Raw genomic sequence first — 57,671 nt, forward strand, 5'->3', positions numbered from 1 at the left:
CACTGGAAGATCACGTCATGACCATGCGTGGCCGCAAGGCTCTCGCACTGGCCGCCGACTGATCCCGGTTCTTCAACCAGGACTATAAAAATAGCCTGCTTTCCTGTCCGGATCGCAGGCTATTTTTTTGTTTGTCGGTTCAGTAACATTGTGCAACGTTTATTGCATGACAATCCGGCCCGCCCCCCCGACCTTACCCGTCCGTGTGACGGACCTCACAAAACGCTTCGGCAGCTTCACTGCGCTCGACCACGTTTCTTTTACCGTCGAACCCGGTGAAACCGTAGCTCTACTCGGGCGCAATGGTGCCGGAAAATCCACCTTGATCGGCTGTCTCATGGGATTTCTGATCCCCGATCAGGGGTCTGTGGACATCTTTGGCCAAAGTGTTCTCGCGCTGCCGCGAGACCTCCGGGCCCGCACCGGGTTTGTCCCCCAGACCATGAGTGGATTTACAGCGTTCAGTGTCGGTCGACTGATTGATTATATCGGAGCGTTTTACGGCGATCTGCCACCTATTGATCCCATCTTGCTGCAATGGGCCGATCTGGATTTCAAAAAGATTGTTCGCAACCTCTCGGGCGGCCAGAAACAGCGTCTGGCTATTCTTCTGGCCATGCGACACGAGCCCGATTTCCTCGTACTGGATGAGCCTGTCGCCAGCCTCGATCCTCATGCCCGGCGGGATTTCATGAATCTGCTGGGCAGTTATGCAACGCGCGTTGGCGCCAGTATTCTGATTTCATCACATATTCTGTCCGATCTCGAACGTCTGTGCTCACGCCTGCTGTTTGTTCGGCAAGGCCATCTTGTTCTGGATGTGTCTGCAGAAGTTTTCCGAACACAGACCCGGTGGCTCGATCACAGCACTCCGGAAGTACTGCACACTCTGCCATGCCAGATACTCGGGCAGCGGGAGAGCGGCATTCTTGCTCACGGATGGACCGAGGACCTCGCCCTTCCTGACGGAACATCCGTTTCCATCCCCGACTTTGAAGACGCCTTTCTTGAAATCACGGCTCCGCGGGAGCATTGACCATGGGCAGCCTCTCCCTCACCCGGCAGGAATGGTCTGACCTCTGGCGAGCCCTGCAACTCTACGCCAGCCCCGTATTCCTTCGTGCAAACTACCTGCTGATTTCAGTTGGGTTCTTTCTGTTTACGTCCTTAATGGATCTTCGGAGGCTGCACAGGCTTCTGACGCATGAGACATTTGAGCAGGCTCTGTCGCACGCCAATGTTGTCAGTCTCATCCTCACATCCATGTTCATCCAGAACTGCCTGCAACTGCATGCTACAAGACAGATCGGTGCAGCTCAGGCTCCTGCTATTCCCGGATTGGCTTTAGCGGAAGCAAGAGCAGTCTGCATCGTGGATGTCGTGTCCGTCTTACTGCTCAGCACGGCCCTGAGTTTCGCGCCGATTCCGTTCCACGACGCCCTCTTCTTTGTGCTGTTCAATTCAATCCCTACCGTGCTGCAGTGGTACGTCCCGCCCCAAGGCCAGTCCCAGAAACTACGCGTTCTGATCGGTCTGGCAGGGGGCATGCTGATACTGGGGCAATTCGGCCTCCTCCTCCTCTCAAATGCCAGCCTGTGGCTTCTGACGCGTCCACCCATCCTCACCATTCCAGCAGATGTTTGTCTTTTGCTGGTCATGATCGTCAGTATTCTCTCCCTGCCCAACCGCCTTCACGGTGCTCCGGCTACTCCGCATGCTCTCGACGCTTCTGCGTCTCTGAAAGATGCCCTGCCAGATTTTCCTTATGGCAAAGCAAAGGCACGGGCCCGCAAACCCATCACATTCTATCAGCTTCGCCAGATGCTGCTGGCACCGACCTCACCTCTGACACTCAAAACTGACATCCTGCTAAGCTGCCTGTTCATTCCTGTTCTGATGTCCATATCGGCAATGGGAATGTCGCTCTTCACTCACAAGAGTTTCGCAGCATGCTGGAAGCCACTTGTCTTCAGCGCAGGCGCGATGATCGCCGTTAGCGACAACTGGCTTACTCAACGGCAGCATTGGCCTCTCCTGCTGATTACCGGGCGTTTTGGCGATCGTCTTTCCTTTGTCCGGTCTGTCTTTTCGGCAAAGCTTTCCCGCCTTTCCGTCACGATACCGCTGCGTGTTCTCAGCCTGATCATTCCATACGCCCTGATTACATCATTCGCTCTGCGCGACACTCTGGTGTTCAGTCTGGAATTTATGGGGTTGGCGCTTGGCTTTGCCCTCTGCGGGGCTCTTCCTTTTCTGGTGAGCGGAAATCCTTGGAAGGGCGTTGTTTATGCCTTCAATTTCATTCCGATCTTCCTTCTGCAAACCTGCAACCCATTCATTATGGGAACACGGATTGCGGGCGTGATCGCAGGACTTTCCGTAGCTCTGGGCTGCGTGGCCTATGTCCTTGCGCCTCGCAGTCTCAGCAAGGCAGACTGGCCCTACGAAACCGAATAGGACCTTCACCAGGCAGGCCTTGTGCGGAGGGACACGCAAGCGTGATCCTGCCTTTGGATTATGACCGCTCAAATGGATTTTGGCAGTCTTTCCAAGAAAAACATTAATGAAAACAAATAGAACCCTTTCTTCAAAATTACAAAAAGAGCGTCTGTAAAACTTCTCTCTTCTTTGTCATTCCCGGGCCTCGTCCGTCTCGTGAGATAGATTCATGTTCATGTAACGGAACGGTCCGTTACTTAAGCAGAGTTGGGACACGGCCCGCCCGGCCGTTGAGAATATGCAGCCGTTCGAGAGACAATGGGTCAAATCGCTGGGACTGGTCTGCGCCATTACGTCAGGATTTGCCTTCACCACAGGCACTGCACGGGCGCAATCTTCCACCGCAACCGTATCCGAGGATGAGCGAACAACCTCGGAACATGCAGCCCTTCGCTACAGGAGCAATGCAAAAACCCGTATCAAGACCATCCGTCCTGCTCCCAAGCCCGTAACCGTCACACCATCCCAACCTAGCGTGAACGATCTTGCCCAGCCGATAACAACGGATCAGTCCTTTCTTCCCGCCAGCCTGCATGACTGGATGAAGCAAAGCACCATGACCGGGGACTGGGGCGGCTGGCGCCCATGGCTGACGGACAAGGGCGTGAACATCACGGGCCATTACTTTCAGGATTCTGCTGGCAACCCGATGGGCGGCAAGTCCCAGAATGTGAGGTACGCACACGAAATCGGCCTGAATTTTGATTTCGATCTCAAGAAGCTCACAGGCTACAGCATCGGCCTGTTCCACTTCATCGTGACCTCCCGCGCGGGACAGGGCCTCGGTGCAAAACTTCCTGCACTAAACAGTCCGCAGGAAATCTATGGCTCTCCCACAGTGCGTTTGTCTCTGCTGTCCTGGGAGATGAACTGGAACCGCTACGTTTCAACGACGATCGGCGAAATCAACTCTGAAACCGACTTCGAAACATGGTCCATCTACTGGGGCATGAACAACTACTGTCAGTTCCAGACCAACGCCATCTGCGGCATGCCACAGTCCATCGCTTACAACTCAGGCTATGGATACTATCCGACGGCCCATCCCGGAGCATGGGTGAAATTCTACCCTGCCGGAAACAACCATTATTCCATTCAGTTTGGCGTCTATTCTGCTGATCCGACGATTGGAAACACCCATAACGGGTGGAAGATGAACCTGCACGGCGCCACCGGCACCTTTCTGCCCTTCCAGCTTGTCTGGCATCAGGGCGGAAAAGACGATTACAGTGGCCCCCTTCAGACCAACGTCAAGATCGGCGGATACTGGGATACGTCACAGGTCAACAATGTGTACTCCCAATATGGAATGTTTGAAATTCCAAGTAACTATCTAGTTAGTGCACCAACAGCAAAAGTCAGGGGACGCTTCGGCGGATGGTTCCAGTTCGATCGCATGATCCAGCGCGACGCAGGGGATGCACATCGCGGCACATCGTTTTTTGCGTCCTTCACCTGGGGTGATCCGAGAACGGCCATCGCGCCATACTTCGTGGACTGGGGCCTGACACGCAAAGGCACGTTCAAAAATCGCCCCGATGACACAGTTAGCCTCGGCATGAAGTTCCTCTGGGTGAACGCCAAGATGGCCAACTGGGTCGCCGAACTTCAGAAAAATGGCGCCACCGGTCTTTACCGCCCAAGTGGCGAACACGCCATCGAACTGAACTACGGATGGCGCCCCACCCCATGGCTGCTGATCCGCCCTGGTGCCCAGTACATCTGGAGCACAGGCGGAACCAACCGGTACAAAAATCCACTGATACTGGATTTCGAAACCGGAATTACTTTCTAAGACCACACATGGAAACCGGAATCATGAATCATTCCAAAATCAATTCTTGCGGCAGAAATAGGACATCCCTTACCGGAGAACACGTCCATGGCTGTCCGTAACGGCACGAAGACCCTGACGGAGTGGCTGACGCTGCTTCTGGGGGTCGTTATTCTTCTTGTGGGCCTGATCTTTGTCATCATGGGGGCTGACCTCGCGATGCTGGGCGGCTCTGTTTACTACGTCATTTGCGGGATCGTGCTGGTTGCCAGCGGGGTGTTCATGGTGATGGGCCGCACGCTCGGCGCGTTCCTGTACCTCGGCGCCCTGGCCTACACATGGGTCTGGTCTCTGTGGGAAGTCGGGGTTAGCCCGATTGACCTTCTGCCGCGCGCTTTCGGCCCGACCATTCTCGGCATTCTTGTGGTCCTGACCATTCCGGTCCTTCGCCGCCTGGAATCCCGCCGTACACTCAGAGGAGCCGTCTGATGCGTCGGTCTCACCTTCTCGCAACAGCCACAGGCCTCGCGCTTGCCTGTTCACCTCTCGCCGCCCACGCTCAGTTTGCTCCCGCAGGCTCTGGGGGGCCACCTTCGGCGACTATTCCCGGCCCGGGCAACGCCGACGAACCCAAGGAAAACACACCGGCGGATTCAAGCTATTTTGCCGGACCCTCTCCGTATGCCCCGCAGGCTCCGGGCGTCAATGCTGCAAACCTGCCGGATATCGAATCAATCGACATTTCCGAAATTCCATCCATGGCGCCCCAGCAGAGTGCAAGCCCGGCGCATGAAGACTGGCCGGCCTATGGCCGTGACGATAACCAGACGCGCTATTCCCCTCTGACAGAACTAACCCCCGAGACGGTCAACAACCTGAAGGTCGCGTTCACTTACCATACGGGCAGCTATCCACGCCCGGGTCAGACCAACAAATGGGCGGCTGAAACCACACCCATCAAGGTGGGTGACGGCCTCTACATGTGCTCAGCTCAGAACGACATCATGAAGCTGGACCCGGTGACTGGAAAAGAGATCTGGCGCCAGAATTTGAACGTCAAATACGAATCTATTCCCTACACGGCAGCCTGCAAGGGTGTGACGTATTTCACGTCTGCTGCCGTGCCAGAGGGTCAGCCCTGCCACAACCGCATCATTGAAGGCACACTGGATATGCGCCTCGTGGCCGTTGATGCGGCAACAGGTGAATTCTGCCCCGCGTTTGGCCATAACGGACAGGTCAACCTGATGCAGGGCATGGGTGAATCCGTCCCCGGCTTCGTGGCCATAACGGCTCCGCCACCTGTGGTGAACGGTATTGTCGTCGTCAATCACGAAGTGCTGGATGGTCAGCGTCGCTGGGCACCGTCTGGCGTGATCCGGGGTTACGATGCTGAAAGCGGAAAATTTGTCTGGGCCTGGGATGTTGGCAATCCTGACGATCACAGCCAGCCAACGGGCAATCACCACTATAGCCGTGGTACGCCGAACTCATGGGCGGCCATGACCGGAGATAATGCACAGGGCCTTGTGTACGTCCCGACTGGCAATGCTGGCGGCGACTACTACAGCGGGCTGCGTAGCCCAGCAGAAAATGCCATTTCCACGTCGATCGTTGCCCTCGATGTCAAGACAGGCTCCCCACGCTGGGTCTATCAGACGACCCGCAAGGATGTCTGGGATTATGACATGGGTTCTCAGGTCACAATGATGGACCTTCGGGGGCCAGACGGCGTGCTGGCACCGGCTCTGATTGTTCCAACCAAACGTGGCCAGACTTTTGTGCTGGACCGCAGAACGGGCAAGCCAATCCTGCCCGTGGAGGAGCGCCCTGCTCCAGCAGGACATGTCCCTGGTGACAGCCGCGCGCCGACGCAGCCCTGGTCTGTCGGAATGCCCGCCCTTCGGATGCCGGAACTCCGCGAAAAAGACATGTGGGGCATGTCTCCGATCGATCAGCTCTACTGCCGGATCAAATTCCGCAGCGCGCATTATGACGGTGAGTTCACGGCCCCAAGTCTGGACAAGCCTTGGATCATGTATCCCGGCAACAATGGTGGCAGTGACTGGGGTTCCATGTCCTATGACCCAAACACCGGCATCCTGATTGCCAACTGGAATGCATCACCGATGTATGCCCAGCTCATCACCCGCCGGAAGGCCGATGCCCTGAAGCTGATGCCGATCGACGACCCGCATTACAAACCGGGTGCCGGGGCGGCTGAAGGGAATGGCCCGATGGAAGGCACACCTTATGCCATCGCCATTGCCCCTTTCTGGGACCCGTTCACCAAGATGCTGTGCCATCGCCCGCCTTACGGCATGATCACGGCCATCGACATGAAGCATGGTCAGAAAGTGCTGTGGCAGCATCCGCTGGGAACAGCTCGTGCCAATGGCCCCTGGGGGCTCCCCACCGGCCTGTCATGGGAGATTGGAACACCGAACAATGGCGGTTCTGTCGTGACGGCTGGTGGTCTGGTGTTCATCGCCGCGGCTACGGATAACCAGATCCGTGCCATTGACGAACACACCGGTAAGGTTGTGTGGAGCGCGGTGCTCCCGGGTGGCGGTCAGGCCAACCCGATGACCTACGAAGCCAACGGCCACCAGTACGTTGCCATCATGGCTGGGGGACATCACTTCATGATGACACCGGTTACTGACCAGCTTGTGGTCTACGCTCTGCCAGACGCCATCAAGCACTGAAAAACTTATGCAAACCCCTGCCTGTACAACTGAGTATGGGCAGGTCAGTCCAGACTGAATACCCGGACTGAAACCAGAGAGGCGTCACACGCGGACGCCTCTCTTTTATGCTTTTCAGAAATCCACACCTGCCTGCGCAAACACGTAGCGGCCCGGAATAAAGCCCGAATACTGCGCCACAGCCGTATTGGATGCCCCATCCACCACGAAAGGCGGTTGCCTGTTGAACAGGTTGTTGATGCCCGTATTGACCGTCCAGCGTCCTGCCCGATATCCCACCGTCACATCCTGAAGGAAAACGCCCGGTGAGCGCGTACGCCCGACCGTCTGCGGTGCCAGATCGTTCGTGCCGTCATTCCAGTGCATCCCGCCAATATACTGCACCATGTAGGTCAGGCTGAATGCGCCATGCTGCCAGCTGACCGTAGTGTAGCTCCGCTCACGCGGCATCCCGCTGCCAGACAGATAGAGCAGTCGCCCCGTGTAATTCCGCCATGCACCACCGGGTGTGTACTGCTGGAAATACCCAATCAACTGCTGATAGTTCTCGGACAGGGACAGACTATCCTGCCGCCCCAGACGCATCCGATATGTCAGGTCGATATCCAGACCGTTCGTGCGCAGGCCACCAAGATTCTGCTGAACGGCAGAAATCGCCGTAAGCTGCCCGCTTGTGGACCGTGGCGAAACCAGCGAGCAAAGCTGAGGCTCCGTTCCCGTATAGCATCCGTCCAGAATATACTGCGTCCCCGGTGCTGAAATCATGTTCTGCAACGTGTAGTGCCAGTATTCTACGGATAGCGAGAGATGCGGCACCCAGTGCGGCGTAACGACTGTTCCGATTGTATAGGTACGGCCCGTTTCTGGCTTTAGAGCCGCATTTCCGCCCGACAGCGTGGGCAACTGCCCCACGAACGCCGAATTGAACGTCTCGGGGTTGATCCCTTCAGACAGGCACCTTGCCCGAACCGTCCCAGCCCGCGCACCGTAAGCTCCCGCCTGACTGCATGGGTCGGACGCGGATGGATAGCTCAGCGTGCGACCGCCATAGAGACTGTAAATGCTTGGCTGCCGGTAGGACGTTCCCAGCGTCGCGCGGAAAGCTATGTCCTGAACAGGCGTCCAGTGCAGCCCCACCTTCCAGTTCTTCGTCGTGCCGAATGTATTATAGGCCGAGACACGGCCCTGAAGATCGACGGTTAGATCCCGCGCCAGAAACGCATGCTCGAGAAGCGGGATTTTCCCTTCGACATACCCTTCCGTCACATGAAAGCCGCCACCCGTGTAAGCCGTTGTTGCGCCCGTGGAATCCCCACGCTCCACAACGGGATCAGGCTTGTAGCTTAGCTGCTCGCTCCGGTGTTCCATCCCGAATGCGAGACCGAGCTGACCGCCGTGACGGTATGGCAGGCTCAGAACATGATTGTTATGAAAGCGCAGATTGACGTCCCGCATCTGGTAATCCGCGTGGTCGCGCTGCGTAAACCGGACGTAATTTACAGCCTGCTCTGAATACGATGCGAACGGGTTTTGCAGAATGCAGCCTGAAGCAGCCACACAGATATCCGGATTATATCGCACCGCACTCGACGAACGGGATGGATCAAGCTGTTCCGTGCCTGTCGTTTCCAGCAGATGGCGATAGTTGACCATATTCTGCGTCTGCGCCGTCAACTGACTGACGCCGTAAGTCATAGAGGCATCATACTGCCAGTCCCCGACAATGCGTCCTTTGGCACCACCAATGACCGTCCAGGTATCCACAGCAAAATCATTTTGCCGGTATCCGACATCTTCCATCCGCTTCGTCACAGCGTAATCCTTACCCCATGGATTATCAGGGCTATCCGCTGGAATGATCCAGGAAGACGGAAGACTGGAAGGCGGGATGCTTCCTTGCACAGGAGATGGGGAAAGCTGCCGGGACGCCGTAGTGTGACTGTAACGAACGTTGGAATACAGCGTGATGTGTGAGTTCAGATCGTAATGGGTATCACCAGACAAGGCCGCATTCTGATGATAGTTCTGGAGCATTGAGCCTTCAGCGAAATTATACAGATCCGAAGACTGAAAGGCCCGAAAACTGCCATTGCCGTCAGGGACCATGCGCTTCCCCGTAACCGGATTAAACGCCACGCCTGATGGGATGATGGAGGAGCCAAAACCTGGCGCTCCAGAAGCCGGATTGTCGTTCTGCGGCAGCGCAGCCCATCGTCGATCCCGTGAAGAAATCGGTCCGGTCGTATCGTACTGACCAAACAGGGTGACGTTGCCCCGGCCATGATCGAAATTGAAGCCCTTGTAGCCAGAAATCAGCCCGGATCGACTATCTCCATATTGTGTGATGCCGCCCTTGATCGTCAGGTTTCCACCCGTCAGATCATGTTTCAGCCGGATATTGATGACGCCTGAGACAGCATCCGCTCCATAAAGCTCGGACCCCCCATCCTTCAGGATCTCGATCCGGTCGATCTGCTGTACGGGGATGGCATTGAGATCCACACATTCCGAGCCAGCATTCATCGCCGTGCGCTTGCCATCCATGAGGATCAGAACACGCCCCTGCCCCAGATTGCGCAGGTCTGTGCAGGACACGCCCCCACCGCCGTTCGTGCGGGTATTGGGTGTTCCTGATGAGCCGACAGAGGGCAGACGCGTCAGATAATCTCCAAGGGAGATGGCCGAAGTTTTCTGAATATCCTTCGCCGAAATGATCTGAACCGGATTGGCGGTCTTGTTCCCCGCCCCTCCAAGATAAGATCCCGTTACAACAATATCCTCGGACTTCGAGGACTTGAGGGTCTCTGTCCGGTCATCTGCAAAAACGACAGGGCTCCACATCATGCCGCCAATCAGAGCCGGATAAAGAGGACGAACAGCTTTCCGAAAAGGACGGACAGACATGAGGGATACACACTCAGACATTATGTTACGATATAACATATCTCTAGTGACCGACGGTGCCGTCATTCAAGCGACAAACAATGACCATCCCGTTGCGTCCAGTGTCATGGGGCACATGGTCGTGCTTTGCGCGATGTTATGATAAACAGACCTTCCCCTTTTCCGACAGCGCAGCAGCAAGACCGATCCATGCCAAAGAGTCCGTTCCTTCTCGAAGCCCAGGCACGCGGCCTGATTTTCCAGTGCACCGACCTCGACGCCCTCGATGAAGCCATGTTGGCTGGACCGATTACTGCCTATGTAGGCTTCGACCCGACGGCGGACTCCCTGCATGTGGGAAATGCCATGTCCATCATGGCGCTGCGCCTGCTGCAGAAGCATGGTCATCGCCCGATTGCCCTGATGGGTGGCGGCACGGCAAAGATCGGTGATCCGTCTTTCCGTGACGAAGCCCGCTCGCTCATGACGAACGACACCATCGCGCACAACATCGCTGGCATTGAGCAGTCCTTGCGTCAGTTCATCACCTTCAGCGATGAAGACCCATCCAGCGGCGCGATCCTCGCCAATAATGCGGAATGGCTGGACAAGCTGTCCTACATCAACCTGTTACAGGACGTCGGCGTTCATTTCTCCATCAGCCGTATGCTGTCTTTCGAGAGTGTGAAGCAGCGTCTGGACCGTGAGCAGGGTCTGACGTTTTTGGAGTTCAACTACTCTATCCTTCAGTCCTACGACTTCCGTGAACTGAACCGTCGCCATGGTGCGGTGCTTCAGATGGGCGGTTCGGACCAGTGGGGCAACATTGTTGCCGGTATCGACCTGACGCGCCGCACTGATGGCAAGCAGGTGTTTGGTCTCACCACGCCTCTCGTCACCACGTCGTCCGGCGTAAAGATGGGCAAGTCTGCACAAGGTGCCACATGGCTCCGCGCCGAGAAGCGCTCGGTCTTTGACTACTGGCAGTTCTGGCGCAACACGGAAGACGCCGATGTCGGCCGCTTCCTCAAGCTCTTCACGGATCTGCCTGTGGAAGAATGCGAACGTCTGGGCGCACTTGAAGGGGCAGACATCAACGAAGCCAAGAAGATCCTTGCCACGGAAGCTACTGCGATCTGTCACGGACGCACGGCGGCAGAAGAGGCTGCCGAGACGGCCCGCAAGGTCTTTGAACAGGGCTCCACAACGGCAGCTCTTCCGGAAGTCGATCTTCCCGCCGATATGCTGGCCGAAGGTCTACCGGCGTTCCGAGTATTTCAGGAGGCCGGACTGGCCGCCAGTGGCGGTGAGGCCCGTAGGCTGATCCGTGGCGGTGGTGGCCGCGTCAATGACGCCGTCATTTCCGATGAAAACCAGACCTTCACCCTTGAGGATTTACGCGAAGGCACGCTGAAGGTCTCGTCCGGCAAAAAGAAGCACATTCTTATCCGTCCGGTCTGAACCTGACAGATGTCATGACCTTGTCATGACGTCCTTCACTGTTTCGGATCATGGCTTGTGTCATAATCTTTCCGAAACAGTGGAGTCTGCGGTCGTGACAAATCAGAAAAACTGGAAAGCCCTTTCCACCGATGCCGCCGGACTGCTGTTCGCCGTCGTCTGGGCAGCACGCGGTGCCATGGCAGCGCATGTTTCCACAATGGCCATGGCCATCCCGATTGCTGTCATCACGCTAGTCCTGCTTGCCGGGTTTGCCAGACGCGACCTGATCCAGTGTCGCCCCGAGCGCATTTGGGACGCGGCCCTGCTGCGCCGTGTAAAGATCATGCGCATCATTGCCATTACTGTAATGATTACGTCCGTCCGCAGCACGCATCATCCGGAACTGCTTTACCCGCTGCTCGGATGCATTATTGGCCTTTCGTACATCCCTATGGGCCGCGCGATGCACGAACCCATTCACGTCATCATGGGTTTTGTGATTGTCAGCGTGTCAGCTCTTTCTTTCCTGCTTCCAGAACCGCTACATCTTGAAGTCGCAGGCTTTGGAACCGCTCTGGCCATCTGGGTCGGTGCCGTTATCCGTCTGCGCAATTCCGGAACCCTGTCCTTTCTGCCGAAGAACGCGTTGCCCTCATGACAGAAATAGAGACCTTCATTCCGCTTCCTGGAAACAAGGAAGACAACTGGCCGAGCTTCAACCGGTATCGGGTCTCTTATCTCGTTTATCTTCTGATCTACCCTATTCCCTGGTTGATCCATGGAGCACCCACCTTTCCGGCAGCCCTGTTTTCTGCTGGGGCAACAGGCGTTTTCCTGCTGCTATATTTCGCGCCTTACCGCAATGACCGGTATTATGGGCTGCCAGAAATTATCTTCACGGCCCTTATCGGCTTTGCGACCGCATGGACGCAGGGCGACTGGCTGGTCTTCAATATTTATGCCACCGCCATGTGCGCCTGTTTCAGGCAGATGCGGCAAGCTGTCCTGACAATTGTATGTTTGCAGATCGCCCTGTTCGCGTTTGTCTGGCTTCAGGACAAATCCATGCTCCACGCGAGCATCGGGGCCTTCTTTAGCATCATCACCTATATCGGGACGTGGATGCAGTGGAAGCTGGGCCTGCAAAACCTGCAACTCCGCAAGGCACAACACGAAATCCGGACTCTGGCCGCCACAGCAGAGCGCGAGCGTATCGCGCGGGATGTACATGATCTTCTGGGCCATTCCCTGACGGTCATTTCAGTCAAAGCCGAGTTGGCCAACCGCCTGTTCGAGACTCACCCCGACCGCGCACAGCGAGAACTTCAGGACATCACACAGATTGCCCGAACGTCTTTGAAAGAAGTCCGTGAGGCCGTCACCGGCATGAATGGTGCCTCCCTGCAGCATGAGCTGGAGCGTGCCCGCAAGGCGCTTGAAGCAGCGTCCATCAGTCTGACCATTCATCACGCTGAGCGCCTCGAAGATCACCCACAAAGCAGCGTTCTCGCGATGGCATTGCGAGAGGCCGTCACGAATGTGATCCGTCATTCCGGTGCGCGACATTGCACCATCAGTTTTGACTGTGATGCTGGGGGGCAACCCTGTGCCATTCGCATTGAAGATGATGGCGCCCAGCAGTCAGGCCGGTCTCCGGCCCCTCCGCAGGAAGGAAACGGCCTTCGTGGCATGAGAACACGTCTTGCCGCTGCGGGAGGCTCTTTAATGCTAAGCCATACCTCCAGCGGCCTCCGACTCACAGCGAGTATTACCCCATGATCCGCCTTATTCTGGCCGAAGACCAAGCCATGCTTCTGGATGCTTTTGAAGCGCTTCTTGGCCTTGAAGAAGACATTCAGATCGTGGGGCGCGCACCAGATGGGCAACGAGCGCTCCAGCTCGCGGCCGACCTGCGCCCGGATGTCATCATCACAGACATCGAAATGCCGAACATGACAGGCATTGAACTGGCAGAAAAAATTCGGGAGCAGGGCCTTCCAAGCCGTGTCATGATCGTGACGACCTTTGGCCGTGCCGGATATCTGCGCCGTGCCCTTCAGGCAGGCGTGCGGGGATACATGCTCAAGGATGCCCCGATTACGCAACTTGCAGACGCTATTCGGAAAGTCGCTTCCGGGGGACGGGCCATTGCATCAGATCTGGCAGAATCTGTCTGGGATGCCCTGCCCGACCCGTTGTCAGACCGTGAACGGTCCATGCTCCGTCTGGCTGAAGCCGGGCGCACGAACAAGGAGATTGCCGAAGAGCTCTCGCTGTCAGCCGGGACAGTCCGTAACTACTTCTCGGAAATTGTTCAGAAACTCGATGCCCGTAACCGGATTGAAGCCGGGCGCGTCGCCCGGCAGAACGGCTGGCTCTGACCCCAGCCGCAACGCGGGCTCAGGACGGCGCAAATCCCTGCACGCCAACCTGAAGCACAAACAGTGACCCGGCTGCGCACATGAACAGATGGTCGCGTTTCGGGCCACCGAACGTCAGGTTTGAGCACCCCTGCGGCAAGCGAAGCCGACCAATGAGCTTGCCCGCCGGATTAAAAACAAACACCCCGCATAAGCCGAGCGGACCCGACGCGCCACACCACAAGTTCCCGAATACATCCACACGAATGCCATCCGGGTTCATCTGCGCGCCATTCAACTTCATGTCCGCAAAAATGCGCCCGTTGGTAAGGCTACTGCCATTCACGTCATAGACATGGATGGCCTGATCGCCACCCGCTTTCTGCCCCGGCCCTTTAGGCGTCGAAACGACGTAAAGCTTTTTGTAGTCGGGAGAAAAACACAAGCCATTCGGATCAAGTAGATCCTTTTCCTGCAAAACGGCCTGAAGCGTTCCATCCGGGGCAATGCGAAAGACATGGTCACTCTGTCGTTTGGTCCCCCCAATTTCACCCGTCAGTTCACGGCCAATATTCCAGCGAATTTTTCCGTCCGGATTGGCGGGCCCACCGGGTTCATCCGCATGACCTTCCGTAATATTCGTGCCGTAACCGGGGTCCGTGAACCACAAGCTCCCGTCGGGGTGAGGCACAACATCGTTGGGGGAATTTAACCCCTTCCCGTCAAACTTATCCGCGAGAACCTTGACGCTTCCGTCGTGCTCCCACCGCACGACGCGCCGGAAAAAATCTTCACAGACAACAAGCCGGCCATCGAAATCAAAGCAGTTCCCATTGGCTGCATAGCCATCGGGGCGGAAATCCGTGATTTCTCCAGTTTCCCAAATATAGCGTAACGCACGGGAGCGAATAACATCACTGAGAACCAGAAAGCGCCCTTCACTGCTCCATGCAGGGCCTTCCAGCCAACCGCCCTGATCCCACACGCGACGAATGGGGGCCGCGAAATACGTCAGATCACGAAACGAGGGATCAATCGCAATCACGTCAGGATCAGGCAGATAACTGGGACCTGCTTTCTCGCCCCACGCTCTAGGTGGCTGGCTGACAACACTCGGCGGTTCTACTGCCACCTGCGGCTGAGCCGCTTTGGCTTTGGCGGCACTAAGACAGACCAGCCCCGCCGCCCCCGAAAGAACCGTACGGCGCGCCAGAAGAACACCTGACCGGCTATTCCCGTCAGTCTGAACACTCGTTTCGTCAGACATCGTCCCTCTCCAAATAGAACGTGCCTATTCTCGTTGTTTTCCTGAAAGGCGAAAATCAAAATTTCGGAATAACTAGAAAATACCAGAGAATTTCGAGAAAAACGTCTATCGCGCTTCAGCCTCGATCAGACGCACCACGAGGTCCATGATCCGTTTTTCGCTATAGGACGCAACCGCCCGCTGCCGCCCCCGCTCTCCCATAGCGCGCGCCAGAGGCAGATCCTGTGTCACTGTTTTCAGCGCACGAGCCAAGGGCGCCGACAGGCCGGGAGGCACCAGAAAGCCGGTCTGTCCATCGACGACCTGTTCTCGTGGACCGCGAACATCAGTCGCCACCACAGGCAATTCCGTCAGCATCGCTTCAATGACGGACATGGGAAGCCCTTCAAAGTGGCTTGGAAGCGCAAACACGTCTGCGGCGGCAAGAAGATCGGGCACATCTTCCCGATAACTCAGCATCCGCAACCTCGGGCCCAAAAGCTGTCTGGCTCTGTCAAACGCGGGCCCGAGGGCATCGCCATGATCAGATGGCAGCCGTTCCCCCACAACCCAGAGTTCAGCTCCTGGCACATCTTCCATGGCTCGCAGAAGTTCGGGATGGCCTTTGTGGCGCACCAGTCGCGAAACCACGATGACCACAGGGCGATCTTCCGGAACACCCAACTCCCTACGGATCCGGGCGCGCACCAAGGGATTGGCATGATAGCGCTTGGGGTCACGGCCATTACCGATAGCAACGGGATGCGCATTCAGGTGCAGGCGTCGTGCGTCCCGTGCCTCTTCAACCGAGACGGTCATGTACAAATCGGTGATCCGACCTGCGGCCCATTCCAGAACAACGGAGAGCACCCGGCGTGCCAAAGATCCAGGTTGATTGAACAGGAAGCCATGACAGGTGTAGGCAATGATCCTGACACCACAAAGACGTGCAGCAAACCTCGCCAGAATGCCACTGATGGGCATATGTCCATGCACGACGTCAGGCTTCTCCCGGCGAATAAGCCGGATAAGCGCGACAAACGCGCGAAGCTGCGCAACCGGTGACAATGAGCGCGCCATCGGCACGGCATGAACGACAAACCCGTCTGCCCGTACTGGAGCCAGATGTGGACCTTCCGCACAGGCCCCCTGAACCTCATGCCCGGCGGCGCGAAGCGCCTTCATTAAGGGAAACAGGAACTGGCGGAGGGAGAAATCAACATTTGTGATTTCAAGGATTTTCACAACAGCACCTTTATTCCGGGATGCGTTCCAGAAGCCAGGTGACAGTCTGGGAGACAACCTGAAGTGGTTTTGAGGGTGCCGCAGGTTTGGCACTTTCCTGCGCTTCTCCACCATTCTCGGCTGTCTCTTCCGCCGCAGGAACAACGCGCCTGAGAGAAGCGATAACGATCTGCTTGGTCTTTTCACGCCGGCCGCGCGCCAGATAGACGTCATCTTCGAGCAGCAACATGCCGCCCTTCTGACGGAAGCGCCAGATCATGCCGCCCACCTGAAGAATGATATCTTCGTCGTCCCGTGTGACATGCACGTCCGGATGAATATGGAACCGCAGGGCGAACGGCGTTTCGCGCTCACCTTCAAGCACTTCCTGCCCGCGCAGGTCTTCTCCGTCCGCCCCAAGGTAAAGACGTCGCGTCCACTTCATTCCAAGCGGTGGATGATACCCGTCATGAGACAGATCCAGCCAATGGGCTTCCCCACTGCTTTGGTGCTCGCAGGTGACGTGCGCCGGACGCCGCGTGACATGTCCGTCAGGCCCGAAGTCTGAGGACGACAAACCATCCGCGACCAGAACCGTATGCGCTGCACTGGCCCTCAGCGCCTGCGCCCATGCCCCCACCTGCGCACTGCCGCAATTGACGAAAAGACGATGCCGCTGGTTTGAAAACTCGAAAGACAACGTGCCAGCATGCGCTGCCTGATCATAACTGGTCGGTGGAGGCGCACCGCTATCCACAATCAGCAGAGACTTCCCGAGCGCCAGCCGGGTAAATTTCCCCTGATGCATGGCGGGCGCAATCAGCTTCTGCCTGGAGCCCTGCGCCAGAACGTCTTCCACCATCGCGCTGTAACGCTCGTTGGAACCATTAAAAACGGCCAGACCACCATCACCATGACGCATGGCACGCAACACCGGGCAGACTCTGTCCAGGGCCACATCAATAAAGGGCGGCACGCTCGAATGCGCTGTGCGGAACATGACGGACATTTCTGCAAGCTCACGCGCCGTCTGATATTGTGCTTCCGGAGACCGCTCAGCAACCGTCCCATCGGAAAGAATCAGACGTTCAATTTCCGCTGGAAGGTAACGCAGGAAGCGCGTCATGAACCCGCTGTGATCCGGCATAGCCAGAGCCGCAGCAAGCAGGCCACGCAAGGCCGTCAGCCCGCGCCAGCCTTGCGGTTCCAGCGGCAAAAGGGCGGCAATGGTCCGTCCCTCTACCAACATCCGATCCATGATTTTTTGCTGAAGTTTACGGTCCGCCGAAGCCAGGCAGAATTCGTGGTTTGCCAGCCAGGATGAGAGGCGCGCACCTGTTACGCAGGCATCCTTGACCAACGGATCCGTTGGAGGATGCGATACCCAGTCCGCGACAAGCGCGCGGGCCGTCATGCGGGCATCGTCACTGCCTAATGCGCGCAGATCCCGCAGCCATGCAAAACTTTGCAGCCATTGTTTTGCCGGTTCCGGCCAAGGGCCACGTTCCCACTTTCCGCGCGGCAGATCATAGTCCTGTCGCTCAAACCGAAAGCGACCCGCGACAAGGCGGGCGCCCTGCTCGGCGTCCCCCTTCCACGGGTCACGATAAATATAAACCGGTCCCTCTGAAGTTCCGCCACCAACGGGCAGCCGTGCGAGTGAAAGTCGTGCGTCCTGAATCCAGCGACGAATGGGCATCAGGCGCTGTCTTCCTTGAACGGGCCTTCAAGTGCATGAATGGCTGAATCACGGTCCGGCTTACCAAAGACGGCAGACCCTGCCACCAGCATCCGCGCGCCGGCAGCCACCACTTTTGGGGCTGTGACCGGGTCAATGCCGCCATCAACCGCCAGCACGATATCACGGCCACTGTCTTCAATCATGCGCGACAGGGTTCGGATTTTTGGCAGTTGGCTCTCCAGAAAGCTCTGGCCGCCAAACCCGGGATTCACTGTCATGACCAGAATGATGTCGACCAGATCAAGCACCTCTGACAGTGCTTCAGGCGGCGTCCCCGGACAGATCGCAATTCCCGGGCGGCAACCAAGCGCACGGATAGTCTGAAGAGTCCGGTGAATATGGGGAGCGTTTTCCACGTGCACCGTAATGTGATCCGCGCCAGCCTTGGCTGTTGCTTCCAGATACGGATCCACTGGATCGATCATCAGGTGCACGTCGAACTTCGCATCCGTGTGCTTTCGCAAGGCCGAGATCACCCCAGGACCGAACGAGATGTTCGGCACGAAATGACCGTCCATTACATCCAGATGTAACCAGGGCGCGCGGGAGATGGATGCAATCTCATCTCCAAGACGGGCGAAGTCGGCAGCCAGCAGGCTGGGGGCGACAATGATCGGGGATCGTTCTGTCATGTTGTTATGTATCGGCAAAGCAACCTCCAGACGCAAGACAGTTCCGCACATCCCCGCGCGTTCGTGAGCGAGTACCGCCGACGAGGCCCTCAGGAACCCAACCGCTGCTGATGCGTCCTCATCAGACTGTCTGACTACTACCACCGTAGTATGGAGTTTTTATGACCGATCGCCTGTCCCCTATTCTGCTCAGTAGAGACGCCTGGATCCGCCGACCATCTCACCGGGCATGGCTCGAAATGCAAGGCCGTCGGTTGCTGGATTTCAGCAAGGAAGGTTGTATCGACGGGGGTTTTGCAGGGCTGGATATGGAAGGTCATCTTCCTGAAGGCGCCAAAGCAGAAGCAACCCTGACTGCGCGGTGCGTCCACGCTTATGCGACTGCGGAACTCCAAGGCATTCCAGGAAGCGCGCCGCTCGTCGCACATGGCGTGAATGCGCTCATGACATCCTTTCGGGACCAGCAGCACGGAGGCTGGAACCACTTCGCGGATCAGCCTCATGAGCGCAAACAGGCCTATCTGCATGCGTTCGTCGCACTTGCCGCGTCCTCTGCTGTTCTGATTGGAGTGGAAGGTGCCAACGCACTCCTCAAGGATGCCATCCATCAGATCGAGACGCATTTCTGGTCTGAAGACGAAGGCGTCATGCGCGAGAGCTTCGCAGACGACTGGTCAGACGAAGAGAACTACCGCGGCGCCAATAGCAACATGCATTCCACAGAAGCCTTCATGGCCCTTGCGGACGTTACAGGTGATGTGAAGTGGTTGCGCCGCGCGCTGCGGATTGTCACCCGGTTTGTGCATGAACTGGCCCCACAACAGGGCTTCGCAATGCCCGAGCACTTCAACCGAAATTGGGATCTGCTGCAGAATTATCATGAGGACAAACCTACGGACGATCTACGCCCCTACGGCATGACACCGGGTCATTTCGTTGAATGGTCTCACCTGACCGTGAAACTGGAAGCAGCTCTACTCCGCAGAGGCGAAACAGCACCGGGCTGGATGCTTCATGACGCACAGGCGCTCTTCGAAACCGGTATGAAATCAGGTTGGAACGTCGATGGTCTTCCCGGAATGGTCTACACAATTGACTGGGATCACAAACCCCATGTGCCTTCCCGCGTCCACTGGGCTCATGCAGAAGCGCTAACTGCGGCGATCAACCTGTATAAGCGCACGGGAAATCCACATTACGAGCACTGGTATCGCACGATCTGGGATTATATCGACACAACTCTGATCGATCGGGATTTTGGAAGCTGGTTCAACGAAGTCAGCCCAGAAGGCGAGCCGACAGAACATATCTACAAAGGTAAAGGCGACCTTTACCATGCCTACCAGTCCACTCTGGCACCGATGATGCCCTTGGCTCCGTCACTTGCAACAGCGATCGAACAGATTGGCGTGCCTTACTGAGCAGGGGTCGGTTTCGTCACCCAGTACACCGGGAGCGCCACGGCCTCCCGGAACAGATAGTAGAGCTCTGGCAGTCGAAAGACTTTCGGATACGCGCCTGACACATCTTTCACGCCAGCATGCCGTAATGCCCATTCCGCCCGCATAATATGAAACCACTGCGAAACGACGACTGCCCCTTCCGGCGCTTCCTGCGCAACATGCAGAGCCGTCAGCCAGGTATTGTTTCCCTGTGAATCAACGATGATCGCTTCTGCCGGAACACCGTGATTTTCCAGCCAGTGCGCCATGATTTCAGCTTCATCCTGATGATTGGCAGTTTCCACAGCTCCGCTCACCATCAGTTCCCGAACGCGCTTTTCTTTCCAGAGTAACAATCCGGTTTCCAGACGGTCCTGCAAAGCTGGCTTTGGCACGCCCGTATCCGTGACAGCTGTGCCGAAAATGACACCCATTTCTGCTGATCTGGCAGACGCACGCATACCAATCACGGCAACGCATGCACACCAAATCGTACATACAATACCGCCAGCCAACGCCGCTGCCGCAATCCGCTTTCCCCAGCGAACGGTCACGAGTGCTTCTCGCCCTGCTGCTCCCGCATGCGCAGGATGTATAACAACGCCACCACTGCCGCCAAAAACCCTGACAGTGCTCCGACACCCAGGGACCACCGCGGCCCAAAATAATTGGCAACCCATCCCACAACAGGAGCACCGAATGGGGATGATCCTGCAAAAACAGCAAACCGGATAGCCAGCACGCGTCCTCGCATGGACGGGTCGCTCGAGAGCTGCATGAAGCTGTTACTAGTTGCTGTAAATGTAAGAGATGATACGCCGGTAATGAGCAACGTGCAGGCAAAAAGCCAGTATGTCGGGGCCAATGCTCCCAACAGGCACCCCACACCAAAAATCAATGAACCATTCAGCAGAACGTCAAAATCTGCCTTTTTGCGGCCGGCTGCCAGAAAGCCCCCCAGAATGGTGCCCACGGCCATGGCGGAATTCAGAATTCCATAACCATGCGCGCCGACGTGAAACACGCCAACTGCCATGGTCGCAATAAAGATCGGGAAATTGAGACCAAACGCTCCGATAATGAACAACATAATCAGAATCGTCCGAAGGTCTTCGCGCGCCCAGACATAGCGCAGTCCGCTGGTCAGGGCATTGCGCTCGGTTTCTCTCGCTTTGGCATGCCGAAACAGGTCTTCACGGCGAATAAAGAGCAAAGAGCCCATGACGCCGAAAAAAGAAAACCCGTTCAAAACAAACGACCAGCCTGAACCAATTTCCGCAATACAGAACCCTGCGACCGCAGGCCCGATCATCCGCCCAGCATTATAGGACATGGAATTGATGGCCACGGCATTGGGAAGATCGGTCTCTCCCACCAACTCACCGACAAACGTCTGACGGACAGGACTGTCAAACGCGGCGACACAGCCACTCAGGAAAGCAAACAGATCCACCTGCCAGAGACGGACCGATCCCGTAACGACGAGAAGGCCCAGTGCAACGGCCAGCACACCCAAAGCACCTTGGGTAAAAAGCAGAAATCGATGCTTCTCAACCCGGTCTGCAATCAGTCCGGTCCAGAGCATAAGCAAAAGAGGCGGGGCAAGCTGGAGGGCCATCACGATGCCAATGGCCATGGCATCGTGATGGGTCAATTCAGTGAGAACAAGCCAGTCCTGCGTCGTGAACTGCATCCATGTTCCGATGTTGGAGAACAGTGCTCCCCAAACCCAGACACGATAATTGCGCCGCCCCAGAGAGCGGAAAGTGTCACCCAGCATCAGGGGACACTCCAGGCTGAAAACAACAGGAAGACGGACAGACTGGCATCCACCCACTGTCAGGAATCTTACATTAGATGTCGAGGGTTATTCCGCAGGAATGACCCTCACATCATGATTACAGGTGTCCCTGTTCCAGTTCCTGAGCAAGGGCATCGGCATGATAGACGGTCTTGAGTGCAGCCATGATGGCGCTCGTATCCGTCGAAACCGCTCTATTGCGCTCGCCATCGTAATAAAGATCGCCAGCCAGACTATCGAGATTACCGTCGAAAATCAGGCCCACCACATCGCCCTGCCGGTTAATGACCGGGGAGCCTGAATTTCCACCCACAATATCATTCGTCGAAACAAAATCGAGATTCGTGGACAGTATCAGATGAGGCTTCGCATCAAGCCAGACCTGCGGAAGGCGGAATGGATCGCTCCCGGTCGCATGTTTGTACATCCCGGCAAAGTTTGTGAAGGGCGCAATGGTCTTGGCACCATCCTGCCAACCTTTGACGGTGCCGTAAGATAGTCTTGGTGAGAATGTAGCATCCGGATAAAGCGTATCTGCCTGTCCTTCTGCCTGCGCGCGCGCAAACTGGGCACGGGCAATCGCACCCTGAGCTTCATGCATTGGTGCTTCGATCTGATCACGGCTTCGATTGCGGATCACATCCAGAACCGGCTGCAACTGACGTGCCAGAACAATCATCGGGTCTGTAGAAGCCTGAATGGCCTTTGCACCACCCTTATACAACGCAAGGCGCTGCGCAGGATCAGCAAGCTTCGTTCCCTGCATCAGTTCTGCCGCGCGTTCATCCGGGCTTTTTGTGCCGAGAACCAGATGCACGGCAGTATCGTCCTCACCCAGCATCTGACGCATCGTGGTCATGCCCAGAGCCAGCGTCATGGTTTCCAGATCGACATGCACCGGCACGTTGGCAGACATTTCGGCTTCAAGTTCAGCCAGTTCGGCATCGTGGTAGCCCGCACGACGCTCAGCATCCGGCTTCTGTCGCTCCTGCGCGGCTGATACCAGCATGACAGCATCACCCAGCAGGCCATGAACTGTACGGGCAATGGCAAAGTCATGGACGTAAGACTGGCGCTGTATGGCCAGTGCAGCCTCCACTTTTTTGAACGGCTCGCCATAGGTCTTGCGGCGCTCGGCATCCGCATCAATCCAGGCTTGTAGAGCACGATCTTCCGCTTCACGCTTTTCCATGACGCCGGGTTCCCGCAGGGCCTTCACGGTGCCCGACAGAGATTTCAGGCCGTTCTGAACGCCGAACAGCGTATTTTGCGCTTCAATCAGATGTTCCTTGCTTTCACGCGAATACTGCCAGAGCGCCCCTTCACTGGTAGAATACACCCCAATGATGGTTGGCAGGATAACGTCCCGCTGGAACGTCAATGCACTGGCCGGAAGAGACCGCTGCGTTCGCCCTGGGTTACCAGACGTGAACACCAGTTCTCCCGCTTTTGGTCCCTTCGGATCAAACTTGAAGAAAGGTGTGTGGACCGGCTTACCGTCCTCAAACACCCGCAACATCGACAGGTCGATATCATAACGTGGGAAAGTAAAATTGTCCGGATCACCGCCAAAGAATGCGATATCCTGATCCGGCGCCATCACAAGACGCACATCCTGATATCGACGATAGCGATAGAGCGCAGTTTGACCACCGTGATAGAGCGTCACAACATCACACCGCCAGTGTGTTGCATCTCCGCCCGCACATTCCTTCGTCAGAACGCTACTGGCAGCCTGAAGCGCCTTTGCATAATCCGCACCGTGCTTGCCTGAGGTCATGTCAACGACACGGCCTGTCACGTCTTTCACCTGATCCAGACGATCCAGCTCCATACCCGGACATTGCGGCTCTTTGGAAACATCTGCTGCCGAAAATCCATCATGAAAATAATCGTGCGTCTTGTCCGACAGGTCGGTCAGGCAGGTATTGGCACAATGATGATTTGTCATCACCAACCCGTCCCCAGAGACAAAAGACGCCGAGCATCCTTCTGCCAGACGTGCTGAAGACTGAATGACGTGGTTGATCCATTCAGCCGAAGGCTCGAAGCCATATTGCTGCTTCAACTGACGGGCTGGCAGATGGTCGAACGTCCACATTCCTTCCTCAGCCTGAGCTGAACCGAGGGCTGTGCCTGCAATGAGCAGAGTAGGTAACAGGCGCTTCACAACACGCATGACAGATCCTAGAAATGTTATCTTATAACAATACTCTATCCTGCTCTGCATCGCTGCTCCATCCCTGACGACGAAATTTTGATCCCCCCGCGCCTTACGGAATTTATTGACATTCTCTCGCAGCCCATGAAGGAGTGCTTCTTCACCTTGGGGTGCCCTGACAAAGGGCTGAGAGACTGCTGAGGGTATGCGCTTTAAAGCCATACCAGCGCAGTGACCCATAGAACCTGATCCAGTTCATGCTGGCGGAGGGATGGTGGCTACTGACAGATCCACAGACTGGATTTTCGGTGTCTCTCGTCGTCCCCGCTGCGCATGTGGGGATCGCAGTATTGCAGGCGGGACAGCACCATCATGACCACCGTATTTGCGCGCAAATCCCGCCAGGTTCCTGTCTTCCTGCTCGGCCTGACCGTTTGTGCCGGTACAGTGCGCGCGGCGGATACCACAGCCCTTACCCCGCCTGCGTCCATCGCCCCGAAGCCCGAGCACATCACCGTTCACCGCGTTTCTGACAGCGCACCCGGGCACCAGCCCGGCGGTGGACTGATCCGACCGGAGAACAGTGTGCGCTCTATCAGCACAGTCAGCCGCGATTACATGGACAAGCAGCCCCCGATGGCGACGGCCTATCAGCTTGCCTCCATGCTGCCCGGTGCGAATGTTGCCACATCCGATCCGTTCGGCTTTTCGCCCAACACCAACCTGACCGTTCGCGGCCTAAACAATGATGCTATCGGCTATGTGCTGGAAGGCACGCCGCTGAACGATGTCGCCTATTATTCCGGCTATCCGAGCCAGTTCGCTGACAGTGAGAACTACAGTCAGGTCGCACTTGCCCAGGGTTCGGCCGATCTGGATAGCCCTGTCCTGAACGCCGCCGGCGGTCTGATGAGCCTGTCCTTTCTCGATCCGTCACAGAAGGCCGGGGGCTTCGCCAGCGTCTCCTATGGCTCCTTTGACACCAATCGCGAATTCATTCGCCTTGAAACGGGCAACATCGGCAATTCCGGCATTTGTGGCTTTGTGTCGTATTCCCACAGCGCCAGCGACAACTGGCGCGGACCGGGGCGGGACAAACGCCAGCATGTCGATTTCAAATTCCTGAAGGAATGGGGCCAGGGCAACCGCGCCAGCCTCATTGGCTCCTTCAACACCACCGTCACCAGCTATTATCCGCAGGTAACGATGGAAAGCTGGAAAGCCGACGGCATTCATGGCGCGAACAACCTTGCAGGCCATTATGACGCCTCCAACGCAGACAACGCCGTCAATTACTGGCGTCTGTGGCGCGCGCCGGAACGCACCTTCTATGCAGGCGCGCCCGTCCATCTGCATCTGACGCATCAGCTTTCCCTGGACGTCACACCTTACGCACAGTTCGCCTATGGCAACGTTCCGGGCGGTTCCACTCTGACAGAAACAGGTCTCTATAACGGCACTCAGCCCCTGAGTGACACGCTCACGCTGCCCAATGCACAGGATGGAACCGCTGTCGTACGTGCTAACTACACCCAGCGCAGTTATCGCTCCGGATTCAATTCCACCCTGCATTACAAAACCGGCTGGAACGATTTCGTCCTCGGTTACTGGTACGATTACGGAGACGACAACGAACAACAGCCCTTCACGACTGTCTCCGCGACCGGCGCTTCAGGCGATATCTGGGCGGAAAACAGCAGTAGCCTGATCCATCTTGCGAACGGGCAGAAACTGCTGGGCGGCAGCTTCCACACCATTTCCCAGACCAACGCACTTTATGTGGGCGATCATATCTCGCTCCTGCATGATCGTCTGACCATCGAAGCGGGTTTCAAGGCAGTCATGATGAGCCGCGCTGGCACGAACAATGTTCCCGGCCCTCAGTATCGCGTGGCGTCCAACAGCATGGAGCCTCTGCCGCGTCTTGGTGTCCGCTGGCGCATTGATGAGCAGAACCAGATTTTCTTCAATGCCACGACCAACTTCCGCGCGCCAGACCAGACGGCGCTTTACAACACCTACGACCCGACCTCCGGCGTCCTCGCAACAACAGGTAGCGCGGATGTCCGCAACGAATATTCCATTTCCGAAGAACTGGGATATCGCCGCACAGGACAATGGATCATCGGCAGCCTGACGCTGTTCAACTACAACTTCACCAACCGCCAGATCTCAACGCTGGCCTCCCAGAACGGCTCCATCATCCAGACGACCATGAACGCTGGAGGCCAGACCTCTCGTGGCGTGGATGTGGAAATCGGCCTCCGCCCCTGGCACCATTTCAGCCCCTATGTTTCCGGCGAATACCTGCACGCCACCATTGATAACAACATTGCCTCCGGCGCCGACCTTCTCCCTACCAAGGGCAAGATCGCCGTTCGAAGCCCGACACTTCAGGCCGCGGCTGGCATCAGCTACGATGACGGGCATATCTTCGGCGTGGCCACCCTGCATTACACGGGGCACCAATACGCAACGTTCATGAATGATGAGCGGATGTCAGACCGAACGACCGGCGATATTTCCGTCGGCTACCGCTTTGGTGACCTGTCTCGCCTGCACAAACCAACCCTGCGCCTGAACTTCATCAACATCACCAATGAGCGCTCCCTGTCCGGCGTTGCCAGTCCGACCCTGAACGCAAAGGGCACGACCGGCATTTACGGCAGCACGATCAGTGGGAGCGCCCCGAGTTATTACATCGGCGGTGGTTTCGCAGCCCTGTTCACAGCGTCCACAGGCTTCTGAACCCGTGACCGCTCCCGGACAGTTCGGCGTCAATGGTGTGCAGGCTGAACGGCACTGGCCGCCGCTGACGCTCCCCGAGGCGAAACGTGTTCTGGCGTTTTTTCCCAACTCGGCCGTTCCAGAAACTGTTCTGTGGCATGGACAACGCCCGTTCTCCGCGACAGCCCTGACCCGCCTTACCGACGGCACGGTGCTTTTTCTAAAGCGTCATGATCCACGCCTTCGCGATCAGAACGCCCTGACGGAAGAACACGCTTTCATGGCGCATCTTAGCCGCCATGACTTACCCGTCACGGCGGCGCTTACAACGCGGGAACAACACTGCGCTCTGACAGATCATGGTTGGGTTTATGAGGTTTTCCCTCCCTTACCCGGCTTGGATCTTTATCGAGATGTTCAGTCCTGGGAGCCGTTTCTCTGTTCAGAACATGCGCATACCGCTGGCGGCACACTCGCCCGTCTTCATCTGGCTGCAACAGATTACGCCGCCCCCGCCCGGCCTGATCGGCTTTTGCTATCCAGCTTCAACGCTATTACCAACCCCGATCTTGAGACTGGCCTCTGTCATTGGGCTGCGTCTCAACCGGGCCTCAACAGGACGCTGAATGCAGAGGCTTGGCAGCAGATCCTAAATGTCCTGGACCCTTTCCACGCAAAACTGCGACCACTCCTGACGGAGATTATCCCCTGTTGGGGACACGGAGACTGGCATCCATCTAACCAGTTCTGGACGTCCGCCACTCCAGACGCCGAAATCTGCGGGATCTTTGATTTTGGTATGTCTGATCGCACCTGCGCTGCTTACGATCTCGCAGTGGCGATCGAGCGCACTGCCATCGCTTGGCTGTCCTCGCACTTTGCTGTCTCGTGGAGCCAGCTGAGCGCCCTGTTAGCGGGCTATCACAGGGTTCGTCCCCTCACTCCGCAAGAACGCAAACTGGTCGTTGCGTTCCTGCCGCTTGTTCATGTCGAATTCGCATTATCTGAGGTCGCGTATTACAGCACACTTGTTCAGGATAAGACATCAGCCCATGTCGCCTACGCAGACTATCTTTTAGGCCATGCACACTGGTTTGCAGGCCGTGACGGTCAACACCTTCTGAACTGGCTCCGCGAAACTCTGGATGCCATTGCCGCATGTCCCTGACGGAACTCATCGCGGCCCTTCTGAGTGCCATCGGCGTGTGGCTGACGGCACGCCGCAGTATGGCTTGCTGGCCACTCTCTCTTCTTGCCGCTCTCTTATACGGATGGGTGTTTTTTAAAGCCCATCTTTACGCCGACGCCTGCCTTCAGGCCGTATTCTGTGGCTGCCTGCTCTATGGGTGGTGGCGCTGGATGAAAGACGGTGCGCAGGGGGATGAGACCCTGCATATTCGGCCACTTTCGGAACGCGGGTTACTCTTTGGCCTTCTGATAGGCGCACTTGGGGGCGGACTGTGGGCTTTCTGTCTGGCTCGCTTTACAGACGATCCCACCCCCGTGGCTGATGCCCTGCTCAGCAGTTACAGTCTGGTTGCACAGATCTGGGCCGCGCGGCGGCATACGATCAGCTGGGCCTGCTGGATCGTGATCGACACAGCTTACGTTGCAATGTTCGTCAGTCGCGACCTTTACCCGACAGCCGTCCTTTACGCGATATTCGTCCTTCTGGCGGTTCATGGGCTGCGCAAATGGCAAAAAGCTTCCCAAGCGTAATGGGAAAACAAAATGCGTTTTCCCATCATGCCAAGCGCTGGCTTAAAATCGAAAACCTGGCCGCTCAATACGCAACGCTGACTTCGCCCAGGAACATACGCCCTGCAGAGGGGGTCGCGCGGTTCGAGAAAAGGCTCTGGTAATTGAGCTTATTGGCAAGGTTGTAGCCATTCATGGAGATTTTCCAGTGCCGGTTAAAGCGATGGGAAATCATGGCACTGAAATCCAGATTGGCCGGAGCACGCAGAGTATTGGCGGTATCGAGCCAGACATGCTCACGCCAGGTCAGCCCACCGCCGACTGTCAGGTTATAGGGCTTGTCCGGGAAGGCGCTGTACGCTGACCAGAGGGTTGCCTGATTGTGTGGCACATACTGAACATTCTTGCCGCGGTTCGCCTTGGTCGCAGAAGACGTCGTGCTGCTATCATAAAGGGCATAGGTCGCTGACACGTTCCAGCCCGGCAGAATGACACCGCCGACAGACAGTTCCAGACCCTGATTACGCTGCCGGTCAGAAGAGCCCTGAATTTCACCCGTCACCGGATCAGCGTTCAATGCATTACCTTTGTCCAGACGGAACAGGGAGGCCGTCAGACCCAACCGGTCATGGAGAATGCTGTACTTGGCGCCAAGCTCATAAAGCTGAGCCTTCTCAGGACTGGCAAAAGAATTGGTCCCCGGACGGATGGGAACAGACCCGTTGGTGACGTACATTCCCATCGGGGTCGTGGAATTGGCCCACGTAAAATAATAGGTCTGATGGTCGTCCGGCGTGACAACGAGGCTGGCATTCGGATTGAACACGCCAGTCACGTCATGAAAATGCTGATCGGGGTTCTTCGCGACATTGCCTCCCGTCAGGTTGTAGCTCGTTTGCCAACGATCCCAGCGGAAGCCCCCTTTCACAGAAAGCCACTTGGTGAACCAGATCTGGTCGAACAGGAACAGACCCGTATCGAACCCGTAGCCATTGCTATGCGACTTCGCCCCCAGTGACCCCAGAGACACCAGACCGGCCGGGTTCATATCACCCGGTACCAGATCAAGATTGCCAACGTTCCCCTTCGGATTAACCAGGTTCGCATACGGTTTTGGCTTCAGATACGTCGACTGTGAGCGAACATCATTGACGCGTTCGACATCAAACCCGGCGACAACCTGATGTCTGAGAAAGCTTGTATGGAAGTCTGCAACCATTGAGCCGACATTCTGCACAGACCAGCTCGTTTGCTCATACGGCAGCGGCGCCATGTAGGTTCCGGCTCCTGTGCCCGCTCCCGCACCCACAGGCCCGGACCGTGCAACAAGCGCCTTTGACGCATCCCCGTTGAAGTAGTTGTTCACACACGTCGTATCGCAGGTCGCTTTTGAAGCCGCGAAAGACCGGTAATACTCACCACCCCGCAAATCATCATAGAACGTGACATGCCTGTTCAGTTTGAAGCTGAACCGCGCTGTTTCCATGTTGGAATTTGTGGCGTTCTGGTCGTTATCCGTGCCGTACCAGTTCGTCCGGCGGATACCGTATTCCGTAATAGGCTGCCCGTACTTCGCCCCCGGTTTCGTGACAACCGGAACACCGAAATCAGGCACGGAGTTTTCCTGCTGGTGCATGTATTGCAGAACAAGCGTTGTTCTCTTGCCAATCCCGAATGCAAGAGACGGAGCAACACCCCAGCGATGAGAGAAGATATAATCTCGTCCCACAACATTATGCTCATCGCCCATGCCAGTGATGCGGAAGGCCGTAGAGTCATTGATTTTCTGGTTCACATCCAATGTGCCGCGATAATAACTGCCTGAGCCGCCTGAAAAATCAGCCGAATAGTGATTTTTCAAACCAGGAGTTTTGGTTACCATATTGATGGCACCACCCGTCGTGCCATTCCCAAACACTTCGGAAGACGGTCCCTTGATGACGGACACAGTTTCGAAATTGAATGAGTCGCGGGAATAGACACCGAAATCCCGCAGTCCATCTTCATAAATATCATTCTGGGCCTGAAAACCACGGATCAGGAATTGATCCCCGTTCATGCCGCCAGCGCCCTCCCCGATGGACGTTGTCACACCGGGCACGTTCCTCAGAGCTTCATCGAGAGATTTGACATTCTGCTGCTGCATCAGGGCCTGCGGCACAACATTGATGTTCTGCGGCGTGTGCATCACGTCCTGTGGCATCCGGGACAACCCGAGAGACTGGTGCATCGTGTTAAAGCCATGTCCCTGAACTGTCAGATGCTCGACATCCGACCCTTCAACCCCAGCAGTGTCTTCCAGATGCCGCGTTGATGACTCCGGTTTGCGATCTGGTTTTTTATCATGCTTCACAGGTGCAGCGGCATAGCCTTGCGAAGACATCAGGAGCGTACCGGCAACTGAAAGAGACGTGATGTGTGTGCGCAGCGAACCAGTCACCGGAACCTCTTCATTCAGATAAACAACTTTACATTTCGAAACCCCTATATTGGTAATGAGAAACATTCTCAACTGGTTTTTGATGAAGTGTTTCTCATTTCCGACAAACCTCGTCACGAACGAAGCGGAATAAGCCCGTATTTCCTTACGAATAAAAAAAAGCCCCGCACCTGAAACAGGGCGGGGCTTTCTAAAACAGTCGTCGAAGAAACAGATCAGTTCGGCGTTTCATCGTCCGGCGCGAGTGGCTGGACATGCGTCACTTTGCCATACCGATCATAGTAGATCACGGCATCACCACGACGTTCGGCATAACCATCGGGCTGGCCGTCACGGGTGCGGAAAAGAAGCCGAAACGCATCCGGCTGTTCAACCACCTTGTCCCCTGGCGGGCGATACTTGAAGCGACTGAAGTCAGCATGGCTCCGGGGAAGCGAAGAGCTATGATACAGCTCATGCATGCTTGGCTTCTTGGGCCCGTCACCATCGGCATCCTGCGCGACAGCCGTGCCCGTCAGGGCTAGAACGGCCAAAGTGGTAGTCAGGATCCTGCGCATGATGCTCTCCGGTCAGTGCGTTGCGGCAGGCACTGTAGGCGAAACCGTCTTCTGGCTCCACCCACCGCCAAGCGCACGGTAAAGCGTGACAAGATTCTGGAATCGGGCAGCCTGAACCAAAATGGCATTCTGCTGAGCCTGATAAAGCGTTCTCTGCTGCTCAAGCGTCGTCAGATAGCTGTCGATCCCTGCATCATAGCGCATCTTTGCCAGATCATAGGCCTTCTGTGACTGGTCAACGAGCGACTGCATATGCTGCTGCTGCGCCGTGTAGGTCTCACGTGCCGTAAGCGCGTCAGACACTTCCCGGAAGGCTGTCTGCACAGTTTTCTCATACTGCGCGGCATACTGGAGCTTCTGCCCCTTCGCCATCAGCAGATTTCCTTCACTCTGCCCCCAGGTGAAAATGGGCAAACTGATGGACGGCGAGACCGACCATGTCTCGGCACCCGGCGTAAACAGCTTGCGAAACTGCAGGGAGCTTGTCCCTTCAGACGCCGTCAGCGTTACCTTCGGGAAAAACTCTGCGCGCGCTGCACCAATACTTGCATTGGCACCAATCAAAGTGTGCTCCGCCGCGACAATATCAGGGCGTTGAGCCAGAAGATCCGACGGCAACCCTTCCGGCAGATCACTGATCATCGTCTGAGCACCAAATGGCGCTGGCGGCGGCAGATCGGCCGGCAACGGCACGCCCACCAGAACCTGAAGACCATGCTCGTCATCCGCTACGGCACGCAAATACTGCGCCTCATACGCAGAAGCCTGTTCGACCTGCGTCTTGACCTGCGCAAGCGTCAGGGCATCTGTCTCGCCATTGTCGTAGGAAAGCTGCGTCAGACGCAGCGTATCCCGCTGGGACTTCAGGGTGTCACGTGTGACACGAAGCTGTTCCCGATCCGCAAGCCACTGAATGTAGGTCGTGCCAATCTGCGACACCGTCGTAATCAGAACGTTCCGTGCGCCCTCGACACTGTTCAGAACCGTCTCGGCCTGCTGCTTCGTCAGGTTGCGAATACGGCCCCAGAGATCCACTTCGTAAGACGAGAAGCCGATGGACGTCTGATAAAGCCGCAGGGTCGAAACGCTGGTCCCAAGCCCTGGCGCAAAAGAGAAGCCTGCCGTGCTTGACGGCGCCATGAACATGCCCTGCCCGCCGGCCGTGATGATCGGGAACAGGGATGCGTTCTGAATTTCATATTGCCCACGAGCCACCGTGATAGCCGCTGCCTGAGCGGCTAAATCCCGGTTATTCCTGAGCCCCAACTGGACCAGAGCTTTCAGACGAGGGTCCGTGAAGAAATCTTCCCATCCCAGATTATAGGATTTGGCCACCGAAGAGACGTTCTTAGCGCCTGTATCCTGCGGGTAAGCATTCTGCACAGCCTGCGTCGGCTGATGATATCTGGGAGCCATGTTGCAGCCGGAAAGCATCAGCAGCGCGGCAAATCCAAGACGGGCCTTCATGCGCCGTGCTCCCCTTCAATGGCAGGTGTCGCCTTATTATCCAGATGGGCATAAGCGTCCTTCCGGTCCCGGATTCGGACCACACGGAACAGACGCAGCACCACCACGAAGAATACCGGCACGAAGTAAATCGCGAGCAAGGTTGCAGACAGCATGCCGCCAACCACGCAGGTGCCGATGGCCACACGTGCAGCAGAGCCTGCCCCCGTTGCGATCGCAAGTGGGAACACACCGCAGACGAACGCAATGGACGTCATGAGAATTGGCCTCAGACGTTCACGCCCGGCTTCAATCACGGACTCTTCCAGAGACTGCCCTTCTTCAAAGAAAGCCTTGGCAAATTCCACAATCAGGATCGCGTTCTTCACAGACAGACCAACTGTCGTCAGCAGACCAACCTGGAAGTAAACGTCGTTGGAAAGGCCACGGCCCAGCGTTGCGGCAATCGCTCCGAGCACACCGAGTGGCAGCACCAGAAGCACGGCAAACGGAATGGCCCAGCTTTCATAAAGCGCGGCAAGACAGAACATGATCACGATAGCGGCCAGAGCATAAAGCGGCCCCGTTGAACCACTGGATGCAAGCTGTTCGTAGGACAGACCCGTCCACTCATACCCGATGCCACGTGGCAGCTTGGCGAGGATTTTTTCCATCTCGCTCATAGCCTGACCGGAACTGGATCCAACGGCAGGCTGCCCCTGAATCTCGTAGGAGTTCATGCCGTTGTAGTCTTCGACCTTCTGCGGGCCGCTTTCCCACGTACCGGAAGCAAAAGCATTGAAGGGAACCATCGTGCCCGTCGTATTGCGAACGTACCAGCGGTTCAGATCTTCCGGCGTCATACGCGCCCAGGGTTCACCCTGAATATAGACCTGCTTTACACGGTCATCACGCATGAACTGGTTGACGTAAATGGAGCCAAGAGCACCTTCCAGTGTCGTGTTGATGTCAGCGTTGGTCAGACCAAGTGCGTTTGCCCGTTCACGGTTGATGTCCAGCTTAAACTGCGGCGCATCTTCCATGCCGAGCGGACGAACAGCCTGAAGAAGGGGATTTTTAGCTGCTTCCATCAGCACCTGATTCCGCGCAGCCAGCAGTGCTGCGTGACCCAGATGGCCTGTGTCCTCAAGTTCCAGATCGAAACCGGTAGCGTTACCCAGTTCCATCACGGCTGGCGGGTTGACTGCGAAGATCTGCGCATCCGGATCCATCCAGAAGTGCATCATGATTTCACGAGACACAGTCATCGTCGTATGGGCAGCACCGGGGCGCTGATCCCACGGCTTCATTCGAATAAAGAATGCACCCGCAGACTGACCCTGCCCGGCAAAACTGAAGCCGTTCATCGTAAAGACTGACTGAACGTAGTCCCCATAATTTTTCAGGACGTAATCCGTGATCTTCTTGTTGACGGCAGCGGTCTGCTCCTGCGTTGCGTTATTCCGCATCGTAACCTGACCGAAGATGATTCCCTGATCTTCGTCAGGCAGGAACCCGCCAGGCACGCGATTGAACAGGAACACCACACCGGCAGTCAGCAGCAGGAAGACAACCATGCTGACAACAGGCGCGCGGATCAGCCACTTCACACCGCTCAGATAACCATTGGTCAGGCGGTCAAAATTGCGATTGAACCAGGCTGCCGGACCACGCTCATGTCCCTTATGGGTAGGCTTCAGCATGGACCCGCAGAGTGCCGGCGTCATGACCATAGCCACCAGAACAGACAACCACATGGCGGCAACAATGGTGATGGAGAACTGGCGATAAATCACACCGGTAGAACCACCGAAGGCGGCCATCGGCAGGAACACAGCCGTCAGAACCAGCACAATGCCAATCAGGGCGCCGGAAATCTCATCCATGGACTGGCGAGCAGCTTCCTTGGGAGACAGGCCCTGATCCGTCATCACACGCTCGACGTTTTCAACAACGACGATCGCATCGTCCACGAGCAGACCAACAGCCAGAACCATAGCCAGCATGGTCAGGGTGTTGATGCTGTATCCCATCACGGACAGCAGCCCGAACGTGCCCAGAAGAACAACCGGGACAGCAATCGTCGGGATCAGCGTGGCGCGGAAATTCTGAAGGAAGATCAGCATCACGAAGAACACGAGAATGATGGCGATAACCAGCGTCTCGATAACTTCCTTGATAGAGAGTGTAATGAACGGCTCCGTATCAAGCGGGTAAACCAGCTTCAGACCATGCGGGAAATAGCGCTGCAGATCTGTCATTCGACTACGGACTGCGGCTTCAGTCTGAAGCTGATTGGCGCCCGGCGCCAGCTTCAGAGCCATCGCAGATGCAGGATGACCGTTATAGACGGAACCGAGAGCGTAACTCTGTGCACCAAGCTCGACACGGGCCACGTCGCTCAGCCGAACCTGACTGCCGTCCTGCTGAACCTTGAGCAAAATCTTGTTAAATTCTTCAGGCGAACTCAGACGCGTCGGACCAATAACCGTTGCGTCAAATCCGATGCCTTTTTTAGCGGGCAAACCACCCAACTCACCGGACGAAACCTGAATATTCTGGGCCTGAATGGCGGACTGCACATCGCCAACCGTCAGGCCGTAATTATACAGCCGGGACGGATCAAGCCAGATACGCATCGCGTATTCTGAGCCGAACAGTGTGTGATCGCCCACACCTGACACACGCGACAGCGGATCAGAGATATTGGACGCCACATAATCGGCAATGTCCTGGCCGGACATGCTTCCGTCTTCGGAAATAAAGGCCAGAACCATCATGAAGTTCTTGGTGGCCTTCGTGACACCCAGACCCTGCGCGGTCACTTCAGACGGCAGACGCGGCTGCGCCAGCTGAAGCTTGTTCTGAACCTGGACCTGAGCAATGTCAGGATTGGTCCCCTGCTCGAAGGTCAGATCGATTTCCATCTGTCCGCTCGCGTAGGACGAGGCAGACAGATATTCGAGATGATCCAGACCATACATCTGCTGCAAAATCGGACGGACAACCGTGTTATTCACGGTTTCCGCCGAAGCGCCCGGATACATGACAGAAATGGCGATCTGCGGCGGTGCGATGCTGGGATACTGGGCAATCGGCATGCGGGTGATGGCAACGCCACCAACCAGCATGATGATCAGCCCGATCACCCATGCAAAGATCGGCCGATCAATGAAAAAGCGTGAGAGCGTCATGTGCTGTTACTCAGCCTTTCCCGCGGGAACTTCCTGAGGTGCGACCTTCGCACCCGGCTGAACCTTCTGCAGACCGTTCACGATGATCTTGTCGCCAGCCTTGACGCCGCCCGTCACCAGCCAGTCCTTGCCAATCGTCCGGGTCGTCTGGATCGGGCGCTGCTGCACCTTGTTTTCGGCATCAACGGTCATCACGAAAGGATTGCCCTTCGAGTCACGCTGGACAGCCACCTGCGGCACCAGAATGCCGTTCGGATCGATACCTTCGCGGATATGGGCATGCACAAACATTCCCGGCAGAAGCAGATGATCCGGGTTCGGGAAAACAGCTCGCATGACAAGCGTTCCCGTTGCAGGATCGACCGTAACTTCCGAAAGCTGGAGCTTACCGCGCTGGGGATAATCTGAATCATCTTCCAGCTTCAGACCCACGGCAGCGGCATCATCGCCTTTACGCTCAACCTGCCCCGTTGCCAGCTCATGCTTGAGACGCAGCATGTCAGAGGCGGCCAGATTGACGTCCACATAGATTGGATCAAGCCGTGTCACGACTGCGATCGGCTGTGTCTGCCCTGCCGTGAGCAACGCACCCGGCGTATAAAGCGTACGGCCGATACGGCCATCAATCGGGGCACGGACATGAGTGTAATTCAGGTTGACTTCGGCGGCCTCAAGATTGGCTTTCGCCTGAGCAACCTGCGCTTCAGCTTCGCGGGCCGTTGCAAGCGTGTTGTCATAGTCCTGTGAGCTGACAGCATGCGCCTTGACCAGCGGCGCATAACGGCGAAGCTGACCAGCCGCGCGCGTGGCAACGGCCTGAGCATTCATGAGCTGCGCCTTGGCCTGGTCATAAGCGGCCTGATACGGCGCAATATAAACCTGGAACAGCTGCTGCCCTTTTTTAACGTCCGCACCCTGCTCAAAGTCACGCGAGACAATCACACCATTCACCTGCGGACGGATCTGTGCCTGTTCATAGGCATCCGTTCGGCCGGGAAGAGACGTCTCCAGCGTAACCGGCTGGGTTTGCAGCGTCATGACGCCAACAGGCTGTGGCGGCAATTGCGGAGCGGCGGCTTTTTTCTGACAGCCAGCAACCAAGAAAGACACGGCTGCCAGCAAAGGGATCATTGTTTTGGCCTGACGGCGCATCTGACCTTTCTCCAAGACGACAGTCGCGGACGACATCCAAAATGTTTTCTGAAAAGAAGGCATGATACAGCCGCTATCCTGTGATACAGAAACCACGCAGTTTCCAGTTGTTCCGGAAACTAGCCGGTTTCTTTGATGAACGTCAATTCGGCCGGTACGAATAATCCCGGAGTTGATCTTGAACAGTCCCACTTCCGCCCTACCCGATACCCGCAAGCTGCGGTGCTGCGATCATAACGGTTCAGTGGATGACGTGGAGCGCAAGACGCGGATCCTGAATGCTGCAAGTTCAATGCTCACGACTCACGGGTATCATGCAGCGTCCATGGACAGCATTGCCGCATGCTCCGGAATGTCCAAAAAGACGCTCTACCAGTTTTTCGAGTCTAAAAAATCTCTTTTTGAGACCCTTATCATTGAGCGGCTTTTCGCTCCGCTTCCGTATACCCCGGTTGAAACAGACCCTCTTCCCCAACAGCTCCAGATGATGATGACGCTCCTCGCGGAGCAACTCTTAAATGAAGAGCGCCTTGGCCTTTTGAAGTCCATCATCACGGAAACCACGCGAAATCCTGCCGTACGACAAATCGTGACAGACCTGTTTCATCTTTCCGGACGGGCCCTCCCCGTTCAGCAGTGGCTGACCAAACAGGCCGAGGCTGGCCATCTCCATATCGAGAACGTTGAAGAAGCGGCAGATCTGCTTTTCAGCATGACCCTGGGTGGCCCGCTCCTGGCGCATCTGACACATTGCAAGCCGCCCAAAGAAGGCGAAAACCTGGTCCAGTTCATCGCATACGGCATACAGACCTTTCTCAAGGCGCATAGCACCTAAGGGCCTTATCCACCGGCAGGCAACTTGGCCAAACTTTCACCAACCAGAAGCTTAAAAACCCCTGCGGAGGCCGAACGCTCCATGAGAGAACCATACCGCCCTTTTAGGGTAGCGAGCGTGGTATCATCATGGGCCCTTGAAGCATCGCCAGCCAGCTCCAGAACCAACGCTTCCAGATCCGGCGACAGAACTGAGGCCTCTTTACGACCTGTCCAGGCCGCATCGATGACAGGTTTCAGAGCAGAGACTGCGCCAGCCCAGTCCTTCGCCTGCTCCATCAACTGCGCACGCATTCTCAATGCCTGTGTCTCTGTCCGGCCTATGAGGTAGCGCTCAGCCCTAGGCAAATCATGTCGCTCACGCGCGACTTCAGCACGAAGCATTGATACCTCTAATGCTTCTGGCTGACCTCCCGGCAGCACAGATACATCGGCGGGGTTTTCCGACGGTAAATCATGAAGTGCAGCGCCCAGGTCATGCGCATCAAGATCCAGACGAACCAGCTTCACCATAGTGTCCTGATGTTCAGGTCCCTGCTGGTTCTGAAGAAGACCACGCAATACCGTCCGCTGAGCCTTCGGGAGGCCTAGCACAGCATATCGACGCTCCAGAGCCTTCAAAAGATACTCCTGTAATGTCGAGTCATTCGGCTCCATTGTCATTGCTGCTTTCAACAGTTCGACCTCTGCAAGAGCACTCTTTGCTTCAATGTCTTTCTGTTCTGCGAACCCACGGGCAATAACGAGCAACCTGTCATGACCAGGAAAACCAGCTTTCCCATAGACAGCCTGCCCGTCTTGCGCGCCCTGTTGAGCGGCGCGCCATTCTTTCCCTTTGATGAAAGCATCAATATTCAGCAGTCGTGCCTCACGCTCCCTTCCGACCATTCTGAAGGCAGGCATAAGACCATCCACACGCTCACCAATTGCTTTCGCGGGGGATGCATCTTTTTCAAGATCGAAGCGAAGAGCAGCTTCGCTGGCAACCGGCCACACCATAGGAGAAGGATCATGAGCGAGCGTCTCAAGCTGCCCTCTTGCATCCAACGCATGTGTCTCAGCTGCTGCTAAGGCACGTGCAAGAAGGGTTTCCGGTACCGAGGGAAGAGATAAGAGAACGCCCCGATCTTTTGCTGTGCCATACCGCGCAACCCACTCTGCGGCAACCGGCAGCAGACGATGCCGCAAAGGCTGAGAATATCCCGATACAGAAGGTAGTCCCGCCGCAATCAACCTGGCCGTGCGGGTGCGCTGTACATCGATATCAAGTCCCTCTCCCGTAATGGGGAGCTGCGCGCGTACCATTCCTCGCCAGAACTGGTCCTCCGGCGTTGCCCCTTCTTCCTCTGACAACAGAGACGGATCAGCACGACCATTCAGCACAGCCGAAACTTGCCTCAGCCTTCGTACATCTTTGCGGGTGCTCCCTTCAGGCTGATCTTCCAGTGCTACCTGCAGAACCTGTGAAACCAACGCACCATTAGCTAGCCTTGCCGCTGCCTGTGCCAGCCGGATCCGCGCATCAAAACGCTGGCCCGCTGATGCCATGGCCGCCGCAATTTGAGCGCGACGCACACTCTCCCGCAAATCTTCCGGGGGACTACCAGCCAACGCTACTCCGGCATCCGAAGCCCCATAAGCAGCAACTTTTCCTCCAGCAAGCAGCGGAGCATCGGTGGGGCCAACTCTATCAAGAAAAAACTGCTTTCCATTTTGCCTGAGCTCGATTGCATCGGCATCTGCGGCAATGACCAACCCCATCAGACTTGGACGAACCTCAAAACCTGCTCCCCGCCGGATCAAATCACCTGAGACAGAACCGGAACGTGAGAGACCAAGCAGCAGCCGCCGGCCCGAATCCGGATCCCGAAACGTGACAACAAATAGAGCTCCGTCCTCCCGAGGCGGCGTGAAGGTCAGAGCACCCTCATCTTGCCCTAACAACATAACATCTGAGGATGGGGCTGATTGACTTCCGAAAGACACCGTCCATCCATGCCCGACTGGTTTTATTAATGGACTGGATCCCTCAGGACACAGGATGCTGACAGCTGTCAAATCCGCCATAATGCGAGCAGATACACCTTCGAATGGAGCAACATTCGTTAGCCCTGCCGTGTCGATGACATGGCGACCGGCAGCAACGATCAGGAGACGTCGACCATTTTGAAATGCGGCGACGGGTGTCATTTCCCCCAAAGGCAACCACAATCCAGTTGCGGATGGGACGACGCCCTCATCCGCCTGCGTGACAGGCCGCGCACTGTCGTCCGTATGCCCGACCAACGCCCTCCCCCTTTCCTGACTGGATAAAAGAGGAGATGGATCGTTCAGGAATGACCATCCTGAGGGAAGAAGCGCACTTGCGGCGGGCGGCAAAGCTAGTGCGCTTTGTGGGAGCAGCAGCATTGTCAGAGCGAAGAGGCAGCCCCGCGCCAACATCACCCGTTATCCCCAATATGCATACCTGGATGCGCATGAGCATTGGCAAGAAGCTGTGTCGCCAGAATAGCTCGTTGTGGAGACATTGCTTCCATGATCGCTGAAGCCTTCCGCGGGCTCATACGGTTCAAAAGACCCACGCCAACCCGCAGATCAAGAATATTGAAAATAGCGGCCGCATCGACAGGCTTCATCGCCTCATAAATCCTGACCAGTCTTTCCGCATCCTGGTTCAGAAGCTCGTCCGAATGTCGTGCTGTCTCTTCAAACTGCGAACGGGATGTCTGGAGTGCGGTCATCCGACGTTGCAGCTCTTCTTCTGCCGCATCCACCAGTCGCTGCCGATCTTCCAGCGCCGCAGCCTTGCGATCCAGTTCCTGCTGCCGGGCAGCCAGCTCTGCTTTCAGTGTCGGGTCAGGAGTTATAGCGTCCACCGTGCCTGTCGGAGACAATGTGCCTTGGCAGCCGCCTGCCTTGCAAAGGTCCGAGGAGGAGGCCTTCTGTTGAGCAGCCTTCCCGTCCCCTGCATCGGCTCGTTTGCTCACAGCCTCGTCAGCAGCAGCTTTAGGGACAACTTGCGTCGCGGCAGGCTGCGCCATGGCAGACGACATCAACGATGAGTCCGTTGAGGCATCGACATACCCAACCAGATCGTAAACCTTCACACCCAGCAGAATAATCATCAAACCACAGGCAATGTGCAGCAAGCGAAAGAGCATGAGCGTTACACCTGCTTCTGACGAAGGGCACGCAGCAGCTCGCGCTCGGCTGCAGTCTTACCGGATGGCGTTTTCAATGTGCTGGGTGACCCCCATCGTCCTTCATCTGTCCTGAGACGGGCAGAAAAACGAGGGCCCTCCATATCCGGCGCGTCTGCCTCCCTGAGAGGCTCCGGGTTGGCGGGACGACCGATTGAAGCTGTTTTTTCCAAGACCTGAGCAACAGCTTCTGATCGTTCACAAAGCATCGTCAGTTCACGCTTGAGACTCTTTCCGCTCTCCACCGTTTTACCCAGCGACCGTCCAACCATTTCAGTTGTCTGACGCAGATGGTCGATACCAGACTGAGCCTGCTGGCTACTGCTTTGCAAACTCGCAATCAGGGCATCCAGCTCTCCCCGGTTTCGACGGATGACCGATAGCGCTCGACCAAGATAGAGGCTGTAGAAAATCGTAATCAGCAGCAGGGCTGACAGAGCAACTTCAAGTACGATCTGGAACCTGTCCATGGAAACTGCTCCGCCTTTTCAGCTGTACGCAGAAGGGCGATCACCGGCCCCTCCGCCAATAAGATTTTCTTCAATACGAACCGCGACATGACCCTGCTTTTTGCCAACCCGACCCCGGAAAATCGTTTTTCCACCGCAGCGCAGCTGAACGAGAGCCGCAGGATCACGGCGCAGCACCAGCATCTCGCCCGGCGAAAGGGACATGATGTCCTGCAGATTCATGCTCTGCTCTTCCAGGACGGCGTCGAGCGTGACGTCCGTATTCCAAAGCTCCTGGGCAAGATGACTTTCCCAGATGCCGTCATGGCCAAATTTTTCGCCCATGAACTGCTGCAGCAGAATTTCCCGAACAGGCTCCAGCGTTGCATGCGGCAGAATGAGATCCACATCCCCACCGCGCCCATCCATATCGATGCCAAATCGCGCCAACACCACGCCATTTGCTGCCCGGGAGATAGTCGCAAAGCGGGAATTCAGTTCCAGCCGTTCAAAACGAAAATTCACAGCACACAAAGGGCTGAAACTCATGGAGAGATCCGAGAGGATCACACGAATCAGAGGCTCGACCAGAGCGCGCTCGATCGCCGTATGGTGTCGGCCTTCTGCGCGCCTCTCCCCATCGCCGTGAGGACGAACACGATCACGCCCTCCCAGCAATGCATCAATGACACTGTAAACAAGGGACGAGCTGAGAACGAGAATCCCGTAATTGTCCCATTCCTCCGCTTTGAAGACGGCGAACATGGATTGCCCGGAAACATTCTCCAGATAATCTCCAAACCTCTGGGAAGCCAGGCGATCCATTGAGACTTCAACGTTATCGCTGGTGAAGTTCCGTAGGCTGGTCGTGAGAATCCGGACGAGGCGGTCAAAAACCACTTCGAGCATAGGGAGCCGCTCGTAAGAGACGAACGACGTGCTCAGCAGTTTTTCCAGGCCACTCCCTTCGCCGCCACCGCTCACGTGGGTGTCGCTACCGAAGAGACTATCAATCTCGTCCTGGTTCAGAATCCGGTCCGCACCGTCATCCTCTGAAAAACCAAGATCATCCATTGAAAGGGCAAAACGTGGCATCGGCGCATCGTTTGCATCACCTTCCGACGTAGCCTTCTGTGCGTCTGGCATCACTGCACCAGCACTTCCACGAAGAAGAGATCACGCACGGACAAGGGAGCAAGAATATTGGAAATCTGCGCCAGCATGGTTTCCCGCAGACGATAAATTCCCGCTCCGGTTAGCTCGTCCGGGCGCATCCCATGCAGGCAGGTCTGGAAGGCATCCTGTATCTGAGGCATGAGCGGCCCGATTTTTGCCGTATCTTTGCTGTCTTCAACCTGAAGGCGCGCACTGATCCGGACATAACGCGCCCTGCCATCTCCGGTATCGAGGTTGGACACCAGCGTCGGGATGGTAATGAGTGTCAGGGATATCGGCTGGGACGCCGCTTTTACGGGACGGGACGCAGGATGTTGGAAATGCCGCCAGGCGAATACGCCGCCTCCAGCCAGCATGGCACAGAGCACTGCTGCGATCAGGATAATCCTGCGTTTTCCGCCAGCTTTCGCCGGGATCTCAAGTTCCGGAGTCTCCGTCGTCACTGCCTGTCTGCCTTCTCTTTCGGACAGACGGCATCATCTGAGCAAAAGATTAACATTGGGTTTATGACGCGTCGGAAAAGGCCCCTTGTCCTGTATGCTGGAAGCCTTTGTCTGACGGGAATCCTTCTCGCTGGATGCGCCTCCCAACCCTCGCCCTACAATCGATATTATGCAGCAAACGGCGCTTACAAAGCGCCCGGCACAGCCAGTGATCCCTGGGGGCCATACATTCAGCAGGCTGCCAGTCGCTTCTCGATTCCCGAAGCCTGGATAAGAGCAGTCATTCACCAGGAATCGGGGGGACACCAGTATCTGAATGGCCAACCCATCACATCCAGCGCCGGAGCCATGGGCCTGATGCAGCTCATGCCACAGACCTATGCTGAAATGCAGGGCCGGTTCGGGCTGGGTTCTGATCCGTATGAACCGCATGACAACATCATGGCGGGAACCGGATATATTAAAATACTGTCTCGCAAATACGGAGCTCCCGCATTTCTGGTGGCTTACAATGCTGGACCACAACGCCTTGAGGATTACCTCTACCAAGGGCGCGCACTCCCCAACGAGACTGTCAATTACATCGCAAGTATCACGCCGCATCTGGGCACACAGATCGCCATGACGGGTCCACTGGCAGCCTACGCGTCGTCACAGCAATTGAACGCATCTCCCATGGAGGTCGCAGAAGCGCCTGATACCAGCACCCAACTGGCCATGGCCCAGCCTTCAGGGCAGTACGGTTCAACACAACAGAGCGTCCAGAAAGCATGGTCCAGACGGCACATTACTTCCGTACCCTCAGATACGATGCCGCCGGACCTTCCCCCTCTCGGCCCCTGTGACCCAGATGCGGCCTATGACCCGAGCATGGCCTGCACCCCGGTGTCGGCCCCCAACCGTCAACTTGAAGCCCCAGCCGCCACGGTCGAACAATCGACCGTGGCCAGCACGCTTTTGCCGCCCGCGCCGGTTATTCCCACACCACCTCGAACATCCCATTCCTCTGCAAGCCTGACACCCACCGCCGTCAGCTATCGCGCTCCTGGAACTTACGGAGACTGGGGTATCCAGGTCGGAGCATTCGCGAATCCCGGGCAAGCCCGGTTTGCAGCGAATATGGCTCGCCAGTCTGCATTCTCTCCGCTTCAGGCCTCGCAAATTCAGGTCCAGCCTACTTTGTCGCACGGGACACGCTTCTATAGAGCCCGTCTTGCTGGCATCAGTCGGGCTGGCGCGGCCAGTGCCTGTAGCAGCCTGACGGCCCAGGGAATGGCCTGCATGGCGGTCCCACCCGGACATTAAATGTCTCAAAAGTCTTAATTTCCGTAAGGAAACTCAATGCTCGTTGGCAATGGGCAGACTTTGCCGTATGTTCCCATGCAGATTGGACATACCTGCCACGCACGAAGTGTAGGTGACCCACGTCCAGACATTGATTCACCACGCCGATCCCGGCCCTCAGGATGCGCAGATGACGACCAGCCCTGCTCACGATCACACTCCACCATCGGAAGATGTCATCAGCGAGGAAGGGTATCACAAGGATCTTGGTCGTCGACACGTTCAGATGATCGCCATCGGTGGCGCCATCGGAACCGGACTGTTCCTTGGTGCTGGCTCCCGCCTTCAGGTTGCCGGTCCTTCCCTTGCGCTGATCTATGCCGTTTGTGGCGTTTTCTCTTTCTTGATTCTCCGTGCCCTCGGAGAACTGGTCATGTACCGCCCAACCAGCGGTAGCTTCGTGACCTATGCCCGCGAATTTCTAGGAGAAAAAGCCGCTTATGCTGCGGGCTGGCTCTCATTCCTCAACTGGGCCATGACGGGTATCGTCGATATCACCGCCGTCGCCCTTTATATGCACTACTGGGGCATTTTCGTGGACGTCCCCCAGTGGGTTTTCGCTCTTGGCGCTCTCAGCATCGTTGGCACGATGAACATGATCGGCGTCCGCTATTTCGGTGAGATGGAGTTCTGGTTTTCGCTCATCAAGGTCGTGGCGCTTGCTGCATTTCTCATCGCCGGAACCCTCATTCTCGGCAGCCGGATGCCGGTGGCCGGGCACACCACAGGCCTTCATCTGATCACAGAAAACGGTGGCCTGTTCCCACATGGAATCATGCCAGTCTTTCTGCTGCTGCAAGGTGTGGTGTTTGCCTACTCGGCGATTGAACTGATTGGCACTGCCGCTGGCGAATGCCACGATGCACGTGAAATTCTGCCGCGCGCTGTGAACAGCGTCATCTGGCGTATCGGTCTCTTCTATGTTGGCTCGGTTGTCCTGCTCGTCTGCCTGCTGCCATGGACAGCCTATCATGCTGGCGTCAGCCCGTTCGTGACGTTTTTTCAGGCACTTGGAATTCCGGGCGTTGGCACGATCATGAATATCGTTGTCCTGACTGCGGCTCTGTCCAGCCTCAACTCAGGCCTGTACTCCACGGGCCGCGTCCTGCGTGCTCTGTCCCTTGGGGGATCTGGCCCTCAGATGCTCTCCAAGATGAACAAGAGCTCCGTGCCTTACATGGGCATTCTGACAACGCTTTCTGTTTATCTGGTGGGCGTTGGCCTGAACTATCTGATCCCGTCCCGTGTGTTTGAAGTGGTTCTGAACTTCTCGGCCATCGGAATCATCAGCACGTGGGGTTTCATCCTGCTGTGCCAGCTTCGCCTGCGATCAGCCATTAATCGTGGCGAAATTGCTCCGACAACATTTGCCATGCCTGGTGCCCCCTATACCAACTGGGCAACACTGGGGTTTCTGGCATTCGTTCTTCTGATGATGGCTTTCGATTATCCGGATGGCACAATCACCATTGGTGCCATCCCGCTCATCGGCCTTATCCTCGTAGGTGGATGGCTTCTTCTGGCGCGCACCCGAAAAGCCCACTGAGTTACGACTAAAAAAAAAGCGCTCCTTGTCGGGGCGCTTTTTTATGGGCTCAGGTTGAAATCAGGAATTCTCGGCTGGCAATGCGCCCACAGGCGGAAGCCACACAAGGCACGTCGTACCGCGCCCCGGCGCACTCGCGACCCTGAGTCTCCCGCCGTGTCGATCAAGAATGTGCCGAACGATAGACAAGCCGAGGCCCGTGCCCTGCTTGGCAGGCTCCACCTTGTCCACCACCCGATAAAATCGTTCTGTCAGCCGCGGGAGATGATGCGCTTCCATGCCGCGACCATTATCTTCCACTCCAAGCAGGACGCCCCCTTCTTCAGGCCAGCGGTCATCCCGCTCAGGGGCCCGTCGGGCGAACAGCGTCACAGCAAACGGCCGCCCCTCTTCACGGCCATAGCGCAAGGCGTTTTCGATCAGGTTCAGAAGCACCTGAACCATCTCATCCTCATCGGCCCGGATCGTCAGGTCATCCTCAATGGCAAGATTCAGGGAACATCCCGGCTCATCAAACCGGGGTGCCACTTCGCCAAGCACAATGGCCATCAGATCCGCGACTTCCACCAGATCACGGGGACGCTGATGTTCGTGAGCTTGCACGCGCGACAGGTACAGCAGCCGATCAATCAGGCGTTTCAGCCGAGCAGACTGCTGGGCCATAATATCGAGAAACTGTTGCCGCGTCCCTTCATTCATGCTGCTTCCACCGGTGCGCAGGGCATCAATGAAGCCACTCAGAGAGGCCAGAGGCGTGCGGAGCTCATGACTGGCATGGGCTACGAAATCGATCCGCATCCTGTCCAGGACCTGTGCTTCACTCCGATCCGATAGCATGACAAGCACGCGTGTATGCCGGTCATGCTGGGCAGGAATTCGTCTGAGTGACAGGTGAAGCGTACGCGGGACAGGAACGTCCAGCGTAAACGTTGTCGAACACATTGAAGGCAGGTCATCTGCGCTGTCAGAAGCAACGCGCAATGCGGCCGAGAGAGCTGAACGCGCGGCGGGGTGACGGAGAATGGCGCCCACACTATCGCCAAACTGTGTGAGTGCTTCTTCGTTCGCCTGAAGAACTGCCCCCAGACGGTCCAGCAGAAGAACGCTGCCAGGGAAAATCTCGATAGGGAGCGCAGTCTCGGACGTTGGTACTGCGGGTGGCAGGGCTGAATGTTCCGTCACTACCGGCAGCGGTAAAGCCGGTCGCCGGAATGCCAGAAATGCACATCCCCACCCGGCAACCGCGGCTCCCACAAGAACAAGACCTGCCCAGAAAGGCAGACCTTCATGAGAGACGGCTGCCAGGCTTTCAGCCCTCACCCGTCAAAGTCCATCCGTGACAGGACCATCATCCAGAGCATAACCCGCAGCCCTGACAGTGCGCACCAGATCCGGCTCATTCGGGCCATTGATTGCCTTGCGAAGCCGGCGGATATGCACGTCGATCGTGCGAATTTCCACATGGATATTCTGTCCCCAGATCCGCCGCAGAAGGTCTTCCCGGGAGAAAACCTTGCGGGGATTCCGGATCAGCAGATCCAGAAGACGATATTCCGTTGGCCCAAGTGACAGCAGGCGGCCTGCCCGTTCAATCCGGTGAGTTTCAGGGTCCAGGGTAATATCCGCGAAAGACAGCACGTCGTAAGAAGACTGGTGTCGCCGCAGCAGAGCACGCAGGCGGGCATCCAGAGTGTCAACGCTACAGGGTTTGATCAGGTAGTCATCCGCACCTGTATCCAGCCCGCGGATCGCATCCTGCTCGCCTGACCGCGCTGTCAGCAGCAGAACCGGAAGATCGCGCAGGATCGGGTTGCTGCGAATACGCCTGCACAGATCAAGCCCCGACATTCCCGGGAGCATCCAGTCCAGAACAGCAGCGTCTGGACGCGCCGTTTCGAGGAACTGAAGTGCGGTCTCAGCGTCGGCCGCAGATTCGACACGATAACCCCGTTGCTCGAGATTATATCGCATCATCAGGAGCAAAGCGGGATCGTCCTCGACAACGAGGATAAGGCCTTTTGCCCTGATTTGGGTGCTTCCGCTCACCGGTCTGGCTGTTCTGAAGTATCGGCAGTTGCTGGAGCACCGCGTGGACGAACGGCTGGCAGGTTGTCTCCGGTCACCGCGTAGAACACGCGCTCGGCGATATTGGTGGCGTGATCACCGATCCGTTCAAGGTTCTTTGCAATGAACAGAAGCTCCGTGCAGGCACGGATGTTTCGTGGATCTTCCATCATGTACGTCACAAGTTCACGGAACAGCGCGGTGTAGTACTCATCGACCGCGCGGTCTGCATGCCAGACTTCCATGGCCCGGTTGGAATCCTGCTGCGTGATCGCATCGATAGACCGGCGCAGATTGTCCTGCACCAGACGTCCCATGCTGCGCAGACCTGAGAGCGAAATCTGCCCGTCAGCGCCGCGAATACGAAGGGACCGACGCGCGATAGACGAGGCATAATCGCCGATACGCTCCAGATCGCCGGTGATTTTCAGCGCTGCAACGATCTCACGCAGATCGCTGGCCATTGGGCTTCGCAGGGCCAGGAGGCGAATGGCAAGACTTTCGACTTCCCGCTCCAGCTCATCGACGTCCGGATCCTGACGGGCTGCGGCATCGGCAGCTTCCTCATTCCGGTCTGCGATGGCCGAAAGCGCCAACGCAACCTGATTTTCTACGATGCCACCCATCTGGGACATCATGGACCGGAGCTGACCCAGCTCCTGCTCGTAGCTTTTGACGATATGAGATCTGTCAGCCATGGCGGATTATCCAAATCTTCCGGTGATGTAGTCTTGGGTCTGCTGCTGCTTTGGATTGGTGAAGATGCGGTCTGCCGCGTCCACTTCAATCAGCCGTCCCATGTAGAAAAACGCAACCTGATCAGCACACCGTGCTGCCTGCTGCATGTTGTGCGTCACGATCGCAATCGTGAACTCTTCCTTGAGCTCGTCCAGCAGTTCTTCAATACGTGCGGTAGAGATCGGATCCAACGCGGACGTCGGCTCGTCCAACAGCAGAACTTCAGGGCGGGTCGCAATGGAACGTGCGATACAAAGTCTCTGCTGCTGGCCGCCCGAGAGACCCGCAGCCGGCGCATTCAGGCGATCCCGCACTTCGTTCCACAGGGCAACACGTGTCAGCACGTCTTGCACACGCACATCCATGTCAGCCTTGTTCAGGCGCTCATGGAGGCGCACACCGAATGCGATGTTGTCATAGATCGACATCGGGAACGGTGTCGGCTTCTGGAACACCATTCCGATCCGCGCGCGCAGGATGTTCAGATCCAGCCCGGTTTCAAGAATATTGCGGCCGTCAAAAATCACCTCTCCCGTTGCACGCTGTCCCGGATAGAGATCGTACATACGGTTGAAGATCCGCAGAAGCGTGGATTTGCCACAGCCGCTGGGGCCGATCATCGCCGTCACTTTCCGGGCGGGAAAGTCGATGCTGATATCGTGCAGGGCATGGTTCTGCCCGTAGTAGAAGTTCAGATTGCGAACGGCGAGGGCCACTTGCGGCTTGGTCTCGTTCATTTTGAAATCCTGTAAAGTCATCCGCGCCGGGCCGAAAAACGAACGGCAATATTGATGGCCAGAACACCCAATGTCACCAGAAGAGCACCAGCCCAAGCAAGCTGTACCCAGTCGTCGTAAGATGCACCTGCATACTGGTAGATTGTCACCGGCAGGCTGGCCATGGGGTGGTTCAGGCTGAAAGACCAGTTCTGATTACCGAGTGATGTAAACAGCAGGGGAGCCGTCTCGCCACTCACACGGGCCAGAGCCAGAAGAATACCTGTCAAAACGCCGGTTTTAGCCGAACGCAGACAGAGAAAAAGGGTAACGCGCCAGCGCGTTGCACCCAGCGCCGCTCCGGCTTCGCGCATCGAGACCGGCACGAGACGCAGCATATCTTCCGTTGTGCGCACAATGATGGGCACAGCAAGAATGGCGAGGGCCACGGAGCCCGCAAAGGCAGAGAAGTGACCAAACGGCGCCACCAGAACCTGATAGACGAAAAGTCCCACAAGAATGGACGGGACAGACATCAGCACATCAGAAACAAAGCGCACGCACGAGGCAAAACGGTTCTGCTTGGAGCCATACTCGGACAGATAGATGCCGCAACCCAGCCCCAGGGGGGTGGCCATAGCAAGTGCCATCGCCGTCTGAATCACGCTACCAAGAATAGCGTTTGCCAGACCGCCGCCAGAACCTGGTGGGCCCATGGGCTTGAAAAGAGCACCCGCGGACAGGCCAACGATACCGCGTGCCAGAAGCGTCCAGAGAATGGACGTCAGAACCAGCACAAGAATGCCCGCCGCAATCATGCCAAGAATAGTCGCGACACGATCTTTCCGGCGGCGGCGCGCGCCACAAGGATTGGGAGCCCAACCGGGAGAAAGCGTAGTCATATTGCTCATTTGCTATCCCCTCTCAGCATCCGGGCCAGAGACAGACTGGCAAACGACAGCAACATGAGAATGAAACCCAGGGCCAGCAGAGAAGACAAACGAAGCGACCCGGCCGGGCTTTCCGGAAACTGCAGTGCAATGAGAGAGGCCACGGTGCTTCGCGGGGCGAACAAAGACCAGCCGACGGCTGTCACGTTTCCGATCACGAATGTCACGGCCATGGTTTCACCCAGAGCGCGTCCCATACCCAGAACAATAGCGCCGATCATACCCGACCGGGACCAGGGCACGACGACCTTCCACATCACGTCCCAGCGCGTTGCTCCCAACCCGTAGGCGCTTTCACGAAGCATACCGGGCATGGCGCTGAAAACATCCCGCATGACCGCCGTCATGAAAGGCGCGATCATCATGGCCAGAACAAGACCCGCGGTCATCAGGCCGGTTCCGAAAGGCGCACCATGGATCAGCATGTTGATGCCGGGAACATGCCGGAAATGGTGCATCATAAAGGGCTGCACATGCCGCGCCATGAAAGGCACGATCGTAAAGAAGCCCCACATACCAAAGATGATGGACGGCACTGCTGCCAGAAGCTGAACAGCCGTTCCGACAATTGCCGAAATTTTTGGAGGAGCGATGGCCGTCAGCCAGAAAGCCGTTCCAAATGCCAGTGGCGTCGCAATCAGCACACCAATCAGAGTGCTGATGATTGTACCGAACAGAGGAGCCCAGGCGCCGTATTCGTTGGAGACCGGATTCCAGACATCCCGAAACGCGAACCCAAGACCGAATGTCTTGAAAGCGTCCTGCCCACCAACACCCATCAACACAACAAGGCCACCGAGGACAATCAGGACCAGCAGAGAGCATCCACCGACCACCGCCTGAAATGCGGTATCTGCGTTACTCCGCTTTTCCGTATGTTCGGAAACGGAAACCTTTTCGGGTTGCCTGGCTGGGGCAAGTGTCATGCGTCAAAGGCTCTGGCTGTGATAACTGGTGCACACTGACGGCAGATGCCGCCACTTCCGTGCATTAGCCGTCCCAACCCAGAAGGACAACCGGCGTGGACGAGGCAGGGCATGAAAGATTTATGTCACTCGCGACACATTTTTTTCGCCCGATGCGAAATCAGATTACCAAGACCCATTTCGGCAATCGATTTAACATGCCAGAAAGTAGGCCTTAATTTTGTCTTTCGGTAAAATACGAAGACATAGAACGGAGCAGGAATCCAGTGGCGTTGAAGCAATCACTCCCAACTACGTTCGGCCCTTTTACTGGACATCTTGATCAGTTCGAGAACGGCAAAGCTCGCGGCTGGGCAGTAGATAGCCGTGGACAAGGATTGGTCCTGCTTCACGTCTTGATTGACCAACAAGAAGTCATGCAGATCATATGCGATCAAGAGCGACAAGATGTTCAGGCCGCCCTTCAGCTCCCAACGTCAAAAGTCGGGTTCGAATTTTCCGTCCCTGAAAAATTCATCGACGGCAAGCGTCACGAATTTTCCATTCGGTTTCCGGATCGCTCGGCTCTCCCATTAACTGACGCCGCGACCCCTGAAGCTCCCCCGGCCGCCACCATTCATTTTTCTGAAAAATTTCTACCCCAGTATCAAAGCTTTGTTGATGGCGTGAAGCAGGGCGCGCTTCGGGGCTGGATTCTCTGTGCTGATAAGCCGGGCGCCGAGCAGCACGGTCGATGCATGATCTCCGTCATTGTTGACGGTGTTCCAATGGCGCAAACCAGAGCAGACCGATATCGAGGAGATGTCGCAGCCGTTTTGGGGTGCGACCCGAACTGCGGCTTCGAAATTCCCATTCCTCAACGGCTTCGGGGGAGCGCGCCGCACAAATTCCAGGTTGTCACCCTTCCGGACCGGACCGAGCTGAACGGAAGTCCTTTTATCACGTCCCTTGCCGACGATGCTTTGGAAACACGTCTCGTTGACCTTCTGGGAACCATAGACGGGCTTCACCGGAAGCTTTCTGAACTGCGTCAGGAGGTCAGGGATCTTGTTCCAAGACGCGGCTATAACCTTGGCGACTACAATCGCTGGGCACATAAATATTACCCTCTTTTGAGAGAACGCGTCGCCAAACAGCGTCAACTTCAGGGCAGCGCCCGCACTGAACCTCTGGTTTCCATTCTTTGTCCGACCTATCGGCCATTAAAAAGCGACTTTGAAGCAGCCCTCAATTCAGTCCTGTCTCAGACCTATTCGAATTGGGAACTCCTCATCGTTGATGATGCCGGGAAATGCGCACAGACGACTGCCGTCATTGAGCAGTTCTGCAAAGCAGACCAGCGCATCCGCGCTGTGCCTCTCGCGAAAAATGCAGGCATTTCGGGTGCAACAAATGCCGGAATGGATGCGGCCCTAGGCGATTATGTGGTCTTTTTTGACCATGATGACCTCATGGTCGATGTCGCCGTTGAAGTGATGGTTCATGCGGCTTTGGAGACAGGGGCCAAGCTCCTTTATTCGGACGAAGACAAGATTGATCAGGCCGGATATTTCCTGGAACCTAACCTGAAACCCGATTTCAATTATCGTTATCTTCTGGGATGCAACTACATCTGTCACCTGACGATGGTTGAAGCAGAAACCATGCGTAAAATCGGCCACCTGAAGTCCGACTATGATGGCGCGCAGGACCACGATTTCGTTCTGCGGGCAACGGAAATCCTGTCGCCTTTAGAAATTCATCACGTTCCCGAAGTTCTCTATCACTGGCGTAAAACACCCAATTCCACAGCCGTTAATGTCGCCAACAAGACCTATGCCATCGAAGCAGGCATCCGGTGTGTGCATGACCATCTCAAACGCCGAAAGATCAAAGCCAAAGTCTCTTCAATCCGTGGGCTCACGCTCTATGGCGTTGAGTGGCTGACAAAAAAAGCCCCAAAAGTCACCATTATCATTCCGTTCAAAGATCAGGTTGAAACCACGCGTCAGTGTGTTGATGCCCTCCTCAATAAAACCGCATACAAAAATTTTGATATCATTCTGGTCAACAACTGGTCAGTCGAGGATGAAACGATTGATTTCATCAGCGAGATACAGAAGCACCCGCGTGTGTCAGTCCTGACGGTTGAGGAACCCTTTAACTATTCACGCCTCAACAACCTTGCTGTTGAACAGACCAGCGCCGACTATCTGATGTTCATGAACAACGATGTTTTCGTTGAACATTCCAACTGGCTTCATATTGCCATCGGAGAAGCCCTCGCCGCGCCAGATATCGGAGCAGTCGGCGCGAAGCTCCTCTATCCGAACGATACGATCCAGCATGCGGGCGTGATCGTCGGGCCAGCGGGCATAGGCGCTCATGTTCACCGTGGTGATCCAGTGACGGAATATGGTTACATTGGACGCACCATGCTTTCACATGAAGTCACGGCCGTCACGGCAGCAGCGATGCTGGTCCGGTCAGACGTCTTTCATGAAATTGGTGGTTTCGACGAAAAAGAACTGACAGTCGCCTATAACGACGTCGATCTTTGCCTGAAAATTCGTGATGCGGGTTATCGGATCATCTTCTCTGCAGAAGTGGTGGCCTATCATCATGAAAGCCTGTCCCGGGGTAGCGATGATCGCCCGGAACATGAAGCCCGCTTCTTTCATGAAACCCAGACCATGCTAGCCCGTTGGAGTGACAATCCACTTTTCGAACGGGATCCGTCATATCCTCGCTACTTTACAGTAGATCAGCAGCCATTTTTCGATCTTGTGGATCCGGAAACACTGTGAAACCAAATTGAGGTTTCGGCGTTTATTCGGATAACGAACCCTCTTGCAGGAGACCTATCATGGCCACCAAGTCCAATCGCCATGTCACGCAGAACGACACAGCGGACAACACGAAAAGCGTTTCAATCGAAACGCTTAACGCCCGTCTGGCCGATCTGATTGATCTTGCCCTGATCACCAAGCAGGCACACTGGAACCTCAAGGGACCACAGTTCATCGGTGTCCACGAAATGCTGGATGGCTTCCGTACCAGCATTGACGATTTTGTGGACACAACAGCAGAGCGTGCAACGCAACTTGGTGGCACGGCATATGGGACTGTGCAGGATGTCTCCAAGAATTCATCTTGCAAGCCATACCCGACTGACATCTACCGGGTTGCAGACCATATTGCCGCTCTGATTGATCGCTACGCCACTGTTGCAAACAACGTGCGTGAAGCCATCAAGATCACGGACGAAGCAGGCGACGATGACACGTCCGACCTTTTCACCGAGGTTTCCCGTGGTCTGGACAAGCATCTGTGGTTCCTGGAAGCCCACGTGCAGGAACCGACCGGCCAGATGCGTGATGGTGACCACGAAGGCAAGCGCGCCTAATACGCGCCTGCATTACTGAGCCTGAAAACGGAGCGGTCTTTGGCCGCTCCGTTTTTTATTGTGGCACTTGCCCCTCAACAATATCGCGATTACCAATAAAGGTACAAAAGGCGCCGCCTGAGGTGAGCCTTGATCACGACTTTCCTGAAGCGGGACAATAGGCATGACTTCCGAAGATCAAACGACACACCAAGACAGCGCGGCTTGGGATCTGTCCGAATGGGAAGCCTTGAGAGAAGAAGATACGCCACCTTCCAATGCCGCCGAAGAACCTGCAGCGCCACCGGCGCCCGCTTCAGCAGAACTACCGGACCCTCAGGCTGCGGCATATCTCGCACAGCATGGCGCAGACACTGTTGAACATGCTTTTGCGCTTGCCAATATTTTGCACACCAACCGCAGCGTAGCCGAAGCCGCAACATATTACGGCCGTGCGTTTGAACTGCACTCCAAGTCTCCGACGCAGTATCCTTTGGCACAATCCCTTTTGCAGGTCCGACTTCTCTGCCTGCTCAAGGCAGGTCAGCCTGTTCCGCAACATGAACTTGCTGAACTGCGCAGCCTGAACATCCCATTTGCAAACTATATCGATGGGACATCCCACGCCTGGCGTGGAACGCCACCACGTGATGCCCTGAACATTATGGGCAATGCTTACGACGAGTTCCATACAGGCGAAGAAGTTGATTCTGTCGCATTGGAAGTCGCGCTTAGAGCCTCCCCCTCTGTATTTTCAGCAACTCCGCAGGGCGACGATATCTATAATCGTATTCCACGGAAGATGTTTCTCTATTGGGACAAAAATCCGCCAGCAGAAATTCAGAAGAATTTTGACTATCACAAAGCGATCTCCAGCTTTGAAGTCAAAACCTTCGATAAGGAAGAAGCTGCTGAATGGCTTTACGACAATTACGGGATTGAAGCCCGCACACTGTTCCTGAGTGCCCGCCACCCAGCTGAGGCTGCTGATTTTCTACGGGTACACGTCATCCAGCTCCTTGGTGGCTGGTGGCTGGATGCCGACATTCGGGTCAAGAGCGATGCAGCGCTACAGTTCATGGCAGAGCGCAAGGAAGGTTCAGCGTTCTTCCTCACGCACAATCACGTCGTTCATAATGACTTTTTCGGATCTGTTGCTAACAGCGACGTCCTGACGGACTGCCTGCTGTCCCTGTATCGGAACTGCTATCTGCACCAAGGACTTTTCATTGCCTACAAAACGGGTCCGGGCATCTTTAACCGTGCACTGAACCGTATTGCCCATCGGTCCCTCAAGGGCCGGACACCTGCAAAATCCATCGAAGTCTTCGACCACCATGTCTTCAACGACATGATTGAAGAATTCGATACGCCTTACAAAACCCAGTTGCCTTCCTGGTACACAGCCTGAGGGCTTACTGGCCCCGAAAGATATTTTTCCGGGGCCAGATTTCCTTCACAGGCAGCGTTGGAGATGCTCTCTGGCAAAGCGAAAAGCATCAAGGGACGGTGCTTCATCTTCAAGAGACACGTCATCGACATCATCGCTCACAACAGACGTGCCTGAAGATTGCTGAGCCATTCCCTCAAGCGCCAGCATCACAAATTTCCGAAAATCTTCTTTTCCCAACGGGGTGGGTACTTTGCCTCGCTCGCGCTGCACAACCCAGCCACCCGTTAATGTCTGCAAGCTGCCCCAGCCATTTTCCACATCGCCCAGAGCGCGCTCTTTCAAGGTTTCGACGGTCGCCTTGGCCAGATCTTGAATATCGTCGCTGGTCATGCGCTGAGGAGCCAGCGTTGCATCTTTCTTGATGACCCAGCCCTCAACCAAGACCGCAAGGCCAGGAAGCATTTCGCCAGACATAAAATTTTCTCCCTGCTGCCCCCGAATCTATCATTTCGGAGGATTGCCGCCATTTTATTGGGTTTGGAAAATAGCATGCCTGAGGATCACAGGAAATGTGAGTTGCACGTCTTAGATATAATCAAATTGAAGATCCTATTGCGCCTGGCTTCAGAGTAGTCCTATCTGCAAGGAGACAAAGCTACGGATTAGCTCACACATTCGCGCAAGTGGTATTGATGACTCAGAATATTGACCATGAATCCGATAATGCTCCGTCCATCACAGCGGCAACCCTCGCAGGTGACGGACAAGCCCTCGCATATTTCGAGAAACATGGCGCAGATACGGTAGAGCATTCATTTGCCATCGCAAATATTCTCCATATCCACAGCAACGTTAAAGAAGCTTCATTTTTCTATAGACGCGCCCTGGATCTACACAGCAAGAGCCAAACAGAATATCCCTTACCGCAATCACTTCTACAAGTTCGGCTCCTATGCCTTCTCAAAGCCAGCGAAGCGCTTCCTGAAGAAGAAATACTTGAATTAGAAAAATATTCGTTCCCGCAGGCAAATTATATCCGCGGAATTCGAGCAGCCTGGCGTGAAAATAATTTCGATGAAAGCCTGAAACTGATTGGAAACTGCTTCGAGGAGTTTCACTCAGGCGAAGAGATCGATCGCCTCTATCTTGAAATCGCTCTCCGCTGGATCCGCTCTTTCGGTGAAGATGGCTTTCCAAAGTCGCAGCCTCAAATACCCCATCACCTCTACATGTACTGGGACGCTAACCCGCCCGTAGAGATCAGCGAGAATATTGAATACCATCAGAACATGCTGGGAGATCGCTTTACGATCTTCACACGGGAAACAGCGACCAAGTGGTTGTACGACCACTACGGAAAGGAAGCATCCGACCTTTTCCAGCAGGTCCGTCACCCAGCA

General features: G+C 56.1%; 46 protein-coding genes and 1 riboswitch (2 of these 47 cut by a window edge). Of the genes, 21 read left to right on the forward strand and 25 right to left on the reverse strand.

The annotated features are described in order from the left end of the window. The 6 genes from KP707_RS04295 to KP707_RS04320 all read left to right on the forward strand — a co-directional run. Positions 1 to 62: the 3' end of an alpha/beta hydrolase gene (locus KP707_RS04295; RefSeq protein ID WP_064274695.1), read on the forward strand. Its footprint begins 604 nt before the window's first position; 62 of the gene's 666 nt are visible here — the last part of the coding sequence; the start codon falls outside the window, past its left edge; it ends in the stop codon at positions 60 to 62. Positions 63 to 166: 104 nt separating this feature from the next. Next, positions 167 to 1,036 (forward strand): ABC transporter ATP-binding protein, encoded by an 870-nt coding sequence (locus KP707_RS04300; protein WP_211502282.1) that lies wholly within the window; start codon positions 167 to 169, stop codon positions 1,034 to 1,036. 2 nt (positions 1,037 to 1,038) lie between these two features. Further along, a complete protein-coding gene (locus tag KP707_RS04305; protein ID WP_211502283.1) occupies positions 1,039 to 2,457 on the forward strand; it encodes an ABC transporter permease in 1,419 nt (472 codons plus the stop codon). 280 nt (positions 2,458 to 2,737) lie between these two features. Beyond that, positions 2,738 to 4,294 carry a carbohydrate porin gene (locus tag KP707_RS04310; protein WP_211502284.1) on the forward strand — a complete coding sequence of 519 codons (1,557 nt, stop codon included), beginning with the start codon at positions 2,738 to 2,740 and terminating at the stop codon, positions 4,292 to 4,294. A gap of 87 nt (positions 4,295 to 4,381) precedes the next feature. Then, positions 4,382 to 4,762, forward strand: coding sequence for a glycerol dehydrogenase (locus tag KP707_RS04315; protein WP_211502285.1), 381 nt, complete (start codon positions 4,382 to 4,384; stop codon positions 4,760 to 4,762). Beyond that, the gene (locus tag KP707_RS04320) at positions 4,762 to 6,981 is read left to right on the forward strand and encodes a pyrroloquinoline quinone-dependent dehydrogenase (RefSeq protein WP_211506651.1); all 2,220 of its coding nucleotides are present in this window, start codon (positions 4,762 to 4,764) and stop codon (positions 6,979 to 6,981) included. Before KP707_RS04315 ends, KP707_RS04320 begins: the two co-directional genes overlap by 1 nt. Positions 6,982 to 7,095: 114 nt before the next feature. Here the strand turns inward: KP707_RS04320 and KP707_RS04325 are convergent, their stop codons facing one another. After that, complete coding sequence (locus tag KP707_RS04325) at positions 7,096 to 9,885, reverse strand: TonB-dependent receptor domain-containing protein (protein WP_211502287.1); 2,790 nt, start codon at positions 9,883 to 9,885, stop codon at positions 7,096 to 7,098. A gap of 189 nt (positions 9,886 to 10,074) precedes the next feature. On the opposite strand from KP707_RS04325, the gene tyrS reads away from it, so the two are divergent. The 4 genes from tyrS (at position 10,075) to KP707_RS04345 (ending at position 13,688) form a co-directional block, all read left to right on the forward strand. Then, positions 10,075 to 11,325, forward strand: a complete 1,251-nt coding sequence (gene tyrS, locus KP707_RS04330) for a tyrosine--tRNA ligase (protein ID WP_211502288.1) — start codon at positions 10,075 to 10,077, stop codon at positions 11,323 to 11,325. Positions 11,326 to 11,419: 94 nt separating this feature from the next. Further along, on the forward strand, positions 11,420 to 11,965 hold the full coding sequence (locus KP707_RS04335; RefSeq protein WP_373687774.1) for a hypothetical protein: 546 nt from the start codon (positions 11,420 to 11,422) through the stop codon (positions 11,963 to 11,965). Next, positions 11,962 to 13,086, forward strand: coding sequence for a sensor histidine kinase (locus KP707_RS04340; RefSeq protein WP_211502290.1), 1,125 nt, complete (start codon positions 11,962 to 11,964; stop codon positions 13,084 to 13,086). The genes KP707_RS04335 and KP707_RS04340 overlap by 4 nt, the downstream gene beginning before the upstream one ends. Then, positions 13,083 to 13,688 (forward strand): response regulator transcription factor, encoded by a 606-nt coding sequence (locus tag KP707_RS04345; protein WP_211500537.1) that lies wholly within the window; start codon positions 13,083 to 13,085, stop codon positions 13,686 to 13,688. The genes KP707_RS04340 and KP707_RS04345 overlap by 4 nt, the downstream gene beginning before the upstream one ends. A 19-nt stretch (positions 13,689 to 13,707) precedes the next feature. Here the strand turns inward: KP707_RS04345 and KP707_RS04350 are convergent, their stop codons facing one another. The 4 genes from KP707_RS04350 to rpe all read right to left on the reverse strand — a co-directional run bounded on the left by KP707_RS04350 (position 13,708) and on the right by rpe (position 18,510). Continuing rightward, entirely contained in the window at positions 13,708 to 14,934 is a 1,227-nt protein-coding gene (locus tag KP707_RS04350) for an SMP-30/gluconolactonase/LRE family protein (protein ID WP_215751620.1), read from the reverse strand. 105 nt (positions 14,935 to 15,039) lie between these two features. After that, complete coding sequence (locus tag KP707_RS04355) at positions 15,040 to 16,158, reverse strand: glycosyltransferase family 4 protein (RefSeq protein ID WP_211502292.1); 1,119 nt, start codon at positions 16,156 to 16,158, stop codon at positions 15,040 to 15,042. Between the two features lie 10 nt (positions 16,159 to 16,168). After that, positions 16,169 to 17,836 (reverse strand): heparinase II/III family protein, encoded by a 1,668-nt coding sequence (locus KP707_RS04360; protein WP_211502293.1) that lies wholly within the window; start codon positions 17,834 to 17,836, stop codon positions 16,169 to 16,171. Then, a complete protein-coding gene (rpe, locus tag KP707_RS04365) occupies positions 17,836 to 18,510 on the reverse strand; it encodes a ribulose-phosphate 3-epimerase (protein WP_046900742.1) in 675 nt (224 codons plus the stop codon). The genes KP707_RS04360 and rpe overlap by 1 nt, the downstream gene beginning before the upstream one ends. A 161-nt stretch (positions 18,511 to 18,671) precedes the next feature. Between rpe and KP707_RS04370 the strand changes: the two genes are divergently transcribed. Next, positions 18,672 to 19,931, forward strand: coding sequence for an AGE family epimerase/isomerase (locus tag KP707_RS04370; protein WP_099211765.1), 1,260 nt, complete (start codon positions 18,672 to 18,674; stop codon positions 19,929 to 19,931). Here the strand turns inward: KP707_RS04370 and KP707_RS04375 are convergent. From KP707_RS04375 to KP707_RS04385, 3 genes are all read right to left on the reverse strand, one after another. Beyond that, positions 19,925 to 20,506: a YdcF family protein gene (locus KP707_RS04375; protein ID WP_338085306.1), complete on the reverse strand. Its 582-nt coding sequence runs from the start codon at positions 20,504 to 20,506 to the stop codon at positions 19,925 to 19,927. The genes KP707_RS04370 and KP707_RS04375 overlap by 7 nt on opposite strands. Continuing rightward, complete coding sequence (locus KP707_RS04380; protein WP_211495470.1) at positions 20,503 to 21,732, reverse strand: MFS transporter; 1,230 nt, start codon at positions 21,730 to 21,732, stop codon at positions 20,503 to 20,505. The genes KP707_RS04375 and KP707_RS04380 overlap by 4 nt, the downstream gene beginning before the upstream one ends. 118 nt (positions 21,733 to 21,850) lie before the next feature. After that, positions 21,851 to 23,932 carry a S46 family peptidase gene (locus KP707_RS04385; protein ID WP_249202787.1) on the reverse strand — a complete coding sequence of 694 codons (2,082 nt, stop codon included), beginning with the start codon at positions 23,930 to 23,932 and terminating at the stop codon, positions 21,851 to 21,853. Positions 23,933 to 24,070: 138 nt separating this feature from the next. Next, a riboswitch (TPP riboswitch) is annotated at positions 24,071 to 24,203 on the forward strand. A gap of 83 nt (positions 24,204 to 24,286) precedes the next feature. On the opposite strand from KP707_RS04385, the gene KP707_RS04390 reads away from it, so the two are divergent. From KP707_RS04390 to pnuC, 3 genes are read left to right on the forward strand one after another with little or no spacing between them, the layout of a single operon-like run. Continuing rightward, positions 24,287 to 26,662: a TonB-dependent receptor gene (locus tag KP707_RS04390; protein WP_211502295.1), complete on the forward strand. Its 2,376-nt coding sequence runs from the start codon at positions 24,287 to 24,289 to the stop codon at positions 26,660 to 26,662. A 4-nt stretch (positions 26,663 to 26,666) separates the two neighbouring features. After that, complete coding sequence (locus KP707_RS04395; RefSeq protein WP_211502296.1) at positions 26,667 to 27,809, forward strand: phosphotransferase; 1,143 nt, start codon at positions 26,667 to 26,669, stop codon at positions 27,807 to 27,809. Next, positions 27,800 to 28,360 (forward strand): nicotinamide riboside transporter PnuC, encoded by a 561-nt coding sequence (pnuC, locus tag KP707_RS04400; protein ID WP_211502297.1) that lies wholly within the window; start codon positions 27,800 to 27,802, stop codon positions 28,358 to 28,360. The genes KP707_RS04395 and pnuC overlap by 10 nt, the downstream gene beginning before the upstream one ends. Positions 28,361 to 28,424: 64 nt before the next feature. Here the strand turns inward: pnuC and KP707_RS04405 are convergent, their stop codons facing one another. The 5 genes from KP707_RS04405 to KP707_RS04425 all read right to left on the reverse strand — a co-directional run bounded on the left by KP707_RS04405 (position 28,425) and on the right by KP707_RS04425 (position 37,191). Continuing rightward, on the reverse strand, positions 28,425 to 30,641 hold the full coding sequence (locus KP707_RS04405; RefSeq protein WP_211502508.1) for a TonB-dependent siderophore receptor: 2,217 nt from the start codon (positions 30,639 to 30,641) through the stop codon (positions 28,425 to 28,427). A 353-nt stretch (positions 30,642 to 30,994) separates the two neighbouring features. Then, a complete protein-coding gene (locus tag KP707_RS04410; protein WP_046900735.1) occupies positions 30,995 to 31,336 on the reverse strand; it encodes a hypothetical protein in 342 nt (113 codons plus the stop codon). A gap of 12 nt (positions 31,337 to 31,348) precedes the next feature. Then, entirely contained in the window at positions 31,349 to 32,803 is a 1,455-nt protein-coding gene (locus tag KP707_RS04415) for an efflux transporter outer membrane subunit (protein WP_099211755.1), read from the reverse strand. Next, the gene (locus KP707_RS04420; RefSeq protein WP_099211752.1) at positions 32,800 to 35,976 is read right to left on the reverse strand and encodes an efflux RND transporter permease subunit; all 3,177 of its coding nucleotides are present in this window, start codon (positions 35,974 to 35,976) and stop codon (positions 32,800 to 32,802) included. Before KP707_RS04420 ends, KP707_RS04415 begins: the two co-directional genes overlap by 4 nt. A 6-nt stretch (positions 35,977 to 35,982) precedes the next feature. Continuing rightward, positions 35,983 to 37,191, reverse strand: coding sequence for an efflux RND transporter periplasmic adaptor subunit (locus KP707_RS04425; RefSeq protein WP_211502298.1), 1,209 nt, complete (start codon positions 37,189 to 37,191; stop codon positions 35,983 to 35,985). Between the two features lie 115 nt (positions 37,192 to 37,306). Here KP707_RS04425 and KP707_RS04430 point away from each other — a divergent pair, with 115 nt between their 5' ends. Further along, positions 37,307 to 37,963 (forward strand): TetR/AcrR family transcriptional regulator, encoded by a 657-nt coding sequence (locus KP707_RS04430; RefSeq protein WP_232309175.1) that lies wholly within the window; start codon positions 37,307 to 37,309, stop codon positions 37,961 to 37,963. Between the two features lie 5 nt (positions 37,964 to 37,968). On the opposite strand, the gene KP707_RS04435 is transcribed toward KP707_RS04430, so the two are convergent. Genes KP707_RS04435 through fliL form a run of 5 tightly spaced genes read right to left on the reverse strand, consistent with a single transcriptional unit; the run spans position 37,969 to position 43,230 of the window. After that, complete coding sequence (locus tag KP707_RS04435; protein ID WP_211502509.1) at positions 37,969 to 40,404, reverse strand: hypothetical protein; 2,436 nt, start codon at positions 40,402 to 40,404, stop codon at positions 37,969 to 37,971. Beyond that, positions 40,404 to 41,123 (reverse strand): MotE family protein, encoded by a 720-nt coding sequence (locus KP707_RS04440; protein WP_211502299.1) that lies wholly within the window; start codon positions 41,121 to 41,123, stop codon positions 40,404 to 40,406. Before KP707_RS04440 ends, KP707_RS04435 begins: the two co-directional genes overlap by 1 nt. Before the next feature lie 5 nt (positions 41,124 to 41,128). Next, the gene (locus tag KP707_RS04445; RefSeq protein ID WP_086633426.1) at positions 41,129 to 41,632 is read right to left on the reverse strand and encodes a DUF6468 domain-containing protein; all 504 of its coding nucleotides are present in this window, start codon (positions 41,630 to 41,632) and stop codon (positions 41,129 to 41,131) included. Positions 41,633 to 41,650: 18 nt separating this feature from the next. Then, positions 41,651 to 42,757, reverse strand: a complete 1,107-nt coding sequence (fliM, locus tag KP707_RS04450) for a flagellar motor switch protein FliM (protein WP_249202788.1) — start codon at positions 42,755 to 42,757, stop codon at positions 41,651 to 41,653. Continuing rightward, a complete protein-coding gene (gene fliL / locus KP707_RS04455) occupies positions 42,757 to 43,230 on the reverse strand; it encodes a flagellar basal body-associated protein FliL (RefSeq protein WP_046900729.1) in 474 nt (157 codons plus the stop codon). The genes fliM and fliL overlap by 1 nt, the downstream gene beginning before the upstream one ends. A gap of 63 nt (positions 43,231 to 43,293) precedes the next feature. On the opposite strand from fliL, the gene KP707_RS04460 reads away from it, so the two are divergent. Next, positions 43,294 to 44,535: a lytic transglycosylase domain-containing protein gene (locus KP707_RS04460; protein WP_211502300.1), complete on the forward strand. Its 1,242-nt coding sequence runs from the start codon at positions 43,294 to 43,296 to the stop codon at positions 44,533 to 44,535. A 169-nt stretch (positions 44,536 to 44,704) separates the two neighbouring features. After that, the gene (locus tag KP707_RS04465; protein ID WP_211502301.1) at positions 44,705 to 46,120 is read left to right on the forward strand and encodes an amino acid permease; all 1,416 of its coding nucleotides are present in this window, start codon (positions 44,705 to 44,707) and stop codon (positions 46,118 to 46,120) included. Positions 46,121 to 46,180: 60 nt separating this feature from the next. Here KP707_RS04465 and KP707_RS04470 read toward each other — a convergent pair whose 3' ends face one another. The 6 genes from KP707_RS04470 to pstC are packed head-to-tail and all read right to left on the reverse strand — an operon-like array spanning position 46,181 to position 51,514. Further along, positions 46,181 to 47,440, reverse strand: a complete 1,260-nt coding sequence (locus tag KP707_RS04470) for a cell wall metabolism sensor histidine kinase WalK (RefSeq protein WP_099211736.1) — start codon at positions 47,438 to 47,440, stop codon at positions 46,181 to 46,183. 3 nt (positions 47,441 to 47,443) lie between these two features. Further along, a complete protein-coding gene (locus KP707_RS04475; protein ID WP_046900725.1) occupies positions 47,444 to 48,166 on the reverse strand; it encodes a response regulator in 723 nt (240 codons plus the stop codon). Beyond that, positions 48,163 to 48,882 carry a phosphate signaling complex protein PhoU gene (phoU, locus tag KP707_RS04480; RefSeq protein WP_086633432.1) on the reverse strand — a complete coding sequence of 240 codons (720 nt, stop codon included), beginning with the start codon at positions 48,880 to 48,882 and terminating at the stop codon, positions 48,163 to 48,165. Before phoU ends, KP707_RS04475 begins: the two co-directional genes overlap by 4 nt. Before the next feature lie 6 nt (positions 48,883 to 48,888). Next, entirely contained in the window at positions 48,889 to 49,659 is a 771-nt protein-coding gene (gene pstB, locus KP707_RS04485; protein ID WP_283092261.1) for a phosphate ABC transporter ATP-binding protein PstB, read from the reverse strand. Between the two features lie 17 nt (positions 49,660 to 49,676). Continuing rightward, positions 49,677 to 50,549, reverse strand: coding sequence for a phosphate ABC transporter permease PstA (pstA, locus tag KP707_RS04490; protein WP_086633433.1), 873 nt, complete (start codon positions 50,547 to 50,549; stop codon positions 49,677 to 49,679). Continuing rightward, positions 50,546 to 51,514, reverse strand: a complete 969-nt coding sequence (gene pstC, locus KP707_RS04495; protein WP_046900721.1) for a phosphate ABC transporter permease subunit PstC — start codon at positions 51,512 to 51,514, stop codon at positions 50,546 to 50,548. The genes pstA and pstC overlap by 4 nt, the downstream gene beginning before the upstream one ends. Positions 51,515 to 51,786: 272 nt before the next feature. Between pstC and KP707_RS04500 the strand changes: the two genes are divergently transcribed. The 3 genes from KP707_RS04500 to KP707_RS04510 all read left to right on the forward strand — a co-directional run bounded on the left by KP707_RS04500 (position 51,787) and on the right by KP707_RS04510 (position 56,289). Beyond that, the gene (locus tag KP707_RS04500; protein WP_249202789.1) at positions 51,787 to 54,300 is read left to right on the forward strand and encodes a glycosyltransferase family 2 protein; all 2,514 of its coding nucleotides are present in this window, start codon (positions 51,787 to 51,789) and stop codon (positions 54,298 to 54,300) included. Between the two features lie 59 nt (positions 54,301 to 54,359). Continuing rightward, positions 54,360 to 54,899 carry a DNA starvation/stationary phase protection protein Dps gene (gene dps, locus KP707_RS04505; RefSeq protein WP_046900719.1) on the forward strand — a complete coding sequence of 180 codons (540 nt, stop codon included), beginning with the start codon at positions 54,360 to 54,362 and terminating at the stop codon, positions 54,897 to 54,899. A 163-nt stretch (positions 54,900 to 55,062) separates the two neighbouring features. Next, entirely contained in the window at positions 55,063 to 56,289 is a 1,227-nt protein-coding gene (locus KP707_RS04510) for a hypothetical protein (protein WP_211502303.1), read from the forward strand. A gap of 45 nt (positions 56,290 to 56,334) precedes the next feature. Here KP707_RS04510 and KP707_RS04515 read toward each other — a convergent pair whose 3' ends face one another. After that, positions 56,335 to 56,745, reverse strand: coding sequence for a hypothetical protein (locus tag KP707_RS04515; RefSeq protein WP_211502304.1), 411 nt, complete (start codon positions 56,743 to 56,745; stop codon positions 56,335 to 56,337). 218 nt (positions 56,746 to 56,963) lie between these two features. On the opposite strand from KP707_RS04515, the gene KP707_RS04520 reads away from it, so the two are divergent. Beyond that, positions 56,964 to 57,671: the 5' portion of a hypothetical protein gene (locus KP707_RS04520; protein WP_211502305.1), read on the forward strand. 429 nt of this gene lie beyond the right edge of the window; only the first 708 of its 1,137 coding nucleotides appear in the window; the start codon lies at positions 56,964 to 56,966; its stop codon lies off the right edge, out of view.

The organism is Gluconobacter sp. P5E10, from assembly GCF_018812145.1.
GTDB classification, from domain to species: Bacteria; Pseudomonadota; Alphaproteobacteria; order Acetobacterales; family Acetobacteraceae; genus Gluconobacter; species Gluconobacter cerinus.

What these genes read in the sequence shown, in the direction of transcription:
- KP707_RS04300 (WP_211502282.1), top strand. Translation starts at nt 167, where the DNA reads ATGACAATCCGGCCCGCCCCCCCGACCTTACCCGTCCGTGTGACGGAC.
- KP707_RS04305 (WP_211502283.1), top strand. Translation starts at nt 1,039, where the DNA reads ATGGGCAGCCTCTCCCTCACCCGGCAGGAATGGTCTGACCTCTGGCGA.
- KP707_RS04310 (WP_211502284.1), top strand. Translation starts at nt 2,738, where the DNA reads ATGCAGCCGTTCGAGAGACAATGGGTCAAATCGCTGGGACTGGTCTGC.
- KP707_RS04315 (WP_211502285.1), top strand. Translation starts at nt 4,382, where the DNA reads ATGGCTGTCCGTAACGGCACGAAGACCCTGACGGAGTGGCTGACGCTG.
- KP707_RS04320 (WP_211506651.1), top strand. Translation starts at nt 4,762, where the DNA reads ATGCGTCGGTCTCACCTTCTCGCAACAGCCACAGGCCTCGCGCTTGCC.
- KP707_RS04325 (WP_211502287.1), bottom strand. Translation starts at nt 9,885, where the DNA reads ATGTCTGTCCGTCCTTTTCGGAAAGCTGTTCGTCCTCTTTATCCGGCT.
- tyrS (WP_211502288.1), top strand. Translation starts at nt 10,075, where the DNA reads ATGCCAAAGAGTCCGTTCCTTCTCGAAGCCCAGGCACGCGGCCTGATT.
- KP707_RS04340 (WP_211502290.1), top strand. Translation starts at nt 11,962, where the DNA reads ATGACAGAAATAGAGACCTTCATTCCGCTTCCTGGAAACAAGGAAGAC.
- KP707_RS04345 (WP_211500537.1), top strand. Translation starts at nt 13,083, where the DNA reads ATGATCCGCCTTATTCTGGCCGAAGACCAAGCCATGCTTCTGGATGCT.
- KP707_RS04350 (WP_215751620.1), bottom strand. Translation starts at nt 14,934, where the DNA reads ATGTCTGACGAAACGAGTGTTCAGACTGACGGGAATAGCCGGTCAGGT.
- KP707_RS04360 (WP_211502293.1), bottom strand. Translation starts at nt 17,836, where the DNA reads ATGCCCATTCGTCGCTGGATTCAGGACGCACGACTTTCACTCGCACGG.
- rpe (WP_046900742.1), bottom strand. Translation starts at nt 18,510, where the DNA reads ATGACAGAACGATCCCCGATCATTGTCGCCCCCAGCCTGCTGGCTGCC.
- KP707_RS04370 (WP_099211765.1), top strand. Translation starts at nt 18,672, where the DNA reads ATGACCGATCGCCTGTCCCCTATTCTGCTCAGTAGAGACGCCTGGATC.
- KP707_RS04380 (WP_211495470.1), bottom strand. Translation starts at nt 21,732, where the DNA reads ATGCTGGGTGACACTTTCCGCTCTCTGGGGCGGCGCAATTATCGTGTC.
- KP707_RS04385 (WP_249202787.1), bottom strand. Translation starts at nt 23,932, where the DNA reads ATGCGTGTTGTGAAGCGCCTGTTACCTACTCTGCTCATTGCAGGCACA.
- KP707_RS04390 (WP_211502295.1), top strand. Translation starts at nt 24,287, where the DNA reads ATGACCACCGTATTTGCGCGCAAATCCCGCCAGGTTCCTGTCTTCCTG.
- pnuC (WP_211502297.1), top strand. Translation starts at nt 27,800, where the DNA reads ATGTCCCTGACGGAACTCATCGCGGCCCTTCTGAGTGCCATCGGCGTG.
- KP707_RS04410 (WP_046900735.1), bottom strand. Translation starts at nt 31,336, where the DNA reads ATGCGCAGGATCCTGACTACCACTTTGGCCGTTCTAGCCCTGACGGGC.
- KP707_RS04415 (WP_099211755.1), bottom strand. Translation starts at nt 32,803, where the DNA reads ATGAAGGCCCGTCTTGGATTTGCCGCGCTGCTGATGCTTTCCGGCTGC.
- KP707_RS04420 (WP_099211752.1), bottom strand. Translation starts at nt 35,976, where the DNA reads ATGACGCTCTCACGCTTTTTCATTGATCGGCCGATCTTTGCATGGGTG.
- KP707_RS04425 (WP_211502298.1), bottom strand. Translation starts at nt 37,191, where the DNA reads ATGCCTTCTTTTCAGAAAACATTTTGGATGTCGTCCGCGACTGTCGTC.
- KP707_RS04435 (WP_211502509.1), bottom strand. Translation starts at nt 40,404, where the DNA reads ATGTTGGCGCGGGGCTGCCTCTTCGCTCTGACAATGCTGCTGCTCCCA.
- KP707_RS04440 (WP_211502299.1), bottom strand. Translation starts at nt 41,123, where the DNA reads ATGCTCTTTCGCTTGCTGCACATTGCCTGTGGTTTGATGATTATTCTG.
- KP707_RS04445 (WP_086633426.1), bottom strand. Translation starts at nt 41,632, where the DNA reads ATGGACAGGTTCCAGATCGTACTTGAAGTTGCTCTGTCAGCCCTGCTG.
- fliM (WP_249202788.1), bottom strand. Translation starts at nt 42,757, where the DNA reads ATGCCAGACGCACAGAAGGCTACGTCGGAAGGTGATGCAAACGATGCG.
- KP707_RS04460 (WP_211502300.1), top strand. Translation starts at nt 43,294, where the DNA reads ATGACGCGTCGGAAAAGGCCCCTTGTCCTGTATGCTGGAAGCCTTTGT.
- KP707_RS04465 (WP_211502301.1), top strand. Translation starts at nt 44,705, where the DNA reads ATGACGACCAGCCCTGCTCACGATCACACTCCACCATCGGAAGATGTC.
- phoU (WP_086633432.1), bottom strand. Translation starts at nt 48,882, where the DNA reads ATGGCTGACAGATCTCATATCGTCAAAAGCTACGAGCAGGAGCTGGGT.
- pstB (WP_283092261.1), bottom strand. Translation starts at nt 49,659, where the DNA reads ATGAACGAGACCAAGCCGCAAGTGGCCCTCGCCGTTCGCAATCTGAAC.
- pstA (WP_086633433.1), bottom strand. Translation starts at nt 50,549, where the DNA reads ATGAGCAATATGACTACGCTTTCTCCCGGTTGGGCTCCCAATCCTTGT.
- pstC (WP_046900721.1), bottom strand. Translation starts at nt 51,514, where the DNA reads ATGACACTTGCCCCAGCCAGGCAACCCGAAAAGGTTTCCGTTTCCGAA.
- dps (WP_046900719.1), top strand. Translation starts at nt 54,360, where the DNA reads ATGGCCACCAAGTCCAATCGCCATGTCACGCAGAACGACACAGCGGAC.
- KP707_RS04510 (WP_211502303.1), top strand. Translation starts at nt 55,063, where the DNA reads ATGACTTCCGAAGATCAAACGACACACCAAGACAGCGCGGCTTGGGAT.
- KP707_RS04515 (WP_211502304.1), bottom strand. Translation starts at nt 56,745, where the DNA reads ATGTCTGGCGAAATGCTTCCTGGCCTTGCGGTCTTGGTTGAGGGCTGG.